This is a genomic window from uncultured Kordia sp., from assembly GCF_947496985.1.
Classification (GTDB): domain Bacteria; phylum Bacteroidota; class Bacteroidia; order Flavobacteriales; family Flavobacteriaceae; genus Kordia.
The window spans coordinates 114628-172298 of record NZ_CANMEZ010000006.1 but is presented as its reverse complement, the minus strand read 5'-3'; the positions used below and the strand labels follow the sequence as shown (position 1 = coordinate 172298).

General features: G+C 32.4%; 50 protein-coding genes and 1 tRNA gene (2 of these 51 only partly in view). 24 read left to right on the top strand and 27 right to left on the bottom strand.

Going from position 1 to position 57671, the window contains the following annotated elements; all coding sequences use genetic code 11:
* On the top strand, window positions 1-1911 hold the 3' portion of the coding sequence (gene ccsA, locus Q0828_RS16320) for a cytochrome c biogenesis protein CcsA (protein WP_298423436.1). The gene continues 1389 nt to the left of window position 1, outside the view; the window shows 1911 of its 3300 coding nt (coding positions 1390-3300); its start codon lies beyond the left edge, outside the window; its stop codon occupies window positions 1909-1911.
* Between the two features lie 44 nt (window positions 1912-1955).
* On the opposite strand, the gene Q0828_RS16315 is transcribed toward ccsA, so the two are convergent.
* From Q0828_RS16315 to Q0828_RS16300, 4 genes are all read right to left on the bottom strand, one after another.
* Window positions 1956-2132: a hypothetical protein gene (locus Q0828_RS16315; protein ID WP_298423435.1), complete on the bottom strand. Its 177-nt coding sequence runs from the start codon at window positions 2130-2132 to the stop codon at window positions 1956-1958.
* A gap of 428 nt (window positions 2133-2560) precedes the next feature.
* Window positions 2561-3325 (bottom strand): LytTR family DNA-binding domain-containing protein, encoded by a 765-nt coding sequence (locus Q0828_RS16310; protein ID WP_298423434.1) that lies wholly within the window; start codon window positions 3323-3325, stop codon window positions 2561-2563.
* 3 nt (window positions 3326-3328) lie between these two features.
* Window positions 3329-4312 (bottom strand): histidine kinase, encoded by a 984-nt coding sequence (locus Q0828_RS16305; RefSeq protein WP_298423433.1) that lies wholly within the window; start codon window positions 4310-4312, stop codon window positions 3329-3331.
* A 60-nt stretch (window positions 4313-4372) separates the two neighbouring features.
* Window positions 4373-6742, bottom strand: coding sequence for a TonB-dependent receptor (locus tag Q0828_RS16300; RefSeq protein ID WP_298423431.1), 2370 nt, complete (start codon window positions 6740-6742; stop codon window positions 4373-4375).
* A 137-nt stretch (window positions 6743-6879) separates the two neighbouring features.
* On the opposite strand from Q0828_RS16300, the gene Q0828_RS16295 reads away from it, so the two are divergent.
* The gene (locus Q0828_RS16295) at window positions 6880-7698 is read left to right on the top strand and encodes a hypothetical protein (protein ID WP_298423429.1); all 819 of its coding nucleotides are present in this window, start codon (window positions 6880-6882) and stop codon (window positions 7696-7698) included.
* A gap of 3 nt (window positions 7699-7701) precedes the next feature.
* Here the strand turns inward: Q0828_RS16295 and Q0828_RS16290 are convergent, their stop codons facing one another.
* Window positions 7702-8028 carry a hypothetical protein gene (locus Q0828_RS16290; protein WP_298423427.1) on the bottom strand — a complete coding sequence of 109 codons (327 nt, stop codon included), beginning with the start codon at window positions 8026-8028 and terminating at the stop codon, window positions 7702-7704.
* A gap of 82 nt (window positions 8029-8110) precedes the next feature.
* Here Q0828_RS16290 and Q0828_RS16285 point away from each other — a divergent pair, with 82 nt between their 5' ends.
* Together Q0828_RS16285 and Q0828_RS16280 are read left to right on the top strand one after the other, a co-directional pair.
* A complete protein-coding gene (locus Q0828_RS16285) occupies window positions 8111-8263 on the top strand; it encodes a hypothetical protein (protein ID WP_298423425.1) in 153 nt (50 codons plus the stop codon).
* A gap of 132 nt (window positions 8264-8395) precedes the next feature.
* Window positions 8396-8596 carry a hypothetical protein gene (locus Q0828_RS16280; RefSeq protein WP_298423423.1) on the top strand — a complete coding sequence of 67 codons (201 nt, stop codon included), beginning with the start codon at window positions 8396-8398 and terminating at the stop codon, window positions 8594-8596.
* Between the two features lie 84 nt (window positions 8597-8680).
* Here the strand turns inward: Q0828_RS16280 and Q0828_RS16275 are convergent, their stop codons facing one another.
* Complete coding sequence (locus tag Q0828_RS16275; RefSeq protein WP_298423421.1) at window positions 8681-9268, bottom strand: CHAP domain-containing protein; 588 nt, start codon at window positions 9266-9268, stop codon at window positions 8681-8683.
* A gap of 187 nt (window positions 9269-9455) precedes the next feature.
* On the opposite strand from Q0828_RS16275, the gene Q0828_RS16270 reads away from it, so the two are divergent.
* The 5 genes from Q0828_RS16270 to Q0828_RS16250 all read left to right on the top strand — a co-directional run bounded on the left by Q0828_RS16270 (window position 9456) and on the right by Q0828_RS16250 (window position 15736).
* Entirely contained in the window at window positions 9456-11408 is a 1953-nt protein-coding gene (locus tag Q0828_RS16270; RefSeq protein ID WP_298423419.1) for a YgiQ family radical SAM protein, read from the top strand.
* Window positions 11409-11473: 65 nt separating this feature from the next.
* Window positions 11474-12142 carry an RluA family pseudouridine synthase gene (locus Q0828_RS16265; RefSeq protein ID WP_298423417.1) on the top strand — a complete coding sequence of 223 codons (669 nt, stop codon included), beginning with the start codon at window positions 11474-11476 and terminating at the stop codon, window positions 12140-12142.
* 144 nt (window positions 12143-12286) lie between these two features.
* On the top strand, window positions 12287-12898 hold the full coding sequence (locus tag Q0828_RS16260; RefSeq protein ID WP_298423415.1) for a glutathione peroxidase: 612 nt from the start codon (window positions 12287-12289) through the stop codon (window positions 12896-12898).
* 222 nt (window positions 12899-13120) lie between these two features.
* Window positions 13121-14530: an MATE family efflux transporter gene (locus Q0828_RS16255; RefSeq protein ID WP_298423413.1), complete on the top strand. Its 1410-nt coding sequence runs from the start codon at window positions 13121-13123 to the stop codon at window positions 14528-14530.
* Between the two features lie 48 nt (window positions 14531-14578).
* Entirely contained in the window at window positions 14579-15736 is a 1158-nt protein-coding gene (locus Q0828_RS16250; RefSeq protein ID WP_298423411.1) for a PLP-dependent aspartate aminotransferase family protein, read from the top strand.
* A gap of 331 nt (window positions 15737-16067) precedes the next feature.
* On the opposite strand, the gene Q0828_RS16245 is transcribed toward Q0828_RS16250, so the two are convergent.
* Window positions 16068-18902: an ATP-binding protein gene (locus Q0828_RS16245; RefSeq protein ID WP_298423409.1), complete on the bottom strand. Its 2835-nt coding sequence runs from the start codon at window positions 18900-18902 to the stop codon at window positions 16068-16070.
* 253 nt (window positions 18903-19155) lie between these two features.
* Here Q0828_RS16245 and Q0828_RS16240 point away from each other — a divergent pair, with 253 nt between their 5' ends.
* The 7 genes from Q0828_RS16240 to Q0828_RS16210 all read left to right on the top strand — a co-directional run bounded on the left by Q0828_RS16240 (window position 19156) and on the right by Q0828_RS16210 (window position 30347).
* Window positions 19156-26118, top strand: coding sequence for a DUF4347 domain-containing protein (locus tag Q0828_RS16240; RefSeq protein WP_298423407.1), 6963 nt, complete (start codon window positions 19156-19158; stop codon window positions 26116-26118).
* A 55-nt stretch (window positions 26119-26173) separates the two neighbouring features.
* Window positions 26174-27916, top strand: coding sequence for an OmpA family protein (locus tag Q0828_RS16235; protein WP_298423404.1), 1743 nt, complete (start codon window positions 26174-26176; stop codon window positions 27914-27916).
* 256 nt (window positions 27917-28172) lie between these two features.
* The gene (locus Q0828_RS16230; RefSeq protein ID WP_298423402.1) at window positions 28173-28397 is read left to right on the top strand and encodes a hypothetical protein; all 225 of its coding nucleotides are present in this window, start codon (window positions 28173-28175) and stop codon (window positions 28395-28397) included.
* Window positions 28398-28532: 135 nt separating this feature from the next.
* Complete coding sequence (locus Q0828_RS16225; RefSeq protein WP_298423399.1) at window positions 28533-28793, top strand: hypothetical protein; 261 nt, start codon at window positions 28533-28535, stop codon at window positions 28791-28793.
* Window positions 28794-29197: 404 nt separating this feature from the next.
* The gene (gene bshB1 / locus Q0828_RS16220; RefSeq protein WP_298423396.1) at window positions 29198-29914 is read left to right on the top strand and encodes a bacillithiol biosynthesis deacetylase BshB1; all 717 of its coding nucleotides are present in this window, start codon (window positions 29198-29200) and stop codon (window positions 29912-29914) included.
* A gap of 1 nt (window position 29915) precedes the next feature.
* Window positions 29916-30122: a hypothetical protein gene (locus tag Q0828_RS16215; protein ID WP_298423394.1), complete on the top strand. Its 207-nt coding sequence runs from the start codon at window positions 29916-29918 to the stop codon at window positions 30120-30122.
* 149 nt (window positions 30123-30271) lie between these two features.
* Window positions 30272-30347: transfer RNA gene (locus Q0828_RS16210), tRNA-His, on the top strand.
* Window positions 30348-30461: 114 nt separating this feature from the next.
* On the opposite strand, the gene Q0828_RS16205 is transcribed toward Q0828_RS16210, so the two are convergent.
* The 10 genes from Q0828_RS16205 to Q0828_RS16160 all read right to left on the bottom strand — a co-directional run bounded on the left by Q0828_RS16205 (window position 30462) and on the right by Q0828_RS16160 (window position 42456).
* Window positions 30462-31808 (bottom strand): DUF3526 domain-containing protein, encoded by a 1347-nt coding sequence (locus tag Q0828_RS16205; protein WP_298423392.1) that lies wholly within the window; start codon window positions 31806-31808, stop codon window positions 30462-30464.
* 2 nt (window positions 31809-31810) lie between these two features.
* Entirely contained in the window at window positions 31811-33256 is a 1446-nt protein-coding gene (locus Q0828_RS16200; protein ID WP_298423390.1) for a DUF3526 domain-containing protein, read from the bottom strand.
* A 4-nt stretch (window positions 33257-33260) separates the two neighbouring features.
* On the bottom strand, window positions 33261-35759 hold the full coding sequence (locus tag Q0828_RS16195) for a TonB-dependent receptor (protein WP_298423387.1): 2499 nt from the start codon (window positions 35757-35759) through the stop codon (window positions 33261-33263).
* A gap of 29 nt (window positions 35760-35788) precedes the next feature.
* A complete protein-coding gene (locus Q0828_RS16190) occupies window positions 35789-36481 on the bottom strand; it encodes an ABC transporter ATP-binding protein (protein ID WP_298423384.1) in 693 nt (230 codons plus the stop codon).
* Window positions 36482-37320: 839 nt separating this feature from the next.
* Window positions 37321-38745, bottom strand: coding sequence for a DASS family sodium-coupled anion symporter (locus tag Q0828_RS16185; RefSeq protein ID WP_298423381.1), 1425 nt, complete (start codon window positions 38743-38745; stop codon window positions 37321-37323).
* Between the two features lie 146 nt (window positions 38746-38891).
* Window positions 38892-39539, bottom strand: a complete 648-nt coding sequence (locus Q0828_RS16180) for a hypothetical protein (protein WP_298423378.1) — start codon at window positions 39537-39539, stop codon at window positions 38892-38894.
* 12 nt (window positions 39540-39551) lie between these two features.
* Window positions 39552-39995 carry a hypothetical protein gene (locus Q0828_RS16175; RefSeq protein ID WP_298423375.1) on the bottom strand — a complete coding sequence of 148 codons (444 nt, stop codon included), beginning with the start codon at window positions 39993-39995 and terminating at the stop codon, window positions 39552-39554.
* A 12-nt stretch (window positions 39996-40007) separates the two neighbouring features.
* Window positions 40008-40646, bottom strand: coding sequence for a hypothetical protein (locus tag Q0828_RS16170; protein WP_298423370.1), 639 nt, complete (start codon window positions 40644-40646; stop codon window positions 40008-40010).
* 70 nt (window positions 40647-40716) lie between these two features.
* Window positions 40717-41544, bottom strand: coding sequence for a universal stress protein (locus Q0828_RS16165; RefSeq protein ID WP_298423367.1), 828 nt, complete (start codon window positions 41542-41544; stop codon window positions 40717-40719).
* Window positions 41545-41613: 69 nt separating this feature from the next.
* The gene (locus Q0828_RS16160) at window positions 41614-42456 is read right to left on the bottom strand and encodes a universal stress protein (RefSeq protein WP_298423362.1); all 843 of its coding nucleotides are present in this window, start codon (window positions 42454-42456) and stop codon (window positions 41614-41616) included.
* A gap of 155 nt (window positions 42457-42611) precedes the next feature.
* On the opposite strand from Q0828_RS16160, the gene Q0828_RS16155 reads away from it, so the two are divergent.
* The 5 genes from Q0828_RS16155 to Q0828_RS16135 all read left to right on the top strand — a co-directional run bounded on the left by Q0828_RS16155 (window position 42612) and on the right by Q0828_RS16135 (window position 47025).
* A complete protein-coding gene (locus Q0828_RS16155; protein WP_298423359.1) occupies window positions 42612-43025 on the top strand; it encodes a hypothetical protein in 414 nt (137 codons plus the stop codon).
* A 10-nt stretch (window positions 43026-43035) separates the two neighbouring features.
* A complete protein-coding gene (locus Q0828_RS16150; RefSeq protein ID WP_298423357.1) occupies window positions 43036-45003 on the top strand; it encodes a heavy metal translocating P-type ATPase in 1968 nt (655 codons plus the stop codon).
* Between the two features lie 65 nt (window positions 45004-45068).
* On the top strand, window positions 45069-45524 hold the full coding sequence (locus Q0828_RS16145) for a pyridoxamine 5'-phosphate oxidase family protein (RefSeq protein ID WP_298423354.1): 456 nt from the start codon (window positions 45069-45071) through the stop codon (window positions 45522-45524).
* 166 nt (window positions 45525-45690) lie between these two features.
* Window positions 45691-46485, top strand: coding sequence for a DUF6544 family protein (locus tag Q0828_RS16140; RefSeq protein ID WP_298423351.1), 795 nt, complete (start codon window positions 45691-45693; stop codon window positions 46483-46485).
* Between the two features lie 99 nt (window positions 46486-46584).
* Window positions 46585-47025: a nucleoside deaminase gene (locus tag Q0828_RS16135; protein ID WP_298423348.1), complete on the top strand. Its 441-nt coding sequence runs from the start codon at window positions 46585-46587 to the stop codon at window positions 47023-47025.
* Window positions 47026-47063: 38 nt separating this feature from the next.
* Here the strand turns inward: Q0828_RS16135 and Q0828_RS16130 are convergent, their stop codons facing one another.
* The 3 genes from Q0828_RS16130 to Q0828_RS16120 form a co-directional block, all read right to left on the bottom strand.
* Complete coding sequence (locus Q0828_RS16130; protein ID WP_298423345.1) at window positions 47064-48449, bottom strand: exonuclease domain-containing protein; 1386 nt, start codon at window positions 48447-48449, stop codon at window positions 47064-47066.
* Window positions 48450-48452: 3 nt separating this feature from the next.
* Window positions 48453-49223 carry a LexA family transcriptional regulator gene (locus Q0828_RS16125; protein WP_298423343.1) on the bottom strand — a complete coding sequence of 257 codons (771 nt, stop codon included), beginning with the start codon at window positions 49221-49223 and terminating at the stop codon, window positions 48453-48455.
* A gap of 95 nt (window positions 49224-49318) precedes the next feature.
* Window positions 49319-49735, bottom strand: a complete 417-nt coding sequence (locus Q0828_RS16120) for a lysozyme inhibitor LprI family protein (protein WP_298423340.1) — start codon at window positions 49733-49735, stop codon at window positions 49319-49321.
* A 152-nt stretch (window positions 49736-49887) separates the two neighbouring features.
* On the opposite strand from Q0828_RS16120, the gene Q0828_RS16115 reads away from it, so the two are divergent.
* Both Q0828_RS16115 and Q0828_RS16110 read left to right on the top strand, forming a co-directional pair.
* Entirely contained in the window at window positions 49888-50031 is a 144-nt protein-coding gene (locus tag Q0828_RS16115) for a hypothetical protein (protein WP_298423337.1), read from the top strand.
* A gap of 283 nt (window positions 50032-50314) precedes the next feature.
* Window positions 50315-50464 carry a hypothetical protein gene (locus tag Q0828_RS16110; protein ID WP_298423334.1) on the top strand — a complete coding sequence of 50 codons (150 nt, stop codon included), beginning with the start codon at window positions 50315-50317 and terminating at the stop codon, window positions 50462-50464.
* A gap of 87 nt (window positions 50465-50551) precedes the next feature.
* On the opposite strand, the gene Q0828_RS16105 is transcribed toward Q0828_RS16110, so the two are convergent.
* The 3 genes from Q0828_RS16105 to Q0828_RS16095 all read right to left on the bottom strand — a co-directional run bounded on the left by Q0828_RS16105 (window position 50552) and on the right by Q0828_RS16095 (window position 53454).
* Window positions 50552-52117: a M28 family peptidase gene (locus Q0828_RS16105; protein ID WP_298423331.1), complete on the bottom strand. Its 1566-nt coding sequence runs from the start codon at window positions 52115-52117 to the stop codon at window positions 50552-50554.
* Between the two features lie 218 nt (window positions 52118-52335).
* Complete coding sequence (locus tag Q0828_RS16100) at window positions 52336-52650, bottom strand: hypothetical protein (RefSeq protein ID WP_298423329.1); 315 nt, start codon at window positions 52648-52650, stop codon at window positions 52336-52338.
* A gap of 24 nt (window positions 52651-52674) precedes the next feature.
* Window positions 52675-53454 (bottom strand): DUF3108 domain-containing protein, encoded by a 780-nt coding sequence (locus Q0828_RS16095; RefSeq protein ID WP_298423326.1) that lies wholly within the window; start codon window positions 53452-53454, stop codon window positions 52675-52677.
* A gap of 133 nt (window positions 53455-53587) precedes the next feature.
* On the opposite strand from Q0828_RS16095, the gene Q0828_RS16090 reads away from it, so the two are divergent.
* A complete protein-coding gene (locus Q0828_RS16090) occupies window positions 53588-54130 on the top strand; it encodes a hypothetical protein (RefSeq protein ID WP_298423324.1) in 543 nt (180 codons plus the stop codon).
* 405 nt (window positions 54131-54535) lie between these two features.
* Here Q0828_RS16090 and Q0828_RS16085 read toward each other — a convergent pair whose 3' ends face one another.
* The 4 genes from Q0828_RS16085 to Q0828_RS16070 all read right to left on the bottom strand — a co-directional run.
* Window positions 54536-54910 carry a DUF423 domain-containing protein gene (locus Q0828_RS16085; RefSeq protein ID WP_298423321.1) on the bottom strand — a complete coding sequence of 125 codons (375 nt, stop codon included), beginning with the start codon at window positions 54908-54910 and terminating at the stop codon, window positions 54536-54538.
* Between the two features lie 19 nt (window positions 54911-54929).
* Complete coding sequence (locus tag Q0828_RS16080) at window positions 54930-55319, bottom strand: heavy-metal-associated domain-containing protein (protein WP_298423318.1); 390 nt, start codon at window positions 55317-55319, stop codon at window positions 54930-54932.
* Window positions 55320-55395: 76 nt separating this feature from the next.
* Window positions 55396-57099 carry an efflux RND transporter periplasmic adaptor subunit gene (locus Q0828_RS16075; protein WP_298423315.1) on the bottom strand — a complete coding sequence of 568 codons (1704 nt, stop codon included), beginning with the start codon at window positions 57097-57099 and terminating at the stop codon, window positions 55396-55398.
* Between the two features lie 4 nt (window positions 57100-57103).
* A protein-coding gene (locus Q0828_RS16070; protein ID WP_298423312.1) for a heavy-metal-associated domain-containing protein crosses the window boundary here: on the bottom strand, window positions 57104-57671 show its 3' portion. The gene runs 152 nt beyond the window's last position; 568 of the gene's 720 nt are visible here — the last part of the coding sequence; its start codon lies beyond the right edge, outside the window; the stop codon is at window positions 57104-57106.

The following is a 57671-nucleotide window of genomic DNA, read 5'->3' as shown; positions in this document are numbered from 1 at the left end:
AAAAACACACGCTTTGGTGATTTGAAAAAACAATTGGATAAGATAAAAAAGAAAAAAACTCCGTTAACAATCATAGCATTACTACTTTTTAGTTTTGGAACTTTTGCGCAAGAAAGTACAGAAACCAAGACCAAAGAAGTAACGACACAACAAGAAACGGTAACTCAGCAAGATGGTCATGAAGGACACAATCATGCACCAGGTGAAGACCATGAGCATGAAGTAGTAACAAAAGAAATCACGGATGTACAAATAGATTCTATCATTGCAGCTAATGTAGTCGCTAAAGAACATGCCGATAAATTTGGACGCTTAATCATTCAGGATGATGACGGACGTATGAAACCTGCTAATACTTTTGCACAAGAATTGGTGCGTAAATTAAGCAAATCTAACAAGTACAACGATTTATCTGCAAACCAAGTATTGTTGTCCATGATTCAATATCCGAAACTATGGTACAATGCAAATATCATTAGTGTAAAACGTCAAAAGCATGACAGTTTGCGTAAAATTATCGGAATTGAAAAAACGGATTACTACGCAAAGCTTACTGACTTTTTTGATGAACAAGGACGTTACAAACTTGCACCATATTTGGAAGATGCGTATGCTACAAATACACCGAATCAATATCAAAAAGCGATAAAAGATTTCGATTTAAAATTAGGATTACTAAACAGAGCTGTTTCTGGTGATATCTTAAAAATATTTCCAATTCCGGAACATGAAAACAACAAATGGATCTCTGGAAGAAACTATTTAGACAATCCAAATCAGGGAATTAAAGATTCTGCATATGCAAAATATGTAAAAAATGCAATGCCAGTCTATACCTTGATTTTAAACGCTTCGCAGAAGAATAAAGATTACAAAGAAGCTGACAGAATGCTCGAAAGTTTTCACAAACGTCAAGAAGAATGGGGAAGTCAAGTATTACCGTCAAGCTTAAAAGTAGAAGCGGAAATTACATACAATAAGTACAACATCTTTGAAAAGCTAATGATGTATTATTTAGGAGTAGGCGCACTGATGTTCTTCTTAATTATATTTCAAATATTCAAAGACAACAAACTAGTCCGTAGAAGCATACAAGTGTTAAAATGGGCAATAGTGTTCCTATTCTGTTTGCATGTATTAGGATTAGGAATTCGTTGGTACATTTCTGGACATGCACCTTGGAGTGATGCCTATGAATCCATGATTTATGTAGCTTGGGCAACTATGTTGTTCGGATTGTTATTCGGACGAAAGTCAGATTTAACAATTGCGTCAACCGCCTTTGTAACAGCAATGATTTTATGGGGAGCACACATGAATTGGCTCGATCCTAACATTGCCAACTTACAACCCGTTTTAGACAGTTATTGGTTATTAATTCACGTAGCAGTAATTGTAGCAAGTTATGGACCTTTTGCCTTAGCAATGATTTTAGGAATTGTTTCGTTGCTGCTGATCATACTCACAACAAAAGAGAACAAAAAACGTATGGAACTGAACCTAAAAGAAATTACAATCATTAACGAGATGGCAATTACGATAGGTTTGGTAATGCTTACCATTGGAAACTTCCTTGGTGGAATGTGGGCAAATGAAAGTTGGGGACGCTATTGGGGATGGGATCCAAAAGAAACTTGGGCATTAATCAGTATCATGGTATATGCTTTTGTATTACATATGCGATTAGTGCCAGGATTGCGCGGAAGATGGTTTTTCAACTGGATGGCAATCGCAGCTTTTGGCTCAATCTTGTTTACCTATTTCGGTGTAAACTTCGTATTAAGCGGATTACATTCCTATGCAACTGGAGACGCAGTTTTAGGGCCCAAATTCGTAATTGTATCTACAATCATTTGGTTGGCATACGGAGTTGTAAGTTATTGGCGTTACAAAGTTCATTATAAAAAATAATATTTTTTAGTAATATATATAAGTAAACACGTTATTTCATCTCATTATGAAGTTGAAATTAACGTGTTTATTTCTTCTACAGTAAGTGTAGTTTGAATTTTTTCAATATTCAATAATGAGATAACAGAATGTGCATCATATGCAGCATATGATACAATATGATCTACATTTATTTGAAATACTACATCATCAAGATCGGTGATTTCTATAAACTTTGGCATGACTTATTTTTACTAACAAAGTAGTTCAAATTCAGAAAAACAGGAACAGGATAAACACCCTTTTTTATATTTAGAAAATCATAGAATAAATCTCTATAAAGAATAAAATGTTAAATCATTTAGTCATTTCAAAATTAGATAGTTCAACTTGTCTGAGCTGTATAACTGAGCCTCTCGAAATTAGGTAGCTGAGCTTGTCGAAATTAGGTAGCTGAGCTTGTCGAAATTGGTAGCTGAGCCTGTCGAAATTGGTAGCTGAGCTTGTTGAAATTGGGTAGCAGAACCTGTTGAAATTGGTAGCTGAGCCTGTCGAAATTGGTAGCTGAGCCTGTCGAAATTGGGTAGCAGAACCTGTTGAAATTGCGTAGCTGAGCCTGTTGAAATTGGGTAGCTGAGCCTGTCGAAATTGGTAGCTGAGCCTGTCGAAGCTACTGTTCCAGCCACTTTCTAAAATCAGAAGTTGTAGATGAACTAGTCATTGCTTTTTCTTTAATTCCTGAAAGTTCAATGAGTAAGCGGTTTTTAAAATGACTTTCAATATTTTGAATATATTCAATATGTACAATCTGACTTCGGTTGATACGGAAGAATTTTAACGGATTCAACATCTCAAAAATAGTACTCAAATTATGCGAAATAGGATATTTTTTGCCAGAATGATCTATCGCCATGCAAAAATCGCCTGAAGCTTCAATCAAGCTAATATCAGTCACATTAAGCAATTGAATTCCTTTAGATTTTTTTATCACAAACCGTTTTTTATAATGAATTTCTTCTTGTTTTAATGCTGTTTTTAAAAAATCAATAGTCTCGTTGTGAATGGGTTGGTAGCTTTCTGTTTTAAAAAAAGATTGAAACTTTTGCAAGGCTTGTTTTATGTCTTCTTGTGTGTATGGTTTTAAAATATAAGCAATTCCGTTGGTACGAAATGCTTGAAATAAATATTCATCATGTGCCGAACAAAATATAATCGGACAAGAAATCGTAACCGAATTAAATACATCAAATGAAATTCCGTCCAATAATTGAATATCAGACAGAATTACATCATAACTATTTTTAGTAATTAGCTCTTCTGCCTTTTCATTAGAACGCGCCCAATCATGCGTGATTTCTTCATTAAAATAGACATTTAAATTTGCCAAAAGCTTGTCGTAAGCCGGAATTTCATCTTCTAAAATTAATATATACATGGTTTATAACTCGTTACTAAGTTGTATGATTGGTATTTTGATAGTATATGTATCTGGCGTATTAGAAATTACAGGTTTTTGATCTGATAATAGCGTATATCTGTATTCCAGATTTTTCAAACCAGTTCCTAAAGATTCTTGTATTGGTTTAATGTTACTTTTTGTGTTTGAAACAGTTAACCACTCTTCATCAATTGTTAAGGTTGCAGAAATTACTTTTCCATGTTGCGCACGATTGTGTTTGGCAATATTTTCAAGCAACGTTTGAATTGCTCCTGTAGGAACAAATTTATCGTTTAATGATACATTTTTGATAATTTCAAACTCATAATCATTCCCGAAACGTGTTTTAATAAGAAACATATAATTTTCAGCAAAATTCATTTCTTCAGTCAATTCCATTACTTCGGCATCTTTTGTTTGAATGAGATAACGATAGATTAGAGACAAGCGATTGATGTATTCTTTTGCTTTTTCTTTGTCGCTATCAATAAGCGCATCCAGTGTATTTAAATTGTTAAATAAAAAATGCGGACTAATTTGCGAACGTAACAATTTTAACTCGTTTTCTTTCTGTTTTTCCTTAATGTTTCCATACAGAATTTGTTCTTCATAATACTTTTTCGCTAATAACAAACCGAAAGGTAATCCAATACTTTGTGTAGTATTTGAGATGTAGTTCATGCATTGTTGAAACCCATATTTAAATGTATTCCAATCACCACCACCGCTATAAAAACCAACAACATCTTCCCAAAAACCAGCTATAATTAAGGTAAATAATCCCCAAAATGTGAATTGAAAATATTTTTTATTATTTAGTACATAATTGGGAAGTAACCAATATAAGAATAAGCAAATAACAGTAATATCTACAATAACAAAGGAAGGAATATCTAGTAGGTATTCAATTAAATCCTCTCCTTTTTTTGCATAGTCATAAATCGACATCAGTACAGCCACGCCATAATAAATTATGAGTAACATGTAATCTGATCTGTTGAGCTTTATATTCATAATAAGTCCTTAAAAATAGTTCAAAAATTATTATTGTTGTGTTTTTATACGATCAACTTCATCACCAGCGCCACTTTTTCTATTTTTCGATTTGTTGTATTTCTTACCAAAACTATAACTCAATTGTAAGAATACATTTCTACGCGGCCAATCACTAATGATGTTTGCATTTATGTTATCATAATTAATAGCTCCGTTAAACTTTCGATCTAAAATTTCTTCCAACTCTAAGCTAACTTTTAATTTTTCGTCTAAGAATTTTTTGCTAAACGCAATGTCAATTCCTGCAATCCAATCAAATTCAATTTGACCGTCTAATCCGCCAGACGTATAATATCCAGAGATTTCTGATTGAATGTTCCAAGGTAATTTATATTCAGCACTTGTATACCAGGTCATACTCCAAAGCGAGTTGTCTAAAACTGGTGTTAAATTTTCTGAAGTATATCTATTATGATTTACAATAACTCCCGTATATCCTTCCAAACCTTTTACAAAACTTAAAGGTGCAAACAGGCTAAAGCTCCAGTTTTCGTTATTTGCTAAATTGATTGTCGAACGGGAAGTTTCAGAAGTTACATCATTTTGCGCTACAATTTGAAATAAGGTGTCATCAGTTTTTCTATAGCTTACACTGAAAAATGGTTGATTCTCATACGTTAAGTTGAAACGAAAACTATTTGATAACGCAGGTTTTAAAGTCGGATTTCCCTCTTCAAAAGTAAATGGATCGTAATAATATACAAACGGATTCAATGTTTCATATGATGGACGTTGAATACGGTAACTATACGCAAGATTTGCAGCAATTTCATCTGTAATTTTACGTGAAACACTCAAACTTGGGAAAAATTTTGAAATCGTTCTATCTAAAGAAGTATTCAAGTTTTGTGATGTTCCTTTCGTTTCACTTTGTTCCCAACGTAATCCACCAGAAAATGACCATTGATCCAATGTAACATTCAGTTTTGCATACGCTGCAATAATACTTTCATCAATTAAAAAACGATTGGTTTGATTGGCATTGTTTACAAACTCACCGCTGGCATTTTGTACCAAAGATTTTAAATCACTATCCGAATCTACATCCGAATATTTAAATCCTGTACTTAAAGTAGCTTTTTTACTCAATTGACGTTTGTAATCTGCTTGATACGTATAAATCTTATAATCGGCATCTTGAAAATAACGTTGATTGTCGTACGCTACTGTACTTTGTCCAACTTGGAATAGATTGTTTTCATTGGTAGAATTGTAATCTACATAATTAAAATCGAGAGTTAACTTATTTACATCATCATCATATTCATAATACGGATTGATCACATACAAAGCCCAGTCGCGCTCAAAACTGTTATCTGTTTCCAATGCCTCCATAGTTCCATTACTTGTAATGTTTGTGATATTATCCGTAACTCTATTTGAAGAACTTCCCGTTCGTCGTACGCTAATTCCTGTTGTGTGTTTTTTGTTGATGTAATAATCCAATCCACCACTCAAACGCAATGTATTTGGGTCAAAAGGCGAACGGGAAAATTGATCAAAGGTTTCATCACCAACTTTGCGTATAATTTGTAAATCTTCTCGCCAAGAACCACGTGAGTAACTTGCGCTTGCTTGCCAATTAATTTTATCTTTAAAACTAGCGATAGATGCACTTGTACGGTATGTAAAATCATCTGCATAACCAACCATAGTTTTTAAGGTTCCATAGGTTCCAAGCTTTACATTTTTCTTTAAAATGATATTGATCAACGCTCCAGAACCATCTGCATCATATTCAGCTCCAGGTTGTTGTACCAATTCAATTTTCGCAATATTATCGGCAGGCATTTCACGCAATAGCGTTTGCATGTCCATATAATTGGTTTGTTTTCCGTTGATTAGGATACGAACATTGCTTTGTCCGGCATAACTTAAATTTCCACCAGCGACAATGACACCAGGGATTTTTTTAACTACATCACGCACATTAGAATTGATCATTTCTGAATTTTCTAAATTCACAACTAACTTTTCGGCGGTTTGTGTAATAACTGGCTTTTTTGCTGTAATGGTAACTTCGCCTAAATTTTCTGGTAAGTCTTCTTTCAATACAAAATCGAAAGTTGCGTTTTTGCTAGATTCAATTTTTATTACAATCGATTTTTCTGTTTTATAACCAAATATAGAAGCTTCTACTGTATATGTTCCGTTTTCAACATTTTTGAATATAAACGTTCCGTCATCGGCTACCGTAACGGCTTTGATAGCTTTATTGCTTTCGGTTTCATATAAAACTACATTCGCAAAGGATAAAGGTTGTTTAGATTCGTCCATAACTTTTCCTGAAATGGTACTTTGCGCAAGCATTGAGAAACTTGCAAACAATAAAATAGTGTTGAGTAAAGTTTTTAACATAACTGTTCGTGTTTTTTGATACACAAATATGTTTCAGAATAAAAATTTAGAAAAGTACATTCTGCCGAATTGGGATTAAAAAAAGGTGAAACGGGGATATTTTACCGTTAATTTAATTATCATAAAAAATAAGAAATATGCGTGTTTTTCGTGTTATAACACACATTTTTATAGTTTTACTACTCACGATTACCACACAAGTTGGCGGTTTGGCGTATATGATCTATCTATGGTTGAGACGTTATATAACAACTTTGGATTGGAAACGAAAAGTATTCAATTTTGGACTTTTTATAGTTTTATATAGTCTGCTGTCTTTTGTGGTATTACCTTTTTTGGCTTCAAGTTTTTATAACAGAAAAGCATTGCCAATTACACATTCAGTGTTACAACCATTACGTATGTATACCTATATGATGAATCGTCATTATGTTGATGGAGATTTGTATGATGTATTAATACATTCAGCAGCTCAAATGCAGAAAGAGTTTCCAGAAACGAAAACCTATTACTTAGATGGTTGTTTTCCGCTTGGTGCGAAATTCCCCTTGTTGCCACATTGGAGTCATAACGATGGACGAAAAATAGATTTGGCTTTCTATTATACGGATCCAATTACTAAAGAAGATAAAAACGGAAGCCCATCTTGGTTGGGTTATGGTGTTTGTGAATTGCCAAAAATAGGAGAGGAGAACATGCCTGAATATTGTATTAATAAAGGATATTTTCAATATAGTTTGCTAGAAAAACTAGTGCCGCAATACAAAAAAAATGACTATTCATTTGATACAAAACGCACCAAAAGATTCATTCAAATTTTGACAAATTCTGGGAAAATCAAAAAAATATTTATTGAGCCACATTTAAAAAAACGAATGAAACTAACAAGTTCAAAAATACGTTTTCACGGTTGTCACGCTGTGCGGCATGATGATCATATTCATGTGCAGATATAATTTTTAACGCTCATTATGCGGTCTATTATTTGCGTAATATTCCTTCTTTGCTTTTTTATTTTTATAATATGCAACAACAATTAACGACATTGGAAAGAAAAGGATAATGCCAATCCACTTTAAAATAGTTGAAAAAATATTTTCACTTTCTTTGGAAGCGGTTTTTTCACCGATTAACTCTTGATATTGCGTAAACGTTGCCGTTTTATTTCTTAACAATTGGTGTGCTGCATCAACTTCGTAACTATTATATCTGATAGCGTTTTTGATGATTTCTAAAAGTTCCTCTTGTGATTTATCTTTAAACTCTTTTAAATATTTGTCTTTCATTTACTAAGATATTGACTCTATAAGAAACATAAAGCTATTCTTTTTTTGTCACTTTTAATACAAAAGTTAGACAAATTTAAGTATGAAAACAATTATTATTACGTTGATCCTCTTTGTCATTTTTGCAGCAGTTTTGGTGTATTCCTATTATTATCCTAAAGGAGTTAAAATATTGGGCATGCCTGCTGAAGTTTTCTTCAATAAGAAAAACAAAGATGATAATACTCCTGAATAAGTATTCTTCATGTAAGTAACCTGTAGCTTGAATTGTATTATTTTTCCGAATATTAAATTGTAAAATGATTTCTATGGTGTAATTTGTAGCACCAAAATTTTTTAATCATTACTAATTTTAAATTTTTTAATCATGAAAAAACACATTTTAAGTATTGGAAAAGCTTTAAGTAAAGCTGAGCAAAAAGCAATTAATGGAGGTGCATTAATTCCAATTGGAATTGATCTTCCTTGTGAAGAACCAGTATTAGCTCCGCCGCCAGTAGGATGTAACTACAGACGTATTAGACCATGTACATATGTTTTAGTATGCTTCGACATTACTCCATTCTAAATTTAATACAAAGAAGCTGTCTAAAAAACGATTATTTTAGACAGCTTTTTTAAGTTTTTCTCACCTGTCTTAATAGTTATGGGTTTATTTTTTTCGCAACCAACCTACAATGTTATTATCTAATATTTTCCAACGATTATCTTCTTTTATTAAATCATAAGAAACACGGGTATTGCTATAGAAACCAGCATTTTGCTGAATAATAGTAACTGAATTTTTTGTAATTTTAGTAACGATGGCGACATGTCCAAACGAATTATACCAAGAACTTTTAAATACTAAAATATCATTTATTTTTGGTTTGGAAGTGCTTCCGTTTTTGTATTGAATCAGGTTTCGTTGTTTGTTTAGTTTTCCATCTTTTACTGTTGGATTAAAAAAATCTTTTGCATGTCCGTAACTATCAGGCATTTTATGGTTTAAATGCTTATAATAATACCGTTTTACAAACTCTACACATTGAAACTCCAAACCGAGATTGTAACCATCTTTTGCTACATTTCGTCTTTCTACATTGTTGACTGCGCCATTATAATAAACTGAAACATTATTGAAAGAATCTAATTCTTCTCCAACCGTTCTAAATGGATTTACATTTACATATTGTGATAGTTTCAATAATCCAACACAAAATATAAGGATGAAAAATATGAAGAGTAATTTTCGTTTCACGTTGAAAAAAGTTAATTCTCATTTCATGTAAAGTAATAACAAAAGGAGTGAATAAAAAACTGTATTAAAATATTTTATTCCAATTTTTTCGAGTTTTTGCAAGCGCCAAATAAGCTAGGCAACAAATTTACACTGAAGAACGCTTGTATTTAGTTGTAAAACTAATTTACCTTACCTTTGCATTGATATGCAGATGAACAAACTTTCAGATTGGTTACCAACAACGAACAAAGAAGTGAAAATTCGAGGTTGGGAAGAATTAGATGTTATTCTATTTAGTGGAGATGCTTATGTAGATCATCCTTCATTTGGACCAGCAGTAATTGGTCGTATTTTGGAAAGTTATGGACTAAAAGTAGCTATTGTTCCACAACCAAGTGTAAATGATGATTTACAGGATTTTACGAAGTTAGGAACGCCAAAATTATTTTTTGGAGTTACGGGAGGTTGTATGGATCCGATGGTGAGTAATTATACTGCGAGTAAAAAACGTAGAGATAAAGATGCCTATACGCCTAATGGAGATAAAGGGTTTCGACCAGATTACGCTACATCAGTTTATTCAAAAATATTAAAAGATAAATTTCCAGATGTTCCTGTGTTAATAGGAGGAATTGAAGCTTCACTACGTCGTGTAACGCATTATGATTATTGGAGTGATAAACTATTGCCAACTATTTTAGAAACATCTAAAGCAGATATGTTGGTATATGGTATGGGAGAACAGCCTTTGCGAGAAGTTGTGAAGCTATTGCAAAAAGGTGTACCATTTTCAAGCTTAAGAACGATAAAGCAAACTGCTTTTTTAGTGCATAAAGATGAAACGATTCCTAAAAATAAAAATTGGGATGATGTAGAAATTGAATCGCATGAAGTTTGTTTAAAGGATAAAAAGAAATTTGCCTCTAATTTTAAAATCATAGAGCAAGAGTCTAATAAACTTAAAGCAAGAAGAATTTTTCAAGGAGTAAACAATAAAACTTTGGTGATAAACCCACCATATCCTACGATGACAGAAAAGGAGATTGATGCTTCTTTTGATCTGCCATATACGCGTTTGCCACATCCAAAATATAATAAACGTGGGCCAATTCCTGCGTTTGAAATGATTAAGACTTCTATTAATATACACCGTGGTTGTTTTGGAGGTTGTAGTTTTTGTACAATTTCTGCACATCAAGGAAAATTTATTGCAAGTCGTAGTGAAGAATCCATATTAAGAGAAGTTGATAAAGTTGCTAGCATGCCTGATTTTAAAGGCTATTTGTCAGATATTGGTGGACCATCTGCTAATATGTATAAAATGAAAGGGAAAGTACAATCCATTTGTGATAAATGTGTGGCTCCTTCATGTATATCACCTGTAATCTGTAGTAATTTAGATACATCTCATAAACCGTTAACCAAATTATATCAAGCAGTAGATAGTCATCCTAAAATCAAAAAATCATTTATTGGAAGTGGAATTCGTCATGATATGTTAGTGCCAGAATTCAATAAAAATGCTGATCCGAAAGAATTGGATGATTATACAGAGGAAGTGATGACAAAACATGTTTCTGGACGTTTAAAAGTGGCTCCAGAACACACGTCTGATCCTGTTTTAAAGTTGATGCGTAAACCATCATTTCAATATTTTCATAAGTTTAAAGAACGTTTTGATAAGATCAACATAAAGAAGAAATTAAAACTTCAGTTGATTCCTTATTTTATTTCAAATCATCCAGCTTGTGAAGTAGAAGATATGGCAAATTTGGCTGCAGAAACTAAAGAAATGGGTTTTCAGTTAGAGCAAGTCCAAGGCTTTACACCAACGCCAATGACAGTAGCAACGGTTATTTATTATAGTGGATATCACCCATATACACTAAAACCGACCAAAACTCCAAAAACTAAAAAGGAAAAGGATGAACAGCATCGTTTCTTCTTTTGGTATAAAAAGGACAATAAAGGTTGGATAAGAAAAACATTGAACAAACTAGGTAGAAAAGATTTAGTAGAAGCTTTAGTTCCCGAAGAAGAAAATAATTCTTGGAAAAGTATTAAGCCAAAAAAGGTGAAGAACACTTTTGATAATGCGATTCCTGCTCATCATTCGCGTTCTAAGAAGAAACACAAATCCAGAAAAAAACGACGTTAAATTTAGGCAAGCTTTATTTTTAAATATAAGTCTATTCTTTTGAAACTTGAAAACTAAAATCAGTAATGTCTAAGCTCGAAGTTATATACGAAAACAACGATTATATAGTTGTAAACAAAGCTGCTGGATTGATAAGTGAACAAAGTCCTTACGAAACTATTACTGTTGAAAGTCAGGTTTTTAATCATATTTTAAAAAGTAAACGAAAACCTTATGTCGGCATTATACATAGACTAGATCGTGTTACTAGCGGCGTTTTAATTCTGGCAAAGAAAAAAAGCATTCTGGTAGCATTTAATACATTGTTTAGTAGTCGAAAAGTTCAAAAAACGTATTTAGCAATTGTTAAAAACAAGCCTGCAAAGAACAAAGGAAATCTAGTAAACTTTCTCATAAAAAATAACAAAGAAAAAAAGGCAGAAATTGTTCCATCAAAATCAAAAGGAACACAAAATTGTATGCTTTCTTACAAAGTGATTGGTAAAAATGATATTGGTTACCTTTTGGAAGTGAAACCTAAAACGGGGCGATTCCATCAAATAAGAGCGCAATTAGCAAATATTGAACTTCCTATTGTTGGCGATGAAAAATATGGATCAGATAAAAAGTATATGCCGCTATCAGTTTGTCTCCATGCATGGAAATTAACTTTTGAAGCATCGGATTCTAAAGAACTCATAACCTATGAAGCGCCTTTGCCTGATAACGATTTTTGGAAATTCAAAGCTATCTAGAATCATAAATTATTCTTAATAGCATTAGTGTGTATATAGACTTTATACTAATGGATTTCAAAACTAAATATCACAATAATATTTTCAAAAGTATCCAATCTCTAAATAAATACTTTCGTATTTTTACACAAAATAGAAAACCTAATGAGAATTTTAATGCTACTACTCGTTTTATGTACTGTAAGTTGTACATCGAAACCGAAAGAAAAATCAAAAGAGACTGTTGCTAACGAAGAAACAACGAAAAAAACAACGCCCGAAAAAACTATGGAAAAAGGATCAATTCATCAGTTCGCAGTGAAAGATATCGCTGGAAACGATTTTAAATTAGCTGATTTAAAAGGAAAAAAAGTAATGTTTGTAAATACAGCTTCTGAATGTGGGTTAACACCACAATATGAGCAATTACAAGAAGTTTACAACAAATATAAAGACCAAAATTTTACTATCATTGGTTTTCCTGCTAACAACTTTGGAGCACAAGAACCTGGAAGTGATCAGCAAATTGCAAAATTCTGTAAAGCTAATTATGGGGTAACGTTTCCGATGATGAGTAAAATTTCTGTAAAAGGAGATGATATGCATGAAGTATATCAATTCTTAACAGAAAAATCACTAAATGGTTTAGTAGATTCAGAAGTAGCATGGAATTTTCAAAAGTATTTGGTAAACGCAAATGGTGAATTAGAAAAAGTGATTTCCCCAAAAACATTACCAAATGACGAAGCTGTATTGGCTTGGATAGAAGGAAAATAAAATGATTTTTAATTCATGATGAGTACTAAAAATTCTTATCACAAATTAGTATAACATAACAATATCGCTTTTTTAAGATTTGCATAATCCGAAAAAAAAGCGATATTTGCATTCTTATGGAACTGTAGATAATATATATTCGGAACCCGTCGATGCTTATCGACCCTTTAAAGTGACGTAATTTTCTTGACGTCGCTAAATTTCAATATATAATTTTATAAAATGTCACAAGACCATAAATTATCAATCAAACAATTTTACTCATATTTTAAAGAAGCTTTAAAAGGTTCTCAAAACGATTTTACGACAGGAAGTATTCGAAAAGCAATTTTTATGCTTTCCATTCCCATGATTTTAGAAATGCTCATGGAATCTATATTTGCCATTGTAGATATCGCCTTTGTTTCGCAAATTAGTACCAATGCAGTTGCAACTATTGGATTGACAGAATCTGTCGTTACTTTAGTATATGCAGTCGCTATTGGAGTTAGTATGGCTGCCACTGCAATGGTTGCTCGACGAATTGGAGAAAAAGATCCAGAAGGTGCTTCAAAAGTAGCAGTTCAGGCATTATTTTTAGGTGTTTTCATTGCAAGTATTGTGAGTGTCATCGGAATCATGTATCCAAAAGAAATTTTAGGACTCATGGGTGGCGAACCCGAACTTATTGAAGAAGGATACGGCTATACTCAAATTTTATTAGGTGGAAATGTCACCATCATGCTTTTATTTTTAATCAACGCAATCTTTAGAGGCGCAGGAAATGCTTCTATTGCTATGAAAGCATTGATTTTATCAAATGGACTCAATATTATATTAGATCCAATATTTATTTTCGGATTAGGTCCAATTCCTGCTTTTGGAGTAGAAGGAGCTGCAATTGCAACAACGATTGGGCGTGGAAGTGCTGTATTGTTTCAACTAGGAATTCTATTTTATGGTTGGAGTGTGATAAAAATTAAATTGAAAGACTTAGTAATTCAATCCAAAATTATGTTGAATTTACTCAAAATATCGCTTGGCGGCATTGGACAATTTATCATTGGAACTTCTAGTTGGATATTTCTAATGCGTATCATGTCTGAATTTGGGAGCGATGTCTTAGCAGGATATACCATTGCTATTCGTGTTGTTATGTTTACTCTATTACCATGTTGGGGAATGAGTAATGCCGCAGCTACCTTAGTAGGTCAAAATTTAGGTGCAAAACAGCCAGAACGCGCAGAAACATCAGTTTGGAAAACCGGAAAATACAATGCTTGGTTTATGGGAATCGTTTCTGTAATCTATTTAGTATTTGCTAAAGAAATTATTGAATTATTTACTTCAGAAACTGTCGTTGTAGTAAACGGAGCCTTGTGTTTACAAGTAGTTGCTGCTGGCTATATTTTTTACGGATATGCTATGGTAATTATTCAGTCGTTTAATGGCGCAGGAGACACCAAAACACCAACATATATTAACTTTTTATGTTTCTGGTTATTTCAATTACCATTTGCATACTTGATGGCAATTCACTTTGAATTTGGACCAAAAGGTGTGTTCTGGGCAATAACAGCTGCAGAAGTTTTAATCGCTATTGTTGGAATGCTCGTCTTTAAAAGAGGAAAATGGAAAGCTGTGAAAGTCTAGGTTTATAAAGAGCAGTTTTGTAATTTAGAAGCAACGAAAATTAAGTTCATGAAGAAAAAGAATTTAGGACTCAACACAGTCTGTACACATACAGGAGAAGTAGAAGATAAACAGTTCAAAGGAGCTGTTTCTCCAATTTATTTAAGTAGTTCATATGCTTTTGAAGATATTGATGAAAAACGCTATCCAAGATACTTTAACACACCAAACCAGCAAGCATTATCACGAAAAGTAGCTGCGTTAGAACATACCGAAGCTGCTATGATTTTTGGTAGTGGAATGGCTGCCGTAAGTACAAGTCTATTAGCATTTTTGCATAAAGGTGATCATGTTGTATTGCAAAATGCCTTGTATGGCGGAACGATGAATTTAGTATTGGAAGAATTTGATAAATACGGAATTGAATATACGTTTACAGAAAGTTTAGCGATCAAAGATTTTAAAAAGGCGATTAAGAAAAATACAAAAGTTATTTATATAGAAACACCTTCGAATCCTTTGTTGAAGATTACGGATATTCGAAAAGTTGCCAAACTTGCTAAAAAGCACAATTTGGTAACGATGATTGACAACACATTTGCAAGTCCTGTAAATCAGTTGCCAGCTACCATGGGAATTGACATCATTATTCACAGTGCAACAAAATATTTTGGAGGGCATAGTGATATATTAGCTGGTGCTGTTGCGGCTTCTGCAGCACACATGGATCGTATTTTTCAATTAGGAAAAAACCTTGGAGGAAGCTTAAGTGATTTTACCGTTTGGATGTTGGAAAGAAGTATGAAGACCTTAGGAATTCGTGTAAAGGAACAAAATAAAAATGCACTCAAACTCGCAAATTTCTTAGAAAAATATGAAGCGGTTACAAAAGTGTATTATCCAGGTTTAAAATCACATGGAGATTATGAATTGGCAAAATCGCAAATGGCTGGTTTTGGCGGAATGCTATCTTTTGAATTGAAACCTGATTATGATGTTTCAAAATTTTTCAAATCGTTACAACTTATTAAACCTTCAATGAGTTTGGCTGGAGTAGAAAGTACCATGTTGAGTCCAACACAAACTTCACACGCCTTATTAACTCCTGAAGAACGTAAAAAACAAGGAATTGCAGACGGATTGATTCGTTTTTCAGTTGGAATTGAGGAGAAGAAAGATCTCATTTCAGACATAAAACAAGCAATTAAAAAGGCAAAAAAGAAATAATACACGAATTTTGCATCAGATATAACTGTGACATTCTTTTTAGCACATTTCAGCTCTGCTCAATGTGCTAAAAAGATATAGTACTTTGATAGTCTCCTATAATGTTGAAAATGAGGATGTCTTAATTTAATCCAAAATATTAGTGATGCCAATAATTTAACTTGTTAAATATTCTACTCTTTTCTATAAAATATATTTAGATTCTTGCGTCGAACTTACGTTATTCACGATTATATTTCTGCATAATGCTATTGAATAAAAAATAACGCATCAACTCGTTTATCTTTACTTCTTCCATAGATGAAATCTTTGTTTGTTACTAAAGAATAGGTTATGTTTTGTGCTTTTTAAACATTTCCCCAGGCTTGATTCCAAAACGCTTTAAAAATACTTTTCTAAAATAAGACTTGCTATGAATTCCTACTTCATACATGGTTTCATCAAGTGTTTTTTTAGATTGATTTTTAATTAACTCATATGACTTCAATAAACGAATTTCTAAAATTATTTGCACAGGAGTATTCGAGGTTTTAGACTTAATAAGTCTATACAATTTTGTTTCGCTTAGACCTACTTCTTTAGCGAGTTTTTTTACATTAAAGTTTTGATTTTTTAAATTTCCTAAAATGATTTTATTAATCTTCACCATTAATTTGGCAAAATCTTCATCAGGTATTAAATTTTTATTCTTTTCATTTACGTCAAATAATTTGTCTATATAAACATGGTTTTCAAGTAATATTTTTACTCTTGCAATAATTTCAGTTTCAGAAAAAGGTTTTAGTATATATTCATTAATTTTTAATTTAATATTTTCCTCATGTCCAAAATCAATTGGAAATCCACTCATAATTAAGAAAGGTGTTGTATTGTATGACTCAATGTTGTTAAGAGCTTTCTTAAATTGAAATCCATCACAAATTGGCATTTTATAATCTGAAATAATTAAATCAAATTTTTCATTTTTGACTTTTAGTAAACCTTCATTGCCATTAAATGTATAAGAACATTTAGCAAAAGGAGAAAGAATTTCTTGCAAGTATTTCCCCATTTCTAAACTGTCGTCTATAATCAGAATTTTGGGCAATTCTTTTTTAGAATCATCTTTAGAGTCTGAATCTATTAAAGCCAAATTTATTGGAATTTCAATTTTTTCAAAAGAATCTGAGTTTTCATTAGAAATATATAACTCTGGAGTTTCTAATATTAATGGAAGAGAGGTTTTAAAGATAGTTCCTATATTTAACTTACTAGAAACAGTAATTTTTCCGTTAAGATCGTTTGTAAGCTGTTTTACCAAAGAAAGCCCAATTCCAAAACCACCTTGAGATTTATTTTTTTCTGATTGAAAAAAGCGATCAAAAATTAAACTTTGCTCATTCTTTAAAATCCCTACACCTTCATCCTTAACAAGTAGATGTAATTGGTTATCCGCTATATTAGCTGTTACATAAACCGAAGAGTCAGACTTTGAAAATTTAATTGCATTTGATATAAGATTCTCTAAAATCTTTTGTAAATAATCATAATTAAATTCAACAGGAGTTTTTTTCTGAATATTAGAGGAGAAGCGAAGTGAAATGTTATGGAGTTCAGAAATTATAGAAAAAGAATTTACAACGTTATATATAAACTCTCTCATTTCGAGAGAAGTAATAGAATCGCGCCTTAGTGTTTCTTGATTTTCTTCCGCTCTAAGAATAGTTAAGAAATTGTTGAGAGTTTCTACAAGTTCATTTCCTTTTTTAATACCAATATTTGCATATTCAGCTGCTTTTTCAGGTTGAAAAGTTCTTGTTTTAATTAATGAAAAATAACCTATAATAATATTGATCGGTGTTCTAAATTCGTGAGATAAATTTTGAATAAATGTATTTTTCAAAGAAGAAACTTCTTTTTGATGCTTCAATGCCATTTTAGTTTCTAAATTTTTTCTCTTATGTGTTAAATAGATAGAAACAAAAAGAAGTATTAAGGAAATGATTATTATTAAAGTGATTAAAATCAAAGATTTTATTTCTTCGATATTGGATAACTTTTCTTGCTGTCTTAAATATTCCAATCTTTTTAAATCTTGATCCTTTTTTAATCGATGACGAATAATTGCAGTCTGTTTTTTTTGTATTGTAGTATAATTGAGTTCTTCTATTTTCGTAATTTCATTAAAGTAATTATGAGCACTCTTCCAATCCTCAGAAATTTTACTTAATCTATATTTTAACTTTAAAAAAGATATTTTTAGCTCAAGTTCATTTATGCCCATAATACCAAACGCTTCTATTTGGTCAGTATAATATTTTGCCTTTCTATATTCTCCTTTTTCAAAGTATATTTTAGCTAATTTTAAATACTTCAAAATCTCATTGCGTTTACCTATTATAAAACCCTTTTCAGTATAGCCGCTTTTTAGAGTTATAATTGCACTATCATATTGTTTAAGACCAAGATAAGCTGATGAAAAACTTGAAAAGTAAAGTTGTCTTTCATATCTATTTGAACTAAAAGAACTAGTGTCTGTTTTCTTCAATAAATCTAAAGCAGGTTCATATTTATCTTCAGATAAAAGAAATTTTACTAGTCTATTACGGATCTTTAGTTTTATAATGGGCTTAACATCTAAAGCATTATAACGTTGCTCTAATATTGAAATAATTTCACTCCTAGTTTCTTTTGAAGAAAAAGGATAAAAGTCAAGCAACTCTATTAAAAAAAAATCAGAATAGTAGGGATCCTCAACCTCTTTATAATAACCCAAGGCTTTATCTGAGTATTCCAATAAAAGCTCAAAATTAGCTTTGGCATTTTCTACTCTCGATAAATACTGATACAGTTTTCCTAAATGTATTGGTTTATCAGCGTTTTTTAAGATGTTTTCTTTGTAATATGGAATAGAATCATAATTGCCTAAAGCACCATTAATGTTCAATAATTCTAGCCAACATTTAACTTTAACAGTTCGTGTAGAAGCTTCTTCCCGTTCCTTCATTTGAAATAAAAGTTGATGAAATTTCTTCTCAGTTTGTTTTATGGGAATAACATTTCCTTTTTTGAAAATTTGCTGATACTCCTCCTCAAACTGTAAAGAATCATTCCGTACAGACGCGTCTAGTTGACATAAATTAAATAACATAAATGTATTTAATAATACGTTTGAAAAAATTGTCATAATTAAGGGGGTTTTGACAAAAGAAAATTAGAGAAACAATCTTTGATTTCCTATTAAAAACGATAAAACTTGATAATTGACGAAAAAAAGAAACTATTTAACCGTTTTGAGACACTTAGTGCAGTAAATGAGAAAGTTTAAAACTGAAATACCATGTATGTATAGAATGATATTAAAGATATTGTTTACTAATTAAATAGCATTAGGTAATACTTAGAAAATTGCTTGATGCCATTAAAATTAGAATGGTAAAATGAATATATTAAAAAAAATAACTACAATAATAACAGTATTGTTAGTTACTTGTATTTCTCACTCACAGGTAAACGAAAATGTGAATTCAAATCAATTTACAAACTTCATTAATTATGCGAAATTTAGTGAAAGTAATGTGAAAACATGTGATGGAGTACTATTAACTTCATCATCCCTTTACATTGATGAGGAAGTTGCGCAACCAGAAATTTTAAAAGCAGCTTTTACAACTTCAAAGGGCAGTTACTATATTATTTCACACGGTCGCTCTGGCGAGTTATATATAAAAGGGCAGTGGTTGCAAAAGGAGCAAATTGCTCAATTTATCAGCCAAAGACTAACGACTAACAGCCAACAGCTAAAAACAATCAACATTTATGGCTGTGAGTTTGCCAAAGGTGAAAAAGGAAAGCAAGCGGTTGCCTATTTACAAAAACAATTAGGCTTATCTATTGCTGCCTCTACCAACATAACAGGTAAAAATGGAGATTGGGTATTAGAAACAGGTAACCAAGAGCCAATAGCTAATGGCCAAGAACTTGAAGATTATAATTATAACTTACAAATAACAGTAGCATCAGACGATTTTAGTTCAAATAACAACTCTGGTGGGTCAGGTTGGTTGGGTAATTGGACTACAACAGGCGAAGCATCTTTTACAGGTGGTAGATTATTTATGGACGGGGGAACTCCTTTTGGTAGAGCTACTCGTGCCGTAAACTTAACGGATTATATAAGTGCTACGTTAAATATACTTGGACGCTGTGAAGATAGTTCTTCTGGTTTTGAGTCAGGCGATTTTGTAAGTGTAGAAGTATCTACAAATGGAGGTGCTAGTTTTACAACGCTTTGGACTAGAAATGGAGATCAAATATGTCCTAATGATGATGATGAAGAGGATCAAACTATATCTGTTGCGCTTCCAGTAGGAAATGCAAACACCATTATAAGATTACGATCAGATGCAAGCAGTAGTAGTGAAGATTATTTTTGGGATGATCTAGAAATTATTGGGATTTCAAACATAGATACCGATGATGACGGCATTCCAGATAATGTGGATATTGATGATGATAACGATGGGATTTTAGATGTAGATGAAGGATTTACCAGCACGCAATCCTCAATTGCATTTGCAACAGTAACAACTACAAGTACTACGAATGCTACCTTTTCATATACACAAGCCACACCAAACCTTGTTGGAACTTTTACTTCTTCAGGAAATGCCTTTAACATTGGTGGCGGTAGTGGTAATATAAACGAACATAATGGTAATAAAACCTTTGATTGGCAATTTACCAATGGCGCTCTTTTTGATTTTGCTATGAGCATATCGAGCATTTTATGGGATGGATCAGGTAGAAACAGAGTAGGTAATTTTAGATTGACACTTGATGATGGTACTATTATAGACAATCCTACGGGTACAGTAAGTACTACCTTAACAGGTTTTCCCAATATAGAAGGAGACCTTGGCACATCAACAATTAACGGAGATTTATACTACGGAGATATAAATCAAAACGCAAATCAAGGAGATGGCTACATCGTTTTTTCAACTGCCATTCAAAATCAAATTACCGCAGGAGGAGGAATTGTTCGTATCCAATTCAATCAAAATACCACAAGAGCTTTTGGTGCAGGTTTTGGACTTTCATTTGCAGGAAGTTTTGCAGTAACTACGATACTGGACACCGATAATGATGGTATTATAAACTCTCTAGACTTAGACAGTGACAACGACGGTATTCCAGACAACATAGAAGCTTTTACCACACAAAACTATGTAGTACCTAGTTATGTGGTAGGAAACAACGGTTTGCACAACAACTACGATGCTACAGGAGGAGACAATGCCCTAAATGCCACCAGTATTGTAACCTTACCCAATACAGATGGAATTGGTGATCCAGATTATTTAGATTTAGATTCTGATGGAGATGGTATTTTTGACATCGTAGAATCTGGTTTGGCAAACAATGATAGCGACAATGATGGAGATACAGATGGAGCAGTAGGAACCAATGGACTAGACAATGATACAGCTGTAGAATCTATTGATGATTATACAGATGTAAATGGTTTGGCACATGACAATACCAATTTTTTACTAGCAGATGTAGATAATGATACAGATGCAGATGGTAACAACGCAAGTCCCACCACAACTGATTTGGATTATCGAGATGATAGCTTTGATTTGGATACCGATAACGATGGTATCAATGATAATGTAGATATCGATGATGATAACGATGGAATCTTAGACGTTGATGAAGGGATTACTACAACTACTTTTTTCTTTACAGAAACTTTTGGAACAGGCGGCGCCTTAGAAACCAATTTAAATCCAAATGTTTTAAGTGGAGATTCTTATGAAGGTATCTCTACAAGCATGCCAGGTACTTGGAGTCAGACAGATCAAGGAGGCAATGTAGACGGCGCTGGTAATACCAATGGACGTTATTTGGCTCTTGATAACAATACCCAAACACTAGTTTACCAGCGAACAGGAATTACTGTACCTACGGGTAGTTTGTTGTCTTTCTCTGCACGAGTGGCAAATCTTGAAGGTGTTGGTGCTGAGCCAGATGCAAGTTTAGTGATTAGAGATGCTAGTAATAACATCTTATCTAGTGTGGCATTAAATCTCCCTAATAGTAGCGTTGACCAATGGCAGACCATCAGTTTAAATTTCACCTCACCTACAACAACAATTACCCTACAAATTGAAAATCTGGAAACGAATACTTCGGGTAATGTTATTGGATTGGATGAACTACAAATATCAAGTATTGCAGGTCAAAGTTTAGATACTGATATGGATGGTATTATAAACTCTCTAGATCTTGACAGTGACAATGACGGTATTCCAGACAATATAGAAGCTTTTACCACACAAGGCTATGTAGTGCCAAGTTATGTGGTAGGAAACAACGGTTTGCACAACAACTACGACGCTACAGGAGGAGATAACGACCTAAATGCCACCAGTATTGTTACTCTACCCAATACAGACAGTAGCAACGATGCAATTCCAGATTGGTTAGATTTAGACTCTGATAACGATGGCATTTTTGACATCGTAGAATCTGGTCTGGCAAACAATGATAGTGACAATGATGGAGATACTGATGGTACAGTAGGTACCAATGGTTTAGACAACGATGCTGCCATAGAATCCGTAGATGATTATACAGACGTAAATGGTTTGGCGCATGACAATACCAACTTTTTACTCGCAGATGCAGACAACGACACCAATACAGACGGTACCAATGCTGCCCCTTTAGGCATCGATTTAGATTTTAGAGACAATAGCAATGACGAATGTGATGCTTCAATTTCGAGCAATCTAGATACGGATGGTGACGGTGTAACAGATATTTGTGATATCGATGATGATAATGATGGGATTTTGGATGTTGATGAAGGTTTAGCTGTAGCCCCCTTTGTTATAGATTTTAATACTAGTAATGAAAATTGGGAATATGATGATCCCCAAAATGGAGGCTTAGGTTTTGATAATGGTGACGGAAGTGTTACACACTCACCTACAGGGATCGTAGATGGTTGTACCTATCAAATAGGAGGTACTGCACCACCTACTGTTATCCCACCAAGCCCAACAGGTAGTAATTTCATTTTAGGTTCAGATCAATTTGGTGGTGTTACATTCTTTCAAAACACTTCAGATTTAAATCAAGATGTGTCAGCCAGTCTAGATCAAAACTTAACTTTTTATTGGATTAACGGAAGTTTTAACAATTCTGGATTTCAAATCACTAATACTATGAATATTAGTTTAAGAGGAGGAGGCACTGTAATAAATTCAACTATTGATGTTTCTGGGCTTGCTTTTAATGGTTGGCAACTTTTAACTGTTCCGCTAACAGATGCTAACTGGTCTGGTTCATTAAGTGATTTGCAAAATGTTTTAGGAGATTTAGACCGCATAAGAATTGAACCAGAGCATGTATCTGGTACTGCTTCGAATTGCGTTTCTAATGAATATTTTGCTATAGACGATATTATTTTTTCTACTCCATCATCATCATTAAACTCAGACAATGATACCATACCAGATTATTTAGACCTAGACAGTGACAACGATGGTATTCCAGACAATATAGAAGCCCAAACCACACAAGGCTATAAACCACCCAATACAGATGATGCAGTTACCTATTTGGCTAATAATGGGTTAAACTCAGCATACATTGCTGCCAATAACGGAGGTACAAACGGGCTAACACCTGTAAATACAGACACAACTGATACTGTAGATTATTTAGATTTAGATTCCGACAACGATGGCATTTTCGATATTGCAGAATCTGGTCTGGCAAACAATGATAGCGACAATGATGGAGATACAGATGGAGCTGTTGGTACCAATGGTTTAGACAACGATGCCGCCATAGAAAGCGCAGACAACTACACAGACGTAAATGGTTTGGCGCATGACAATACCAACTTCTTACTCGCAGATACAGACAACGATACAGATGCTGATGGTAGTAATGCAATACCTTTGAAATTTGATTTAGATTACAGAGATTATGCATCAGATGTCATCATTTCTCAAATTTATGAAAATAGTGGTACTAATGCCATTGAGTTGACAAACATTGGTAGTGAAGTAATTCCTGCAGGAACAGTTAATATAATATACTATGCAAATACAAATGGAGATCAAACAGGAATAACGCCAACAAGTGTATATACAGTAGCAGCATCTATTGCTGTCAATAGTTCTATCTTGATTGAATCTACGTCATTTAGTGGAGCTACTATTATAAACTCACCAACAAGAGAAGTAAACGCTGGTATCACGAATTTTGAAGGCGGAAATGATATTGTAGCTTTATCATTAAGTACAGACAATACAGCTTGGGCAAATAGTTATGAGGTTATAGAAGGCTTTACAAATATAACATCGTATGTTCGTAATGATAACGTACTTATCAATAATCCAGTGTTTACTGCTTCCGAATGGACAGCGTTTGTTGATGATAATTTAGATCCATATAGAGTTATTGGTCTAGGCGGTCCAGAACGTCATCCACATGATCCATTACTTTCTGAAGTAAATACAAGTATTGCTGATAAAAACCAAGGATTAGGCTATCATCGAACAGGAACAACCGTTCGTAGTGGTACCGCTTGGAGTAATGGGCTACCAGATCGCTCCAGAAGTGTATCGGTTGATGAAGATTACAATCATACAGGTAGTACTTTTTCAGCACGTGGTTTAACTGTAAATAACAATAGTAAATTAGCGATAACAGACAACGCATTAATCGTTACAGATAATATTACTTTATCAAGTACTGATGATGAAATTCGATTGGTTGGAAATTCACAACTAGTTTCCACACATACTAATGGAAGTTTAGTTACAGGAGCAGGAAAACTATATGTTGATCAAAACTCGGAAGTTCCAAGTACCTATCGTTATAACTATTTCTCTAGTCCTGTCAATAGTATAGGCACATCAACATACACCGTTGCTGATGTCTTTAAAGATGGTTCTACACCGCTTTCTTCAAATTCTACGGCTGTAAATATCAATTTTACAGGAGGTTTTAATGGTGCAACAACTATGCCTATATCTATTGCTGAATATTGGATTTATACTTTTGGTGCTACTGCTAACTGGACACAAGAACTAAGTGGCGGAACTATTCCGCAAACCGATGGTGTTATTTTTAAAGGACCTGGACAGGCTCAAAATTACACCTTTGTGGGAACTCCAAAAGATGGTACTATGCAAACAACTGTTGCCGCAGATACCGATTACTTAGTTGGTAATCCGTATGCAAGCGCTATGAGTGTACAACGTTTCTTGGAAGATAACTTAACTAGTACAACTGGAGCAGTTTATTTCTGGGAACAAAAAGAAAGTATCAATGGAGACATAGATCAAAATAGTCACAACTATGATGGGTATGTTGGTGGATATGCCATCAGGAACATTGCTATGGGACTAGCGGCAAACAATCCATTAAACACTACAAACGATAATTTAGGAATTGCAGGACTCGGAAGCGGACCATACAGAGAACCAGGCGCATATATTCCTATAGGACAAGGTTTCTTTGTAGAAGGAAGTGCTACAGGTGGAATAGTTGAATTTAATAACAGTCAACGTGAATATGTTTTAGAAGGTACAAATTCCGTATTCTTTAGAAATGGAGGAAACAATACTTCCTATACAGAAAATAATGAAACAACAGAAAGCACTAATACTTCTAGTTTACCCATCATTAAATTGGGAATGGATTATGTAAATCAAGACAATTTGGATTTACATCAACAAATAGGAATCTCCTTTTTACAAACAAATTCCTTTGCTTTTGATGTTGGATATGATGCTACACTTGCCGATGGAGTAATCACAGGTTTCCATTGGGATTTTGAAAATGATGATGAAAAGTACGCCATTGCAGGTGTTCAAGAAATCTCAACTGATTTAGAAGTGCCACTAACCATCAAAATGGGGTACACAGGCAGTATTCGTATACGCATAGATGAATGGGCTAATGTAAACAGAAATGTATACTTAATTGATAAACTAAATAACATAGATTATTTAATTAGTGATGTGCCGGCAGATATCTTCTTAAATGCAGGATCATACACGGATCGCTATGTGTTAGCCTTTAGAATTAATGGAACACTTACCACAGAAGAATTTACTGCTTCTGAATTTTATGTGTATACAGAAGATGCTACACAGGATATTATGATTGTAAATACGAATCTGGTACAAATAGAAAATGTGCAACTCTATGATGTCTTAGGAAAACAAATTCAGTCATGGAATATCGCTCTGAAGCATAAAGAAGGTAATAAACTTCGTCTGAAAACAAACAAGCTTTCTAGCGGAATTTATTTTGTAAAACTCAAATCTTCACAAGGAGTCACTGAGAAAAAAGTCTACTTAGGCTTTTAGGAAAAATTTATGCAAAGAAATTTTTGAAAACAACCAACGAAAACACGAATAACACATGTTGCAATTCATACCTCTATTAATTCAAGTAACACCGCCACCACCTGGACCACCTGGACCACCTGGATTACCAATAGATAATGGAATTCTCATCTTACTCACTGCAGCTATTATGTATGGTTGTTATGTGGCAATGACTAGAAATTTAGAAGACGGTCAACATACGAATTGGAATGTATTTTCAATTCATATATCAAAATATTGGAGTAAGCTTAAGAATTTCATTCAAAAAATGAGACAGATAATGACTTCACGTACTCTTTTTCTAATAATCAGTATACTGCTTCTTAGTACACATACTATCCAAGCACAATCAGATATCAATACAAAGTTTGATATCGATACATTAGCTACTGATAACATTTTTATTAAAGAACAGATACCGTCTAATACCTGGGCAATTGGTGGTGGACTCAGTAATTTTATTATGCATGGTGATTTACGTTCCATAGGAACTGGAAATCAAGGGAACTTTTGGAATTTTGGAGGATATCTATATATCGATAAAATGTTCAACCCTGTCTTGGGTTTAGAATTAAAAATCAATTACAATAAACTCTCAGGCGGCGCACAATACTTTTCAGAAGTCTATGAAGTATTGTATACTAATACAGGAACCATAAATAATAATCTATTCTTTGAAGGACGTTCGTACGGAGCAGAATTAAATTTAATTTTAAGTCTGTCTAATATCTACAGAAGACAATCCGAAAAGTGGCATTTAGCTTCTTACTTGGGCGTGGGATATCATCAATACAATTCTGTGTTATATGAGAAAAACCCAGATGGATCACGGACAGAACTCGTTGATTTTGGATTCAATCCTGCAAGAAATAACGAAAATGAAGCCAGCTCTATTTACTTGTCAGCACAGCTAGGCTTAAAATATAGAATTAGTAAAAAAATAGATATTGAATTTCGATCTGGTTTTTATCTTAACTATGAAGACCATTTAGATGCTACGATCTCAGACAAACAAGACTTGGAAACTTTTTTTGTAAATCATATTGGACTTGTTTACAAATTTGGAAAGAAACAGAAATATACGATTTGGGGGAAAGACAATGGCGAAAATGATACGAATACTAAAAAAGGAAATCCATTTGAAATCAAAGATAGTGATGGCGATGGTGTGATGGATGAATTAGATGTGCAGCCTATGACGCCTAAAGGTGTAAAAGTATATGGAGATGGAAGTTGGGTAGATTCCGATAAAGACAAGGTGCCAGACTATAAAGATAAATGTCCATTTAAAAAAGGATCACCCGCTTTACAAGGTTGTCCTCCGAGTAAAGATACAGATGGTGATGGTGTTTATGATGATCAAGATGATTGTATTACAATACCAGGACCAAAATCTAATAAAGGTTGTCCAGAAATACCAAATTCAGTTCTAAAAGAACTCAATTACATTGCAAAACTAATCTTCTTTGAAACAGACAGAGCTGTTATAAAAGCAAGATCATACAATGATTTAGGTCGTATCGCTGATATCATGAAACAATTTCCAAAAGTAAAATTTTATATAGATGGACACACAGACAGTAAAGGAAACGATTCTTATAACATGTCATTATCAAGAAGAAGAGCTATGGCTGTAAAAGAATTCTTAGAAAACTTAGGAGTCAATGGAAAACAGTTAGAAGCTAGAGGCTTTGGAGAAACAAGACCAATTGCATCCAATAACTCTGAAGGAGGAAGACAATTAAACAGAAGAGTTCGCATAGAATTAGTAAACTAAACTTTATTATATAAATAGTAGCTATAGAGAGACCAATAAGAATGTATCTATGGTAGGTTAAGTTAGATACATTTTAGATCATTAAGATTGGGGATAATTTTAATATGGTATGTTGCTTTTCACTTTGATTAATTACATTTTTTGAAGAAAAACTATTTCTTATCTAAATGAATTTATTCATATAGATAATTTTCAGAAGTAGATATGAAAATTAGCATTTGGTCTCTCTTTTTAAAATCTTTAAATAAGAACTATTATGACATGGAAGGGAACAAAAAATTACATGGAAGCAGAGACTAATGATGGTTATTTATTAACAGTTAAACCTATGAAACCTTCAAAATACACTTGGAATGTTTATTACAAAGGTAAGCGTATACAACATTTGGAAAACAATCCAATTTACAAAGAAAATATACCTAGAGCTAAGCGACAAGCCATTCGGTTGATGGTCAGTCATATGCTAAAAAGAATAACTTGATTTTTTAGGCTTCACCAAAAAAATCATTTATATGGTCGTTTAAGGCACGACTATTTTAATGAAAGAGAGGTTTGAGTAAGTCCTCTCTTTCTTTTTTAATATAACCCAAAATATGATAAGGCTAAATCAAGAAAAATGAAAAACTTGACAATCTTAAAAATGTATTTTATAATTTATTTAGTTAGCTGTTTCATTTACTTTTTAGCTGATTGGCAAATAATAGTAAATGAAAATATTTCCAGAATTGTTTTTATAATACAACTAATTTTAATTGGTTTTGGAGGATTGTTTTTAGACTGGATGTTACAAAAAATGATAAAAAATAAAAAAGTATTTCATGGATTAGAATTATTGCTTATTGTGGTATTTACGATCATAGTCTGGAATGAATTATAAAAAACTAGATTTTGACTTACACAGTTTATGTTATAGTGCTCTGAGAAAGGAATTTGACATTCATTAGCAGATTACATCAGTATTCATGAACCTAAAATCGTTGAAAAAACAAAAAACAATATAAAAGTTTTGAATTATTTAGGACAGAGAGTTAAAAATAGATACACATGTTAATTTTTGCGCACAATCATTTAATCCTATAAACTCAGATAATTTAAAGATTTATCCATATTTTTGAAAAGTATTAATTACTAAAATAAGGAATACAACTAACTCGTCCTTGAATTGTTTTTTAGACTCATGTTTTTGATAATCAAAAACATAAAAACTAAGAGTTTAGGTAAGAACAGTGATAGTTCAATCTTTAAGGATTTCAAGGAAATACCCAAATAAAAAAAACATAAATGAAATTAGATATATTAGCCATTGGCGCGCATCCTGATGATGTAGAGCTGGGTTGTGGAGCAACGATAGCAAAAGAAATTTCTAAAGGCAACAAAGTCGGTATTCTCGATTTAACACGTGGTGAACTTGGAACGCGTGGGTCAGCAGATTTACGAGATATTGAAGCAGCAAATGCAGCAAAAATATTAGGTGTTACTGTAAGAGAAAATGTAGCATTTGCCGATGGTTTTTTCAAAAATGATAAAGAACATCAATTAGAAATCATCAAAATAATTCGCAAATACCAACCTGAAATTGTGTTGTGTAATGCCATTGATGACCGTCATATAGATCATGGAAAAGGAAGTCAACTCGTAAGCGATGCTTGTTTTTTAAGCGGTTTATTAAAGATGGAAACTAAACTCAATGATGTTTTACAAGAAAAATGGCGACCAAAACATGTATATCATTACATTCAATGGAAAAATATTGAGCCAGACTTTGTAGTTGACGTCTCAGGATTTATAGAAAAAAAACATGAAGCTGTAATGGCGTATAGTTCACAATTCTTTGATCCGAAAAGTAATGAAGCAGAAACACCAATTACAAGTAGAAACTTTATAGATAGCATTCATTACCGTGCACGTGATTTAGGAAGATTGATAGGTGTAGATCATGCAGAAGGCTTTACGGTAGAACGTTATGTTGCTGTAGACTCGTTAAATGATTTAATTTGATATGAAAGAAAAAGACATTACATGCGATCCGTTACAATTAGAAAATATGCCAACAGTTCAAAAGTTTTCATTTTCAGAAAAGTTGATAGCAATCATATTAATTATTATCTTTATGACGATTCCTTTATATGAGATAAGTCCTGAAACATTTAAACTGAATCAAATTGTGGAATATGTGTATAGTTGTGGATATTTAATGAACTATTAACGCATAGGTTATTCTAATAAAACTATAATCGTTTTTTTTATATGCTAACCTTTTCAGAATCATAGAGATAAAAAAAATAGTAAAATAAATTAAATAAATACTTTGGATGAAAAGTGAAATAGCTTATATTTGCATCCGCTAAAACAAATGGTGATTGTAGCTCAGCTGGTTAGAGCGCCGGATTGTGGTTCCGGAGGTCGCCGGTTCGAAACCGGTCTTTCACCCTTTTACAACCCTCTCAATTTGAGAGGGTTATTTTTTTTAAAGAGTTTGTTTTAAGATCTAATTCTTCTTTTATTAGAAAGTGAAAGTGTTCTTGCCTTATTTTTTATACAATAACTAACGAAAGTATTTTAAATTTCTAAAAACTCCCAAGCCAATAAGGATCAGAGTAAGTAGCAGTAAAGGAAACACACTTTTTAGCATATTAAAATTGTTCTGATGCTCAAAAAATACAGGTTCATATTCTTGCCAATTGACACTAGAAGCTGGCTGGTTTTCAAAGATTTTAGGGTATAATTGTAAACGAATGTTTTCATGAAAACGAGTAGTTTCATTCAAAAATGCTACATAGTTTGATAAATCCGTATGAGCGATAGTATTCATAGATAATTGAACTTGTAAAGGCGGGAAAAACTGAGCTATGCTAGCGCTCAATTGCTCTCTCTTTCTGATTTTATCAAACATAGCATCTCTTTCTACTTTCGATTCGTCATCTCCCATTTGCTGCATCGCATAATACCAAAGCCAAGAAAAACCAGTTTCTTTTAATTCGTATTTTCTAAATTGTGGATAATGATTATAGAATTTTTCCATAGTCTCTTTTTTATCCGTATCCCATTTTGTATGATATGCATCGCGCTGTTTGATGGTCATTGCGAAAGCTTCTTCAACAGGATATTTATTAGCTACGTAATTGTTCACTAAAACAGGCAAAAAGACAACCAATACCAACCAACTAGATAATAAAGTAATAGCATTCGTATTTGAAGATTTTCGTAAAAGAATGACAAAAAAACACAAAGCAAACCAAAAGAGAATGTATAAGTAGCTAATGATTATGATATATAAAAATTCAATAGCGAATGGAATGCCTAAAACTACTTTTGCTAAGAATAATAATATGCTTAATGCGATATAAATAAAAACAACTCGGATAGATAACTTTTTCAATAAAAATTTGAATGGCGATATGCCTTGCGTTGTGATCATTTTCCAAGTTCCTTTTTCTTTTTCTTCCGAAAGAATATTAAAACTCAAAGCAATAATGATTAATGGGAATAGAAAAATGATAAGAAAACTAATATCTAAGTTCCCTACTTGCAATCGCATCGGATTCACCAAGTCTGTATCATACTTTTGTCCTTCTAAATTCAAGATACTCACATTTTGAATATGTGAATTCACATCACTTTGTCCCATAGAAATTCCAGCTAACGGCTGTACAGGATTTACAAAGGAAAATTTTAAATAATACAACAACAATCCAATATCATCTTCATATAATTTTGTCTGCGTTTCTATATGTTTTTGTTGTTGCTCAGCAGTTTTTGCAATCGTTGCTTGCTTTTGATTTAAAAATTGTTTTCCAGTACTGATGCTTAAAACTCCTAGAAACATGAGAATACCAAAAGCTAACCATACTGTTTTTGATCTAAAGAAATGTTTGATTAATAAACGATACATGACTAAATAATTTTAAAACGGTTAGAAAACTTTGTGATAAATATAATAGTGAGTAATAGCCAGATTATCAATGCAATGATTGCTGTAATTTGATTGAATATAGTATCAGCTATTGATACATATTCATATGAAAACGTTGGCGCTGATTTCCAATACGATTTGTCTACTACATTAATTTTTCCTTCGCTACTTTTTGCTTTATTACTAATGAATTTCATTTGTAAATCATTCAAGTATTGCGATTGTTGATATCTGTACTTTTCTGTTTGAGACAAAAAATGAGTGTAGGTATAAAAATCAGTTCCTGATAAACTCATCGATAGATTTTTAATTGCTAAATACGGATTTATCAGCACTAAATTATCCGTAATACTGTTTTGATGCTCATAAGTTTTAATCAATTTTTTATGTTGATCGTTATAAATGAGAGCGGTTTGTTTTTCTCCCTTACTCATTATAAAACCACTATAATTAAAAGGCAAATCTTTTACATCGGTTACGTTGTTTGCCTTCAATACAGAATCTCTCACCGCATTAAAATAAGGATCATCAGGATTGTGACTGTCGCCTTGTTTTGTTACTTCTTCCTCAATAACAGCTTTAAACTCAATCTTTGAAAGGTTAGGGTATAAGGAGTTTCCAATGACTTGAGCGGTTTTAGGAATGATGATGAAAAATAGCAACCAACCAGCCAACAAACTCAATAAAGCCCTGTTAGAATTTATACTTTTAGCAGAAACGATAACCGTAATACAACATAAAGTCATGAAGAAGATGATATATCCAATACTAATTAATATTGATCTAACAATGATTGCACTATTCATAGTATGATTTTCTATGAATGAAATGCTCCACAAAGCAAGTAACGATGGTAAGAAAAAAAGTGTTGAGAGAAGAAACAAACCAAGTGCTTTGCCTAACAGTACTTTATTTAGTGGCGTACCTTGTATGTAAATTATTTTAAGTGTACCATTTTCTCTTTCAGCAGTAATGGAAGCATAGCCGATAAAAAATATAATCAAAGGTAAGATCAATTGTAAAAGCATTGCAATATTCAAATCTCCAAAACGCACCAATCCGGTAGATAAACTAGCTTCCGAAAAGTTTGCTGTATTTTGTCGATGTGCTTCTAAAAAAATAGAATTTCCTGTATAACTTTCTATTCCTGAGTCAAAAATGCGCAAAGGATGTTGAGCACGAAAAGCAAATGTGCCAAAATGCGCCATTCTGTGCGGATGTTTATCAGGATTCTCTTCCCAACTCTTTCTAGACGATTCTTGATGATGTTCTACGACATGATGATTTGCTTCATACGCATTCCAACCTGAAATAGTAACATATGCTAAAACAGCAAGAAACAGCGATAACAGTACAAAAAGACCTTTGGTATAAAAGGTCTTTTTGAAAAACTGTGTTCCAATTAGAATGATAGCATTATTTTTCATTCAATTAAAATTTGTAGGTTGCATTTAGCAATACATTTCTTGGTGCACCAGGACCTAATCTAGACGGATTTAAACCACCTAGCCAATATGTTTTATTAAATAGGTTATTTAACTTCAGTGTCAATTGAATTCCTGTATTATTTGGTTTGTAATATACAGCAGCATCAAATACGGTGTATGATGGTAGAAGTACTCTATCAATAGAATAGGTAGGATTGTACCACGTAAACCTTTCGTCTACATATTGCGCACCAAAACCAACTCCAATGCCTTTTAAAGTCGTATTCATAAAATCATAACGTCCCCAAAAATTAGCATTATGTTTCGGTGCTCCTCCAATACGTTCGCCAATAAATTCTTCTACAGCATCTTCTACAATTTCAGCATCTGTAAAACCATATGAAGCTGTCAATTGAAAGTTTGATGATACGTAACCAGAAATGTCCATTTCAAAACCGCGACTTCTTTGCTCACCTCTTGTGGAGAGATTATCTAAATCATAGGTATCTCCCAATAAGATATTTTTTTGAGTGATGTTAAAAATGGCAAGATTCGCAAATACTTTTCCATTTAAGAATTCTCCTTTTGCTCCAATTTCTATTAAACTACTTTCCAAAGGATCAAATCTACTAGGTGAAGCTGACCAAAAGAAACCTTCCGCAGTTGGTGATAATGAAACGGTGTTGGTATGTGGTTGAAATCCTTCCAAATATGTAGCATACACACTAATATCATTTGTAACTTCATAGGTTAATCCAATTCTCGGTACAAAAGCGCTAGTTTTAAACTCTTGTTCATCTCCTTCATAATTAAATATGTCTGAAAACCATTCATATCGTAAGTTTACTAAGGCTGAAAATTTTCCAATTTTAAATTGATTTTGAATATAGATTCCACTTGAAGTGGTTAAGTTTGCAGGAATTGACAATTCTGCAAGGTTATAACCTGTTGTATTTCTAGCTCCATTAAAAGGATTTTCTAAGTTGAAATGTGGAACCGCAGGTACTGGCATCGTAACACCATCTACAGTCATTTGTTGGAAATTCCCTGGATTACTCGGATCAAAATTTGCTTGTCCGCCATCAACAGTTAAGTATCTTCTAGCACGCAAAAATCCTGCTCCAATTTTTCGTTCCCAACGTGTTGCATCATATCCAACTAGTATTTTATTGGTAATGTTTCCTTTCTCAATATCATAGGTAAAATAGGTGCTAAAATTATCTGTTTCCCAGAATTGTTGCCTTTCATCGTAACGCATACGCGCAAGTGTCGGAATTACATTTCCGTCAATATCAACGGCTGTTCCATCAACTCTATGTTCGGCTAAATCTTCGTCCCAAGTTTGTTTCATGTATTGCGCATTGAAACCAAAATTTTCAGCAAACTTTTTACTAAAATTTGCCATAAAAATGAACTCTTTGTTTTTATAATGATCGCTAGATGCACCTACATTTCTTGTAATTGGCGTGCTATTCAAATCAAATTCACCATTAATAGCACCAAAAATTGGCTGTCCTCTGTCTAAATTACCTTCAGAATCACTGTAAATCATTTCTACATTAAGAGAAGTATTATCGTTTGGGATATAACTCAACGATGGCGAAATTAAAAGTGCATTATTGTTTACAACATCTCTAAACGAGTCTGCCTCTTGAAAAGCAGCGTTAAAACGATATAATAATGTTTTTGATTCGTTTAATGGACCTGTAAAATCGGCTGTAGCTCTAATGGTTCCAAAACTTCCTGTCGATAAAGAAACTTCACTGCGCTTTTCTAACAATGGTTTTTTAGTAACCATATTTACGGTTCCTCCAGGATCTGCGCTTGAAAAAGTAACAGATGATGGTCCTTTAATCACTTCTACACGTTCTAAGTGTGATGTTATGGGTTGTAAAAAATAATATTGACGTGTACGCATTCCGTTTAATACTTGTCCGTCGTCAGCTTGCGTAATACCACGAATGTTATAATGATTGTACAATCCAGTTACGGAAACATTACTCACTGTTTTCACGGCATCTGGTAATTGAAAAGCCAATCGATCTGCGATGAGCTCTTTAGTAACAGTAGCAACAGCTTGTGGCAATTCTTTATTTTGAATGGCTACTTTAGTTGCAGAGAACGAATATTCACTGTTGTAATCATTTCGTTTTCTACCAATAACTTCTACAGATTGCATGGCTTCAAGAGATTCTTTTAATACAAGTGAACCTAGATTTAATGTTTGATTTGCTTTTATATCAACAGATTGTGTGTAGTTGTCAAACCCTACATATGTAATTTTTAAAGTATAGGTTCCTGCGTTTGCGACTTCCATACTAAAATTTCCTTCCGTATCAGAAGTTGTTCCTTTTTGTTTTTGCGAATCACTTGTTATGATAATATTGGCTCCTAAGATTGGAGTATTTTTTTCATCCAAAACTTTTCCTGTAAGTTTAGATTGGGAGAAACCGAATTGTATTGCTAGTAATAAAATAGCAAATACGCCCTTTTTTAAATTCATTTGGTTCGTTATTAAATTGATTAAATTGATTAAATTGTTTTGATGTATAAATCTTGTAGTTCTTGCGCTGAAATTTTAGCTGTTTCAGTTGTATGTACTAAGGTTCCTTCTCGCATGATCCCTATTTTAGAACCAATGTTTACAGCATTAAAAATGTCATGCGTAGCCATTAAAATTCCAACACCATTTGCGGATAACTCTTTGCATATTTCTGCAAATTCTACAGAAGCTTTTGGATCTAAACCAGAAGTAGGTTCATCCATGAGAATATAAGATGCATTTTTTGCCAAAGCGATTGCAATACCTACTTTTTGACGCATTCCTTTTGAGTATGTATCTAGTTTTTTTTGATGCGCATCTTCTTGTAAATTGGCTCGCAGTAAAAAATCATTGAGCTCTTCTTTTGAGTAAATAAATCCAGCGAGTCGACTAAAGAAATCTAAATTTTCAAGACCTGATAAATTGCCATATAATTGGACAATTTCTGGAATATAGGCAATGCGATTTTTTGCGAATTTATTATCCTTTGTCGAATGATTATCAATCAAAGCTTCTCCAGAAGTTGGAGTGATCAATCCTAGAAAGATATTAATAGTTGTCGTTTTACCTGCTCCATTTTGCCCTAATAGGCAAAAGATTTCTCCAGGAGCAACAGTAAAACTCAAATCCTTGATAGCCAATGTATCGTCATAACGCATACATAGCTTGTTTGCTTGTAACATACAAGAGTGATTTAAAGTTATAAAGTTTTATGAGGGTTGCCTTGATCGTAAAGGAAATCTTAACGAAAAACCTGTAAATTCAAAGTGATTTCGAGTATTACAAAAACATGTACAATCGTCACTAGTGGATATTTTCAAATATCACTATGAAACAATTATTTAGTGTTTTTAAATGTTTTGTAAACTATATATTGTAAGTAGGAGGAGATCTTGATTTTTTCCTCAGCGGTATAAAAGAAAGTAATTGTTTTTCTGTGTCAGAAATGCGTACTGAAATTTCAAGAGGACTCATCAATGAATATACTATAGACTCCTGTTGGGTATAGTCTAATTTTAAGTAAGTCTGACAATAAAAACAAGTTTTTGTAGAATCTGAATCTTCACTAAACTTTGTGATTTTAGACGAAAATATATACGCATCATCTTTATGTTCCAATGAATGCACAAACGAAGTAAGATGATTCATAAAAATGATCATCAAAAAAACTAGACTTATTACTTTTTTAAAATATGCCAATACTTCTATTTGTAGATTGGTCGCAAAGTACTAGATATTTTCATAAAATGCAACACAGTTGCAATACTATTTTGGATTGAACAGTTTTTAGTTTATCAAAATCAAATTGATAGAAAAAAATATGGAACGATTTTTTAGTTACAGAGGATAATTTAAGAGTATGAATATTAAGTTTCGCCAAAGTGTTTTTAGTACTTTGTTTTTATGGATTTAATAGTTTTAAATTATAAACTGATTAGCTTACAATGATTGTTTTTATTTTGCTAATTATTTGTAATATATGTGCAGAAAATAATTTATATGAAAACTATCCAAACAAGCTTTACATCTTAAAAATTAAAGGGATAATAAACTGAAAAAATAGGACTAGTAAAATGATTGAAATAATGTTTAATAAAAAACCAGCACGTGCCATTTGAGCTACTTTTACATGTCCGCTAGCAAACACAATAGCATTTGGAGGTGTAGACATTGGCAACATAAATGCACAGCTAGAAGCCATTGTTACCGGAATTAATATATGTAAAAGATCTATGTTTAATCCGATAGCGACACCTGCAACCATTGGTGCAAAAATGGCAACTAAAGCAACATTACTCATCAATTCGGTCATAAATAACATAACGGTAATTAGTATGCTACCAATAAGTAGAATGCTCAGCATTTTGTTATCGCTTACAGCAGTTCCTATCATATCAATAATGCCTACATTGGAAAGTCCGCTAGCCAATGCAAGTCCACCACCAAATAATATTAAAATTCCCCAAGGTAGTTTTTTGGTATCTTCCCAAGCTAAGATTGTTTTGTTGTTTTGTATTGCTGTAAAACAAGCAAATGCAGCTATCATGCTAATTGTTGTATCTGTTAGTGATAAAGCAGGAAAGAGACTATTTATATAGTTTTTACTAATCCAAAGTAGAATTGCAAAGATGAAAATGATTAAAACAATTATTTCTGATTTGTTGATTTTCCCCAGTTTCTTCATTTCAAGATCAATTATTTCGTTCGATTTTTCAAAAGAAGCCAAGTTATTTGGATACATAACTTTCGTTAATATGAAATAAATAAAAAACAGCATAATAATCGCAAACGGAATTCCTACAACCATCCATTTTAAAAAGGAGATATTGTAACCGTATTCACTTTCCATAAAACCTGCTAGTACAATATTTGGAGGTGTTCCTATTAAAGTAGCAATTCCTCCAACATTGGCGGAATATGCAATACCAAGCATAATGCTTAAAGCAAAGTTTTTATCTTTTTTAGTAAAACCATCTTCATCATGTATCAACAATTCTATTACAGAATACGCAATAGGAAGCATTACCACCGTTGTGGCAGTATTACTAATCCACATGCTTAAAAATGCCGTGGCGAGCATAAAGCCAAGAATAATTTTATTTGGACTTGTACCTGTGAGTTTTATGATAGATAAAGCAACTCTTCTATGCAGTTTTACTTTCTCTAAAGCCAACGCTAAAACAAATCCACCAAAAAATAGAAAAATAATAGGATGTCCGTAACTTATGGCAACTTCTTTAATAGGCATAATTCCCAATAAGGGATAAAAAGTAAGCGGAATTAATGCGGTAACAGAAATAGAAACCGTTTCGGTAATCCACCATAAAATCATCCATAATGCAACTCCAACCACTTTGTCAGCTTCTGGACTAATGATCTCAAACGGACTAAAGAAAAAGAATAAGCAGATGACAGGACCTAAAACAAGAATTAATTTTTTCTTCATATTTGATAAGATATGGCAAACGATCTGATTCATTTAAAACCTGAATCAATAACCATTATACCTGCAAAATAAAGAAACTAAAACTTTTTTATGTCAAAACTTTAAATTTTATATCGAACCAACTTTATTTATACGTTTTTACAATATTATTGAATGATGTTTGTAGGCGCTTTTAATAGTTTCTCTTCCTCTAGAATAGCAATGGTTAATTTTACATAATCATTTACAGACTTTTCAATAGAAACAGGATCTACAATATTGATATATCCTTTCCAGAGTAATTCTCTTTCTTTTGTTGGACAAATGCAATACATGGAAGTCTCCGAGTTGTAAATGGTGTATTCATCATAATATTCTGGATTGTAGTATATGTCTTGATATTTTACATATTCCTCAGCAAAACCTCTGTAGGTTTCTTTTCGATTGTGATACGTGTTTTTGTACGCTATTTTATCTTGAACACCAATGACTTTGGAAAGAATAATAGCATCAAAACCTTCTTCTAAAAGCTTTTTTTCTAATACATTGAGTTCTACTTTGGTAACTTTTTTTGTTTTAAAAGTAGGGTATGATACGTCTAAACTTGCTATAGCTTGCACACCACGAAGTTCAAATTCTTGTTTCAACTGTGTTTCATACTTTTTTCTAGCTTCTTTGTTTGAAGTTAACCCAATAATTAACACCTTTTGAGGTTCATAATACTCTATATCTGGGTTTTTCCAATAGTCTACCAAATCTGTGCTTGTACAATTGACAAAAAATAAACTAATTAGAATTAAAAATAATCGTTTCATAAGGATAGTTTTTTAATGATTCTTATCAAATAATAATCTAAGTTTTTCTTCTTTTTTAAGATCTTTTATGATGTCAAATATTTGTGTTTTTAACATGCGATAATTTTTGAAGAATTCATGAGTTTCCACTTTTAAACCTCTATGAGTCTCTTTATAGATTTTTTCATCTTTAGGCTGATCTATTCCATCTACCATAATTTTAAGATCTTTTTCATGTGTTTGTACAGCTTCAATAAGATTGTTATTGCTTCGTTGCGATCTGTTAAGCACATCTATAATTTCTTTTTCATTAGAAAAAATATCTAATTCAGATAATTGCATAGAAAATGTGTGTAATAAATTTTCAAAAAAGAAGTGTTCATCTTTTATAAAATTCAATTCAGATAACCATTGAAGAGAATCTCTATGCATTTCTTCTGAACTCAACCATTTTATATAGTTTATATGTATTTCCATAATTTTTAGGTTTTACTTCGTTAGTGATGAAATTAAATTTTGTGTTTCTAACTTATTGACTACAAGTTTTACATATCGATTTACCGTTTTATCAATAGATTTTGGATCAACGACTTCGATATATCCTTTCCAGAGTATTTCTCTTTCTTTTGTTGGACAAATACAATATACCGTAGTTTCTAAATGGTATATTTTGTACGCATCGTAATAGTCTGTATTGAAGAAAAATTGCTGAGAAGAAATGTAGTCTTCTTTAAAATTTTGAGTTGTTTTGGCATCATTATAATGCGTTTTTTTATACTTGACTCTATCTTCCGTTCGAATGATTTTACTAAAAATAATAGTATCAAATCCATTTTTAATCAGCTTTTGTTCAACAGAATTCAGTTGTTCTTCAGACTGTTTAGTAGTTTTAAAATCTGCATCCAAAAAATTCATACTAATCACAGCTTCCAAACTACGTTGTTTTAAAGCTTTCTGAAGTTGTTTTTCAAATTGAAATCGCGCTTCTTCATGTGATGTGAGCCCAACAATAAACACCTTTGTTGGTTCGTATAAATCAATCTCAGGATTTTTCCAATCTTTAGTAAGTTTTATACTTGAACAACCTTCTAAAAGGAATAAAATGATAATACATATAAGACGTTTCATTTGTAAAACTTTGGGTTTAAATTTTAATTCATTGAACAGGATTTTGCTTGACTATCAGACATATATCAACTTACTCAGGAATAACTAAGAATGGTATAGTAGGCTGAAAACCTATTTTTTTAATGACAGGTTCACGTGTAATTCTTTCAATAAAACTGTGTGAATAATAGATCATAGCTAAGATGTCTATTTCAAGTTCGTCTATAAAGTTGGTAATTCCTTCTGCTTTACTAGTATAATCTGGAATCCAATGGAAACTACATTCATAATCAGTTAAATACTGTTGTAATGTGTTGTAATTATTTTGTTGAGTTTCCGTTAATTTTTCGTTTTCATTAATATGTACAACTCTAATTTTAGAACCATACAAATCAGCTAATCTTTTTAAATAATGCAATTCTTTTGCATCACAATTTCTATTAAAATCTGTTGGAAACGCAATCTGTTTAGGTGTTGTAAAACTATATGCATCAGGAATCATCAATAACGGACAGCTTTTAATCTTTTTAATAATTTTAGTCGTATTGCTTCCAAAGAAAATTTCTTTAGCTCCTGTAGCACCTTTTGTTCCCATAATAACCAAGTCAATTTTATACTTATCAATGGCAGTTTCTACGGCATCCGACAATTCTCCAATATTTAAAACAACTTCAAATTCATGATTCGAATTCTTCGTTTCTCCTTCTAATTTCGTTTTCAAGTCCAACAAATCTTTCTTGGCATTATCGCGCATGGTTGTGAGCAGTTTATTAGAAAAATTAGAAACTCTTGAAGCTGTTAATTTCGTAGCGTTTAAAAGATAAAATGTACATGTTTCGTTCACATATAGCTGTAAAGCATATACAATGGCACTCCAAGCATTCTCTGAAAAATCGGTTGGTAAAAGTATTTTTGTCATGATAATTTTGCTTAAATAATTATAGTAAATGTAGCATTAAAATAGATCGTTAAAAATGATATAAATCAGTTATTCCTTTGCAGGAATGACTAAAAACGGAACATCTACGCGAAAACCTATTTTATTAATATTTGAACCAAAGAATAAGTTTTCAAAAAACGATTGTTTGTTATTAATCATTGCTAACAAATTGATGTCTTTTTCCGATTGACATTCCATAATAGCGTCAACAATATTTTTATCGTAAACAGTATTAAAATCAGAAGTTATATCTTTAAAATAATTTGCTAACTTTTGTCTATTTTCATCTTGTTTATGCGTTAATTGATAAGTGTAGGATACATGGAAAAACTGTAGCTCTGAGTTATATAATTCCACGATATCTTTAATAGTTTGCAACTGCTTTTCTTGAAAATCAATTTCATAATCTGAAGGAAATAATATTTTATTAGGTGTTACAAACGTATAATCATTCGGAATTGCCAATAAAGGACATTTTGCACTTTTAATTACATGCACCGTATTTGATCCAAATAAAATTTGATCTATACCGCTAGCACCTTGTGTTCCCATCACAATTATGTCCATTACTTTTTTCTCATACAACTCTTCAATTTCGGAACTAAGTATGTTAAAAGCGGCTCTCCTTGTAAACGTATGTTTTGGATTATTGAATTCAGCTTCAATTTTTTGTTGTACTTCTCGAAGTCCTTTTTTAGATGTATCTCGCATGGCATCCAATAAACCGTATTGTGCCACACCAACTTCCATATATTCAACTCTATATACAACAGGTGTAAATGTGTTTAATAAAATAAATTCGCATTCTTGATCTTTAAATAATTGAACAGCATATCTAATAGCATTCAATGAATTATCTGAAAAATCGGTAGGTAAAAGTATTTTTTTCATAAGAATATTTTTAATTAAAAGATTACTTTAAAAGTACAAGCTAGGCTAGTTAAAAACTATGATATAGATCATGTTTGATGTATAAGAAGAAGCTGATTTATATCATTGAAAAACAGTTTAGAAGGTGTTAGATTTGTTATTTAACACAATTACAAATGGATGTAACAAAACAAACAGCAGCGGTATTCTATCAGCATTTAGGAAAATTGTTTTATGCAATTGCATCGGCAGATAAAAAAATAAAGAAAGAAGAATTTGAAGCCATGAAAAAGGCGATTTCTTTATTAAGCTTACGCGAAAACTTACATATAACGAATACATCAACTGATATTGAACATTATATAAGTACAACCTTTAAAATACTGTATTTTGATAATGTAAGTGCAGAAACCTGTTTTGACGATTTTGTAACTTTTAAAAATAAACATGAAGCTTTATTTACGGAATCTATAAAAAATACGATTCTAAAAATTGCGGGTAAAATAGCATGCAGTTTTTCTGATGTGAATAAGTCAGAATTGATATTATTAGCAAAACTCAGTCTCGAATTAAAAAAAGCATCTTCATAACGACTTATATATGTCAAACCATACACACAAAATAGCTTCACAATATCTTATTTTTGGTAAAAAAACAGAACTCTATTTTGCTTTGTTATGTGGTTTTTTTTTGTTCATAGGTTTTTTGATAGAAAGATTGGCTAATATTCCAGATCTTATTTATAAAATAATATATGCTATTTCGTATTTATTTGGTGGTTGTTTTGTGAGTATTGAAGCTTTTCATAAGTTAAGAAAAGGAGGATTTGATATCGATTTCTTAATGATTGCTGCTGCAGTTGGAGCTATATACATTGGAAGTTGGGCAGAAGGCGCATTGTTATTATTTTTATTCAGTTTTGGACATGCATTAGAACATTACGCGATGCATAAAGCTAAAAAATCAATTGAGGCATTAGGTAACTTATCTCCGAAAATTGCACTAGTAAAAAGAAATGGAAAACTAGAAGAAACTCCAGTAGAAAAGCTAATGCTTAAAGATGTAATAGTAATAAAACCCAATACAAAAATTGCCGCTGACGGTGTTGTTATAAATGGAAGTACAAGTGTGAATCAGGCACCAATTACAGGAGAAAGTATTCCTGTAGATAAAGAAAGTATTTCAACCATAAAACGCTTGCCAAAATTTATTGAAATTGATAAAAAACATACTGTATTTGCAGGAACCATTAATGGAGACAATAGTATAGAAGTATTGGTGTTAAAACTTAGTAAAGATTCTACCGTTGCTAGATTAATTACAATGGTAAACGAAGTAGAAACTCAAAAGTCACCTACACAACGTTTGACTAAAAAGTTTGAAAAATGGTACGTTCCAATTGTGATACTGATGGTTTTCTTATTATGTTTTGCATATATAGTAATCAACGAAACTTTTGAAGAAAGTTTATACAGAGCTATTACGGTTTTAGTAGCTGCAAGTCCTTGCGCATTAGCAATTTCGACACCAAGCGCTGTATTAAGTGGTATTGCACGAGCAGCCAAAAAAGGTGTTCTAATAAAAGGAGGGAAAGCATTGGAAAACTTAGGTTCCATTACAGCAATTGCTTTTGATAAAACAGGAACGCTTACAGAGGGAAAACCAACACTTAAAAATAGCATTCCATTATATGATTTTGAGCTATCAGAACTTGTCAAAATAGTACTAGAAGTGGAAAGTTTAAGTAATCATCCATTAGCAAAAGCAATTGCAAAAAATATTAAAAAGCAGTACAAAATTGAAACTGAAGACAAAGCTTCTAATGTAAAAGCAATTCAAGGAAAAGGAATCACAGCAATTTATAACAATCAAAAAGTATGTATAGGAAATATAAAACTGATGCAAGATGCAGGAATAAAAGTTGATACGTTGATACATTCCAAAATGAAAAGCCTACTAAAAAAAGGAGAAACGGTGATGTTAGTTGCGTATCAAAATGAAATTAGGGGAATTATTAGTGTGATGGACGTTCCACGAAAAACTGCAAAAAATACTATCAAACAATTAAAAGAAACAGGCATTAAATTTATGATTATGCTTACCGGTGATCATCAAAATGTTGGAGAAGCTATTGCAAAAGAAATAGGACTTTCAGAAGCAAAAGGAAATTTACTCCCCGAAGCTAAAGTTGTTGAAATAAAAACATTATTACAGCAACATAAAAAAGTAGCAATGGTTGGCGATGGTGTCAATGATGCACCTGCAATGGCTTTAAGTACTGTAAGTGTTGCTATGGGCGCAGCTGGAAGTGACGTTGCTTTAGAAGTTGCAGATGTGGCATTAATGTCTGATAAAATAGAAAATCTCCCATTTGTATTTGGCTTAAGTAAAGCTTCAAAACGAATTATAAAACAAAACATTTGGATCAGCTTAGGAATGGTTGTTTTTTTAGTGCCTATTACAATTTTAGGACTCACAAATATTGGAATAGCTGTTTTACTTCATGAAGGATCAACCATTATCGTAGTGCTAAATGCATTGCGTTTGCTACGATATGAAATGAAGTAGCTGATCAATATCATATTTTTAAAGTGATGTAATCTATACTTTAGTATCAAATTCAAACGTATATTATGATTAAGATACTTACTGAAACAGAAAGCTATAAAATTTTAGAATCAAACTACATTGGTCATTTAGCATATCTCTACAAAAATAGACCGTTTATTGCGCCAATTACCTACTATTTTGATAAAGAACGCAATATAATTATTGGATATTCTGCAGAAGGACATAAAATAACCGCAATGCGAAAAAATAATGTGATCGCTATGGAAGTTTCTGAAATTGATTCTGTAAATCACTGGAATAGTACAGTCGTTCATGGTACTTATGAAGAATTGGAAGGAAGCACAGCTAAAGCATATTTACACGATTTTTCATTAGGTGTAAAAGATTTAATCATAAAGAAAGAAAATAGAAAGTTAGATTTTATCAATCAATTTTCAAGTAAAATATACAAAGACGATTTCCCTGTGATTTTCTTAATCAAGATTGATGAAATTACTGGACGAATACGAAGAAGTTAACCTCTGTTTTAATCAGCCTGCTATGCATCATTCCAACAGAAAATATATCTTAATAATTGCTATTTGTATACTGTTATTCATCGTTCAAATTTTAATTATTTTATTTTGGAAAGATTATAAATTTTTGACATTCCTGAATATGATTTTCGTATTTACAATATGTTGTATGTATGCAAATTACCGTTTTTTTGATATGACGCAGAAAGAATCTAAACAACTCTTTGTAGCTACAAAAAAGGCAGAAAAACCTATTATTAAAGAAGCAGCTATTGCAAATCTTCCGTCTATTGTACAAAAATGGTTACGAACTTCAGGAGTAATTAATAAAGAATACATTTCTTATGTACGTTTAAAACAAAAAGGAAGAATGCGTACAAAACCTTATGGAACCTGGATGTCTTTTAATGCGCATCAATATTTTAATACTTCAGATATTTCCTTTGTTTGGACAACAAAAGTAAAAGTATTTCCGTCAATATATTTGAACGGGCGTGATAAATTAGTTGAAGGAAAAGGAGCTATGCTCATTAAATTAGTTTCGTTAATTCCAGTTGTAATTGAACGTGAAAATCATCAAATCAATGCAGGAGCAATGATTCGTTATTTGGCAGAAATTTGTTGGTTTCCTTCGGCTGCATTACACGACGCTATTTCATGGGAAACTATCAATAAAACATCAGCAAAAGCTATATTGACAATACAAAATGTTTCTGTTTCAGGAATTTTTAGATTTTCAGAAGAAGGAAAAATAATATCTTTTGAAGCACAACGTTTTTATGGTGGAGCAAAAGAAGCAACACTTGAGAAATGGTGCGTAGAAATGGTTTCTTACACAGAATTCAACGGTATAAAAATACCAAATATCTCTAATGTGATATGGAAACTTAATGAAGGCGATTTCCATTGGTTAACCCTAGAAATTACAGATTTAGAATACAACTGTAACTCATTATATGAATAGCTAAATTTATTTTTCACTTTCTGTTTTTGAAATAGTATCATTTGTGAATCTATTTTAAAATAAATATCTTCAACTTTACATCATGAAAATACAATTAACATGCAAGATACATTTTTGAAAGAAGCTATAAAAGAAGCAAAAATAGGACTGAATGCAGGAGGAATTCCAATAGGAAGTGTATTGGTTCACAATGGAAAAATATTGGGAAAAGGACACAATAAAAGAGTGCAAGATGGAAGTGTTGTATTGCATGGTGAAATGGACGCCTTAGAAAATGCAGGCAGGCAATTGGCTTCCGTGTATAGAGAATCTGTAATTTACACAACGCTTTCACCATGTCCAATGTGTACAGGTGCTATTTTGTTATATGGAATCCCAAAAGTTGTTGTTGGAGAAAACAAAACATTCATGGGAGCAGAAGAGCATTTGCGCGCTAATGGAGTAGAAGTTGTTGTTGTAAATGATGAAGAATGCATTGCTATGATGGCAGATTTCATTAAAAATCGACCTGAACTTTGGAATGAAGATATTGGTGTTTAATCTTTCGTCTTCTTAAAATTTCTAAAATCAGTTAGTGCCTAACAAGCAATAGTTGTAATATTTCTATTGTTTGAAGCTGCACTGAATAACACTTTTTTTAGAATACGTTGTACATCTACATTGTCTTTTTGTTTAATTAAATGATCTTCCAATTCATCAGTATGACTTATTTGTAAATCGTGCCCAATGAAACCATAACCTAAATATAGACCATTCTTTACGATGATAAATGCTTCTTCTTCTGAAGTGCGTCCTGTTTCTTTAATAACAACATTTTTAGAAGCATTTCGTGTGTGATCAATGGCTTTGTCTACACGTTCATTATAAGTAGTTACAGCTTCTTCATGTTTGCAAATACCTTTGCAGGTTTCTAATAAAAAGTGCGAACATTCTGAAACGCGTTCTTGTAAATGACAATATTTTGGACATAAATCAAATTGCATGCATAAGCTTTCTATATAGGTTCTACAATCGCGAACATTATAAAATGTAATGATCGGATTCGGAATCATTTTAGCATCATTTATTGCCAAATGTTTAACGCCACGGCGATCAGAATATTCAAAAATGGCATATCTTTTTGGTGTTCGTTTTGAAGCCGTATTATATATTGGATAATAATGTTTGATAGCAGCATCTTCCATTAATAATGCCACCAATTCACTTCCTGATAATTCAAAATCAATATCAGCTGTTTCTCTGCATAAATCGAGTTCTTTTTGTGCTTTGTTGTAAAAATGGCTTAATACGCGTTTTTGTATATTTTTTGCCTTTCCCACATAAATTATCTTGCCTTTTTTATTCTTAAAATAGTATATACCAGGTTTAGTTGGTAGTGCTTCAAAAATGTTACTAGGCAAGTGTGGCGGTAATGTAGCTTCTTTAGAGGTACGTTTTAAAAACTTTTGAAATGTTTCTTCTGCGTTTTCTTGCGCAAGCAATAATTGAAATAATATAACAGTGGCAGCGGCGTCTCCACGCGCTCTATGTCTATCAGAAATATGTATGTCCAATGATTTGCATAATTTTCCTAAACTATACGATTTTAGACCAGGAATTAAACTTCTTGATAACCGAACAGTACATAGTTTTTTTCGTCTAAATTCAATATCAATGGCTTTGAATTCGTTTCGAATTACATTGTAATCAAAATTTACATTATGCGCTACAAAAATGGTATTCTCAGTAATGTTCAATACATCTTTGGCAATTTCTGCAAATGTAGGTGCATTAGCAACCATTGCATTATCAATTCCTGTTAATGCGGTAATATGTGCAGGAATGTATGCGTTCGGATTTACAAGTGAAGTGAATTCGTCTACAATTGTAGTTCCATCAAACTTAAAAATAGAAATTTCTGTAATTTGATTGCTACGTCCTGTAGTTTCAACATCAATGATAGTGTAGGTTGGGTTTTTTAACATGAGTTACGACATTTTACGAACGGCTTCTAATTCTACTTGTAATTCTCTAAACATGGTCATAATACTGCTTAGTTTCAATTCTTTTTCATCATATTCTTGTGTGTTAATACAGCAAGTAAATTCCCAAACTTCTAATACTTCTTGAATAGGAACTTCATACGGATCATAAGTTTTGTTATCACTACTGAGTAATAAGGTTTGCTTTTCTGCGATCTGATTGTACACACGTTTGTAGACCAAACCATCACTTTTGGTCAATACAATATAAGTACGTCCGTCTTTGATATCTCTTACATCATCTACAAATTTAGCTACGATATACGCACCATCTTTTACAGGTAGCATAGAATCTCCTTTGATGGGAAATGCTCTGTGCGTTCCTGTTGGTAAAAACGGTAATTTTATTTTTTGTAATTGTTCAATGTATTCTGGATCGGCATAACCGGCTAAGTAACCAGCAGAAGCTTTTGTGGGAATGATTTCGATGAGTTCTTCGTCGTTATCATTTACAGAAATCGGAAATAGTAAACGTTGATTTCCAATTTGCATAAAAGATGATTCTTTTGATTGAGATAAATCGTTTTTGACTAATATATCAATAGGTAATTTGAAATAGTCAGAAATGTCAATTAAACGATCAATTGGCGGTTCGGAGCGACCTTCTTCGTAGGAACCTACCATGGAACGTGTCCAACCTAATTCTTGCGCAAAGCGTTCCTGCGAGAATTTCTTTAATGAACGAAGGTGTTTTATGTTGATTTGAATATTTTTCATAATACAGAATGTTATAAATCAGTATTACTACAAATATAAGTAAATATTGCTACAAATAAAGGTTTTTGTGTAAATCCTTGAAAGTACTAGTGTTATTACTCTTCAAGTTCTTCGTAAAACGCTACTAAATACAGGACACGTTCTCGAAGTTGTCTCTTTTCGTAACTCGCAGCAGCAGCCATTGCTAAGCTTCCACCTTGGTAATTTTTTCGATAGTAAGAATGATAAAACGAAACATCTGATTTATGAAATGCTTCCCACTTTTTTTGTGTTTCTTCAAATAATGCTACATCTAAATGTGAAGATTTTGCTTTTATTTGGTTCAATACTTTGATTAGTTCAAGTTTCCATGCTTTAAGAGCTTTTTGTTCGCACTGAATACTTCCAATTGTAGTTGGTACTGCATTTTGAAGACATTTGCTATTTTCAACATCAATAGGATGTCTTTTTTCTTGGCTGAAGCTATAGAATGATATTGTAAAAAAGAGGAGGAGCAACCATGTTTTTTTCATGACTAGAATCATATTTGATTTTCAATGATAGAAAGATACGTTTTTATGAGTGAAGTAAAGTATGTTTTTCATTGTATGTTAAGAACGGTTTTCCTGTAACGTACTATCAATTGTATTTACTAGCTTTAGTTTATAACCAAAATCTTTATACCATGAAAAAAAAGCAATTAAACACATTGAATTTGAACAAGCAATCCATTTCAACTTTTGATCCATCAAAAATAAAAGGAGGCGGACACACTCAATTGGCTACAAATTGTCCTACCAATTGTATTTCATGCCATGATCCGAGGTAAAATTTATTAGTTTTTATTTCACAAAAAAAGCGAACTTCATAGTTCGCTTTTTCAATATATAAATTTCATTTATGTTTAACTAGTGTTTACAATAACTAAAATCTAGGTTGAATCTTCCTCATCATTCAATGTAAATTCAACACTATTCACTTGAAAATCTTTCCAAGCACTCGGATCAATTGGCCAACTATCAATTATATCATAATCTTTATTTATAAAATAGGGTAACAAAATTAGTTTACAAGGACTTCTGAATATATTATTAATTTAAAGACATATCATTATGAAAAAAAGTAAACTTAAAAAATTGGCAATAGGAAAAGAAAGTATCGTAGCATTGAATACTGTTTTTGGAGGAGCTTTACCAACAACACAACAGTCTACAGTTGTTAAGGTTACAAAAGAAGGAGTACTTTGCAAGTTAAAACTTTAAGAAGTTTATTGCTTAAAAAGAAAACTTAGTAAAAAGAAAAAGCTTCCATTATGGAAGCTTTTCTGATTTTTATATATGTTGTAAAAACTATTTCGTTTCTGTCGCTTTGTCTACAACTACTTTATTTTCTCTATTTGCCAATTCCCATGCAGTATAGAATACCAAACGCGTACGATTTGTCAATAGGTCGTAATTGATTTTTTCAACTGTATCTGTAGGCTTGTGGTAATCGTCATGTGTTCCATTAAAATAGAAAATTACTGGAATGTTATTCTTTGCAAAATTGTAATGATCAGAACGATAGTAATAACGATTTTTATCGTTTTCATCATTAAAAGTATAATCTAATTCAATGTTAGTATATTTTGCGTTGGCAGCTTCTGAAATTTCGTGTAATTCAGTACTTAATTTATCTGATCCGATTAAATAAATATAGTTACGATCACCTTCTTTACGTTTAGGATCGATACGTCCAATCATGTCAATATTCAAATTTGTAACGGTATTTTCTAATGGGAAAATAGGGTTGTAATCTGTATAATATCTTGAACCAAGTAATCCTTTTTCTTCTCCTGTAACATGTAAAAATACAATTGAACGTTTAGGTCCATTTCCTTCAGCTTTTGCTTTTTTAAAGGCTTCTGCTATTTCAAGAATGGCTACAGTACCAGATCCGTCATCATCAGCACCATTATATATTTTTCCATCTTTAATACCTTCATGATCTAAATGTGCTGAAATGATAATGTATTCATCAGGTTTTTCATCTCCTTTAATAATTGCGGCAACATTTTCAGAGTTGATCTCATTAATTTCATCAGCAATAGTAAGTTTTGCATTTATAGAAATATTTTTTGCTGTAGCATCGTCAATAATAGTAGGGTTGATAGCTTTGGCTAGTTCTGTATTTACAAAATAATAGAAGAAATCATTTTTATCATTACTTTTTAGTTTCATTCGTCCACCTTTCTTTACATATGGAAGTTGTGCTTTAAAACGTGGATAATCATCTTCAACATAAAAGAAAAGACCTTTTACTTTGTTCTCTCTAGCGGCATTAACTTTAGAAGCCATTTCTTGACGTAAATAAGCAGACCATTTCGTAGGCTCTTCCGTTCCAGAAATAATATACGTTCCGTCTGCATTTTTGGGTTCACCAAGTTTAATTAATACAACTTTCCCTTCTAAGTTTTTTCCTTTATAATCAGAATATTTCTCATCGTCAACTCCATATCCAATATATTCAATTTCAGAAATATTTTTTATTCCTTTATCATTTGCAGCAAAAGTTAAAAACTGATCTTCAAATAAATACTCTTTTCCATTAAGAGTCAATTCCGATTTTAAATCGCTTCCTTTTACTAATGGAACATTTTGAAAATAGTTTCCATCCTTTTGTGCAGCAGCAATATCAAGATTTTTGTACTCATCTCTTAAATAGGCAACCGCTTTCTTTTGTCCTGGAGCACCAGTATCTCTTCCTTCAAATTCATCAGAAGCGTACGTATATAAATGTGTTTTAAGTTCGGCTTCTGTAATCGTTTCACCATAAGGTACAGGATCAAGATTTTTAGTCATTTTTTTGTCCGTGGCTTTGTAATTTGTGCCACATCCCATAATGACTAAAAGGGCTAAGGATGCTAATTTTTTCATCTATTTTAAGTTATATTAAATATTGTAGTGTATTTAGAGTTATAACATTATTCCAAATAAACTATTTTTAGGATGTCCAAAAGTACTGAAAACCAATACGTATTTTAGTTATAGATTTCTTAAAAAAGTGTGAAAAACTTCACTTTTTCGCAAAAAAAAAGCCTATCAGTTACATTTCTGATAGACTTTTGTAAGATTTTTAGTTCGGTTATTTGTTTTTACTCAATACCTTCTATTTCTTCTAAATCTTTTTCTTTTTGTTTTTCTTCTTTTTCTACCTGCTCTACATCATTAGCTACTTTTTGTTCTTTAAATAGATTCATTGTAGTGATGGCTCCAGCCAAAAATGACAGAGCAATAATTAATTTCGGAACGCTTTCACGCATTCCTTTTTTTCGTGAAAGTACTAAGGCAGCACCTCCTAAAATTAAACCAGCTACTACAGGAATATAGGCAAAGCTTTCTATGATAAAAGAAAGCAGAAAACCTAACACTGCAGCAATACTTCCTAGTATAATACAAAATGTTCTCATGTTTTTTTCTTTTGGTTTTATGGTTTAGTTGGCAACACCAACAGCTTTTGTTAATTGTAGTGTTCCGCTTCCAATAGGAATGGTAAATCTTGCTTGGACAGGAATTTTATTAGCATCAGCAGTTAGCCAAAGTGTACCAGATTTTAAGAAATCACCCGAAGTAAGTACCTGTAATTTATAACATTCTTTACTTCCTAAGTTTCCTGCATTTATGGTTTCTTTTCCAACAAATTTAATCGTGATAGGCGTTTCCTGTCTGTCAAATAATATTTTAAAAGTTTTCGTGTCACCCACTTTAGCATTTGCAATTGGCAAATTTCTCAAATTGTATAGTGTAGATACGACATCCATAGCTCGGTTACTGAAACTAAAGTTTTTATCCTGAACCCAGTCTGTCCCGTTTCCTCTACGTTTAGTTTGTGTACTCTTTATTGTTTTATTTTTTTGATTATACACATACTTCATCTTCTTTTTATAGCCACCTTCTTGTATGTCTCTTCTATATAATAAAGGCAATAACGAAGAACGACTTACATAAGATTCGTATACGTCTCTAATTCTAAAAAAAGCATCAAACTTTTTAAAGGTACTTGCGCGACATTTAAAATGATAAAGTGTATTTTTCTTTGTTTTTACTTCTGAAGTTTCCATGGTTACCTGTGCAAGTTGAGTCATAAAGCCCGACATGTTATAGGATGCCGTAAAGGTGAGCTTTTCTCCATCTTTAAAAGGTATTGTTTGTTGTGCCGTAACTGTAAATTGAAACAGGTATGACATCACCAATAAGCATACGATCTTTTTCATATTCCGTTATTTAGTTCTTTATTTATTCGATAGTATAACGCACAGTTAAACACTTATTGTGCCAAACAAATATTTACGTTAAAATATCTTTATACATTTTGTAGCTTTGGCAAAAATACATGATTCGAAACTAGTGAAGAAATTTATATACCACAAACGTAACTTCTTTAGAAATACATATTGTGTTTTTATAGCTGTTGATATGAGCACTTTAGCAGATAAAACTCCAGATTATGTAAGTAGATCAGGTAGTCAATATTTCTACGCAGAAGAAGGTGTATACCGTATTTCATCACATTGGGGAAGAGCTGCAACTTGCAAATGGCGTTTGCAAACTGATGCTTCAAACTTTCGAAATGGGAGCAAAGCAGGTTTTGCCAAATGGACTCATTTTTATAAAGATAATGAAGTAGAAAAACTGTATTTTATCCAAAAGAGTTTATTTACACAGAAATACGAGTATTATCATAAAGATGAACCAATTTATACACCTGATTATGTCTTACGAACTGCTGGAGAAACTCGTAAAATATTACGCCAGCTCAAAGTAATTACTACTGAAACCAAATGGGCAAAATACATTCCGCATGACGATTTAGAAGATTTGCGAGCATTCCTCATCAATGGACTAATTACTTCCAACAAAACCTTGCAAGAGTTAAAACGCGCCTACTAAATATCCTTTGTAACGTATACAATCTATTAAGTATCTGATAATTCACTGAATTGTCAAGTATAATATTATGAGGTCTCTTTTCTGCGAACTAATTTAGTGTCATTATAAATTTAAAACTATTTATTATGAACACATTCACACAATTAACACAGTATCAAATAGAAAACGATCAACACATTGTTGGCGGTTTCATTGTAGAAGAAATTAGTGGTATATAATTTAAATGATTAAAAACAATCTTTATGAATACATTAGCACAGTTTATACAGTGCTAAATTGAAAATGATCAACATATTGTTGGTGGCTTTATTATAGAAGAAATTGGTGGTATTTAGTATCTGAAAGCGAACTTCGGTTCGCTTTTTCATGTGTTATTTGTAATCACAAACTTCTACTTGAAGTATATTACAAAAAAGAAACGCCTAAAAGTATCCATCCGATTACGAGCAATAATCCACCAAGTGGTGTAATTGGCCCAAGAAAGCGCAGTTTTTTTCCTTTCGCACTGCTAATACATAAGCCATAAATACTAAAAGAAAACAGAAATATGCCTACTATAAAACACCAAACAATCGCTTTTTGTAAGGTTTCTGTAAACGAAAATTGAAAACCAATGACCAACAATACAATTGCATGATACATTTGATATTTTACGCCAGTTTCAAAGCTTTTCAATAATTCTTCTGAAAATGTTTTCTTTAGTGCGTGCGCACCAAAAGCACCAAAAATAATTCCCAATGCGCCATACAAAGCTGCAATTAATAATACATATGTTGTCATGGCGCAAAGGTAAGTTATATTACTGATTCATTTTCTGATTATCATCAAATTTGCAGCATTTTGGTAACTTGTCATATGCCGTTTTATCTCCGGAAGTTTGTTCTGTATCATAACCTGCGGCAGCAATTGCTTTATGAAGGTCTTTTTCATTTGCTTTTGATGCATCATACGAAACGGCGATACTTTTCTTTTTTACATCCCAAGTTGCTTCGGCAACTCCGTCTACTGCTTTAGCTGCTTTTTCAATGGTAGCTTTGCACATACCACAATTGCCACGGACACCAAAATTTGCCATAGCTAATTCTTTACCTTCAACGGTTGTTGTTGGAGTTTCTGTTTTCGTTTCGTTTTTACAGCTAATTACTGTTATGCATACAATTGCAAGTACACTTAAGATTACTTTTTTCATATTTGTTTTTCTTTTGTTAATTTGTTTTATGTATTTGTTAATTCGTTCTTCGTTTATTTAAAAATTCTACCAAAACCTATTTCCCCGCATCTATTACCTTATTCACACTTCCACAGGTTAACATGGCATCTCCAAAATACGGATTTCTAATTTGAGTTTCATCACTTAACCAATACGCACCTTTGTCATTATCTGCCATTGGGCAAAATTGTACCATTAGTGGCTGTTCCAAAGTTTTGAAATTTTCAACAATCGCAATTATATGATCTGAAATTACTTGAAAATGTTTTCGTTGCTTGTCTAATGGTAACAGTTTCGTAATGAATTTTGATGTTTTATGTGGAGTAACCCAATATCCGTCTAATGTTTGTCGCTGTGCAATTGTAAGTTGCTCCAATGCTTTTCGGAATGCTTCTCCTTTTTGAGATGTTAATACAGGATCACTTTTTACAAAAGCATCTTTTAACTCAATATATGCTTTTATAGTGGGTAAAAAGGCCTTTTCTAATGCAGCATCAAATACTAATTTTTTAGTTGGTAGTGTATTCGTTACAGTTTCTTTGGAAGTATTCATCATCGATTTCTTTCCTTGTAATTGCGCAGCAGCATCTACTGTAAATGCGCCGTTTGTAACAATTTCATCGGCTACGGAAAGTCCAGAAAGTACTTCGTAACTATCTGAAGTTGCATTTCCAAGTGTAACTTCTTTGGCTTCAAAAACAGGTTCGTTAGCCGAAGTTTTTATATATACAATTGATCGTTTCCCAGTCCATAAAATTGCCGATTTCGGAATAGTGAGTGCTATGTTTTTAGTTGTTTTATGGGCTAATGTTCCTGTAACAAACATGCCAGGTTTTAATTGTTTATCACTATTATTCAACGCTGCTTTTACCGCAACCGTGCGTGTAGTGGTATTCAATACAGGATCAATAAAGGTAATTTTTGCAAGGATTTTTTCAGTTGGGTTTGCATTGGTTGTAATACTAATTTCGTCTCCTGTTTTCAAACTTGCTAATTGTTTTTCATACGCATCAAAACTTGCCCAAACTGTATTTAAATTTGACACTTTAAACAATGCGCCACCTTCCATAACATGATTTCCTTCTTCTACTATTTTTTCTGTAACCACACCAGAAACACTTGCATAAATTGGAAATTGCGACACTACTTTTTTAGAGGTTTCAATTTGTTGAATTTGTGCTTCAGAGAGTTTCCATAACTTCAATTTATTACGAACCGCTTTATACAATGCAGGTTGTGAAGCTTTCATACGCATTGCTGTAATCAATTCTTGTTGTGTGGTCACTAATTCTGGTGAATATATCAAAGCAATACGTTGTCCTTTTCTAACTTCTTCTCCAGTAATATTTACATAGAGTTTTTCAATGCGTCCGCCAAAATGTGCCGTTTGTGTCGCGTTTGTTTTTTCATTGGCTTCAATAGTTCCTGTCAACTGTAAAGCTGAGCTTTCAGAATTTCCTTTATTAACCTTTGTCGTTTCAATATTGGCTAAAGCCATTGCATTTTCTGACATACGAAATTGATTGGAAGCTAATTCGGTGGTCATTTCTTGTGCAGGAATCAAATCCATACCACAAATCGGGCAATCGCCAGCTTCGGGTTGTTGAATCTGCGGATGCATTGAACAAGTCCACATAGTACTCTTTGTAGTTGTTTCTTCTGTATGTGTATGTTGATGCGTTTGTTCTACCGAAAGGGCAAACTTCCCAATTATAATTCCTACACCAATTAAAATGATATATATGATATATTTTTTCATAATCTTAACTATATAAATTGATTAACATCCAAACCGCCATGACTAGCATAATTGAGTTTTCAATAAACGTAGCTTTGGTCATTGGTAATTTTAAGGCTGTTCCTAAACATGCACATTGAATCGTTTTTTTGTCAAACAATGCTTTGGTTACGCCAATTGTAGTAATTCCTAAAATAATAATTGTGCTAATAAGCGCGATAGGAATTTGATATCTGAATAAAAACAACAATCCAAGCGCAACTTCTATAAACGGATATATCCATGCGTATGCAGGAAGTTGCTTGGCTAACGGATCATACATTTGAAATGATTTTGGAAATCCGGTATAGTCTAAAAACTTAAAAAAGCTAAAGACAATATAAAACAAGCCCATAAAATCGAACATAAATTCTGAAGTTTCCCAAGTATTTAGATTCTTTAAAATACTTGCGGTTGTAATATAAAAGAAGATTAAAAACAATGGAAACAGTTGTTTTATATCGCTTTTCTGAACATTTTCAGGTTGTTCAAAAACGGGTTCAGTATATGCTGTAATAGTATATTTCTCAGGTAACGATGTTTGTAAAGTGTTT

Coding starts and splice junctions, on each gene's coding strand:
- Q0828_RS16315 (WP_298423435.1), bottom strand. CDS start 2,132: ATGCCAAAGTTTATAGAAATCACCGATCTTGATGATGTAGTATTTCAA.
- Q0828_RS16310 (WP_298423434.1), bottom strand. CDS start 3,325: ATGTATATATTAATTTTAGAAGATGAAATTCCGGCTTACGACAAGCTT.
- Q0828_RS16305 (WP_298423433.1), bottom strand. CDS start 4,312: ATGTTACTCATAATTTATTATGGCGTGGCTGTACTGATGTCGATTTAT.
- Q0828_RS16300 (WP_298423431.1), bottom strand. CDS start 6,742: ATGTTAAAAACTTTACTCAACACTATTTTATTGTTTGCAAGTTTCTCA.
- Q0828_RS16295 (WP_298423429.1), top strand. CDS start 6,880: ATGCGTGTTTTTCGTGTTATAACACACATTTTTATAGTTTTACTACTC.
- Q0828_RS16290 (WP_298423427.1), bottom strand. CDS start 8,028: ATGAAAGACAAATATTTAAAAGAGTTTAAAGATAAATCACAAGAGGAA.
- Q0828_RS16285 (WP_298423425.1), top strand. CDS start 8,111: ATGAAAACAATTATTATTACGTTGATCCTCTTTGTCATTTTTGCAGCA.
- Q0828_RS16280 (WP_298423423.1), top strand. CDS start 8,396: ATGAAAAAACACATTTTAAGTATTGGAAAAGCTTTAAGTAAAGCTGAG.
- Q0828_RS16270 (WP_298423419.1), top strand. CDS start 9,456: ATGCAGATGAACAAACTTTCAGATTGGTTACCAACAACGAACAAAGAA.
- Q0828_RS16265 (WP_298423417.1), top strand. CDS start 11,474: ATGTCTAAGCTCGAAGTTATATACGAAAACAACGATTATATAGTTGTA.
- Q0828_RS16260 (WP_298423415.1), top strand. CDS start 12,287: ATGAGAATTTTAATGCTACTACTCGTTTTATGTACTGTAAGTTGTACA.
- Q0828_RS16255 (WP_298423413.1), top strand. CDS start 13,121: ATGTCACAAGACCATAAATTATCAATCAAACAATTTTACTCATATTTT.
- Q0828_RS16250 (WP_298423411.1), top strand. CDS start 14,579: ATGAAGAAAAAGAATTTAGGACTCAACACAGTCTGTACACATACAGGA.
- Q0828_RS16245 (WP_298423409.1), bottom strand. CDS start 18,902: ATGACAATTTTTTCAAACGTATTATTAAATACATTTATGTTATTTAAT.
- Q0828_RS16240 (WP_298423407.1), top strand. CDS start 19,156: ATGAATATATTAAAAAAAATAACTACAATAATAACAGTATTGTTAGTT.
- Q0828_RS16235 (WP_298423404.1), top strand. CDS start 26,174: ATGTTGCAATTCATACCTCTATTAATTCAAGTAACACCGCCACCACCT.
- Q0828_RS16230 (WP_298423402.1), top strand. CDS start 28,173: ATGACATGGAAGGGAACAAAAAATTACATGGAAGCAGAGACTAATGAT.
- Q0828_RS16225 (WP_298423399.1), top strand. CDS start 28,533: ATGAAAAACTTGACAATCTTAAAAATGTATTTTATAATTTATTTAGTT.
- bshB1 (WP_298423396.1), top strand. CDS start 29,198: ATGAAATTAGATATATTAGCCATTGGCGCGCATCCTGATGATGTAGAG.
- Q0828_RS16215 (WP_298423394.1), top strand. CDS start 29,916: ATGAAAGAAAAAGACATTACATGCGATCCGTTACAATTAGAAAATATG.
- Q0828_RS16205 (WP_298423392.1), bottom strand. CDS start 31,808: ATGTATCGTTTATTAATCAAACATTTCTTTAGATCAAAAACAGTATGG.
- Q0828_RS16200 (WP_298423390.1), bottom strand. CDS start 33,256: ATGAAAAATAATGCTATCATTCTAATTGGAACACAGTTTTTCAAAAAG.
- Q0828_RS16195 (WP_298423387.1), bottom strand. CDS start 35,759: ATGAATTTAAAAAAGGGCGTATTTGCTATTTTATTACTAGCAATACAA.
- Q0828_RS16190 (WP_298423384.1), bottom strand. CDS start 36,481: ATGTTACAAGCAAACAAGCTATGTATGCGTTATGACGATACATTGGCT.
- Q0828_RS16185 (WP_298423381.1), bottom strand. CDS start 38,745: ATGAAGAAAAAATTAATTCTTGTTTTAGGTCCTGTCATCTGCTTATTC.
- Q0828_RS16180 (WP_298423378.1), bottom strand. CDS start 39,539: ATGAAACGATTATTTTTAATTCTAATTAGTTTATTTTTTGTCAATTGT.
- Q0828_RS16175 (WP_298423375.1), bottom strand. CDS start 39,995: ATGGAAATACATATAAACTATATAAAATGGTTGAGTTCAGAAGAAATG.
- Q0828_RS16170 (WP_298423370.1), bottom strand. CDS start 40,646: ATGAAACGTCTTATATGTATTATCATTTTATTCCTTTTAGAAGGTTGT.
- Q0828_RS16165 (WP_298423367.1), bottom strand. CDS start 41,544: ATGACAAAAATACTTTTACCAACCGATTTTTCAGAGAATGCTTGGAGT.
- Q0828_RS16160 (WP_298423362.1), bottom strand. CDS start 42,456: ATGAAAAAAATACTTTTACCTACCGATTTTTCAGATAATTCATTGAAT.
- Q0828_RS16155 (WP_298423359.1), top strand. CDS start 42,612: ATGGATGTAACAAAACAAACAGCAGCGGTATTCTATCAGCATTTAGGA.
- Q0828_RS16150 (WP_298423357.1), top strand. CDS start 43,036: ATGTCAAACCATACACACAAAATAGCTTCACAATATCTTATTTTTGGT.
- Q0828_RS16145 (WP_298423354.1), top strand. CDS start 45,069: ATGATTAAGATACTTACTGAAACAGAAAGCTATAAAATTTTAGAATCA.
- Q0828_RS16140 (WP_298423351.1), top strand. CDS start 45,691: ATGTATGCAAATTACCGTTTTTTTGATATGACGCAGAAAGAATCTAAA.
- Q0828_RS16135 (WP_298423348.1), top strand. CDS start 46,585: ATGCAAGATACATTTTTGAAAGAAGCTATAAAAGAAGCAAAAATAGGA.
- Q0828_RS16130 (WP_298423345.1), bottom strand. CDS start 48,449: ATGTTAAAAAACCCAACCTACACTATCATTGATGTTGAAACTACAGGA.
- Q0828_RS16125 (WP_298423343.1), bottom strand. CDS start 49,223: ATGAAAAATATTCAAATCAACATAAAACACCTTCGTTCATTAAAGAAA.
- Q0828_RS16120 (WP_298423340.1), bottom strand. CDS start 49,735: ATGAAAAAAACATGGTTGCTCCTCCTCTTTTTTACAATATCATTCTAT.
- Q0828_RS16115 (WP_298423337.1), top strand. CDS start 49,888: ATGAAAAAAAAGCAATTAAACACATTGAATTTGAACAAGCAATCCATT.
- Q0828_RS16110 (WP_298423334.1), top strand. CDS start 50,315: ATGAAAAAAAGTAAACTTAAAAAATTGGCAATAGGAAAAGAAAGTATC.
- Q0828_RS16105 (WP_298423331.1), bottom strand. CDS start 52,117: ATGAAAAAATTAGCATCCTTAGCCCTTTTAGTCATTATGGGATGTGGC.
- Q0828_RS16100 (WP_298423329.1), bottom strand. CDS start 52,650: ATGAGAACATTTTGTATTATACTAGGAAGTATTGCTGCAGTGTTAGGT.
- Q0828_RS16095 (WP_298423326.1), bottom strand. CDS start 53,454: ATGAAAAAGATCGTATGCTTATTGGTGATGTCATACCTGTTTCAATTT.
- Q0828_RS16085 (WP_298423321.1), bottom strand. CDS start 54,910: ATGACAACATATGTATTATTAATTGCAGCTTTGTATGGCGCATTGGGA.
- Q0828_RS16080 (WP_298423318.1), bottom strand. CDS start 55,319: ATGAAAAAAGTAATCTTAAGTGTACTTGCAATTGTATGCATAACAGTA.
- Q0828_RS16075 (WP_298423315.1), bottom strand. CDS start 57,099: ATGAAAAAATATATCATATATATCATTTTAATTGGTGTAGGAATTATA.